This window comes from Paraburkholderia sp. RAU2J (assembly GCF_003634845.1).
Classification (GTDB): Bacteria; Pseudomonadota; Gammaproteobacteria; order Burkholderiales; family Burkholderiaceae; genus Paraburkholderia; species Paraburkholderia fynbosensis.
Genome location: NZ_RBXG01000004.1, coordinates 1 through 55,830, shown reverse-complemented (window position 1 = coordinate 55,830; position 55,830 = coordinate 1). Strand labels below are relative to the sequence as shown.

General features: G+C 60.7%; 57 protein-coding genes and 2 pseudogenes (1 of these 59 only partly in view). 31 read left to right on the top strand and 28 right to left on the bottom strand.

All coding sequences use genetic code 11. The features are described 5' to 3' along the window. From B0G69_RS37805 to B0G69_RS37780, 6 genes are all read left to right on the top strand, one after another. Positions 1-1,015, top strand: the 3' portion of a protein-coding gene (locus B0G69_RS37805; protein ID WP_241991719.1) for an amidohydrolase family protein. The gene continues 344 nt to the left of window position 1, outside the view; the window shows 1,015 of its 1,359 coding nt (coding positions 345-1,359); the start codon falls outside the window, past its left edge; the stop codon is at positions 1,013-1,015. Beyond that, positions 1,012-2,199, top strand: coding sequence for an ABC transporter ATP-binding protein (locus B0G69_RS37800; protein ID WP_241991718.1), 1,188 nt, complete (start codon positions 1,012-1,014; stop codon positions 2,197-2,199). Before B0G69_RS37805 ends, B0G69_RS37800 begins: the two co-directional genes overlap by 4 nt. Before the next feature lie 86 nt (positions 2,200-2,285). Beyond that, positions 2,286-3,344, top strand: a complete 1,059-nt coding sequence (locus B0G69_RS37795; RefSeq protein ID WP_018420433.1) for an ABC transporter substrate-binding protein — start codon at positions 2,286-2,288, stop codon at positions 3,342-3,344. Positions 3,345-3,350: 6 nt separating this feature from the next. Next, positions 3,351-4,202 (top strand): ABC transporter permease, encoded by an 852-nt coding sequence (locus B0G69_RS37790; RefSeq protein WP_241991717.1) that lies wholly within the window; start codon positions 3,351-3,353, stop codon positions 4,200-4,202. After that, on the top strand, positions 4,195-5,043 hold the full coding sequence (locus B0G69_RS37785; RefSeq protein ID WP_241991716.1) for an ABC transporter permease subunit: 849 nt from the start codon (positions 4,195-4,197) through the stop codon (positions 5,041-5,043). The genes B0G69_RS37790 and B0G69_RS37785 overlap by 8 nt, the downstream gene beginning before the upstream one ends. Positions 5,044-5,082: 39 nt before the next feature. Beyond that, positions 5,083-6,582, top strand: coding sequence for an amidohydrolase family protein (locus B0G69_RS37780; protein ID WP_121325193.1), 1,500 nt, complete (start codon positions 5,083-5,085; stop codon positions 6,580-6,582). Positions 6,583-6,654: 72 nt separating this feature from the next. Here the strand turns inward: B0G69_RS37780 and B0G69_RS37775 are convergent, their stop codons facing one another. Further along, positions 6,655-7,560 carry a LysR family transcriptional regulator gene (locus tag B0G69_RS37775; protein ID WP_121325192.1) on the bottom strand — a complete coding sequence of 302 codons (906 nt, stop codon included), beginning with the start codon at positions 7,558-7,560 and terminating at the stop codon, positions 6,655-6,657. Between the two features lie 178 nt (positions 7,561-7,738). Between B0G69_RS37775 and B0G69_RS37770 the strand changes: the two genes are divergently transcribed. Genes B0G69_RS37770 through B0G69_RS41240 form a run of 7 tightly spaced genes read left to right on the top strand, consistent with a single transcriptional unit; the run spans position 7,739 to position 12,238 of the window. Continuing rightward, complete coding sequence (locus tag B0G69_RS37770) at positions 7,739-8,590, top strand: transporter substrate-binding domain-containing protein (RefSeq protein ID WP_121325191.1); 852 nt, start codon at positions 7,739-7,741, stop codon at positions 8,588-8,590. A 7-nt stretch (positions 8,591-8,597) separates the two neighbouring features. Then, positions 8,598-9,278: an amino acid ABC transporter permease gene (locus B0G69_RS37765; RefSeq protein WP_121325190.1), complete on the top strand. Its 681-nt coding sequence runs from the start codon at positions 8,598-8,600 to the stop codon at positions 9,276-9,278. Beyond that, a complete protein-coding gene (locus tag B0G69_RS37760; protein ID WP_121325189.1) occupies positions 9,268-9,930 on the top strand; it encodes an amino acid ABC transporter permease in 663 nt (220 codons plus the stop codon). The genes B0G69_RS37765 and B0G69_RS37760 overlap by 11 nt, the downstream gene beginning before the upstream one ends. Positions 9,931-9,963: 33 nt before the next feature. Further along, positions 9,964-10,923 carry an agmatinase gene (locus B0G69_RS37755; protein WP_121325188.1) on the top strand — a complete coding sequence of 320 codons (960 nt, stop codon included), beginning with the start codon at positions 9,964-9,966 and terminating at the stop codon, positions 10,921-10,923. Between the two features lie 20 nt (positions 10,924-10,943). Further along, positions 10,944-11,672 (top strand): amino acid ABC transporter ATP-binding protein, encoded by a 729-nt coding sequence (locus tag B0G69_RS37750; protein WP_121325619.1) that lies wholly within the window; start codon positions 10,944-10,946, stop codon positions 11,670-11,672. An 18-nt stretch (positions 11,673-11,690) separates the two neighbouring features. Continuing rightward, positions 11,691-12,104 carry a RidA family protein gene (locus tag B0G69_RS37745; RefSeq protein WP_121325187.1) on the top strand — a complete coding sequence of 138 codons (414 nt, stop codon included), beginning with the start codon at positions 11,691-11,693 and terminating at the stop codon, positions 12,102-12,104. Next, the gene (locus B0G69_RS41240) at positions 12,101-12,238 is read left to right on the top strand and encodes a hypothetical protein (RefSeq protein WP_158609054.1); all 138 of its coding nucleotides are present in this window, start codon (positions 12,101-12,103) and stop codon (positions 12,236-12,238) included. Before B0G69_RS37745 ends, B0G69_RS41240 begins: the two co-directional genes overlap by 4 nt. A gap of 142 nt (positions 12,239-12,380) precedes the next feature. Here B0G69_RS41240 and B0G69_RS37740 read toward each other — a convergent pair whose 3' ends face one another. From B0G69_RS37740 to B0G69_RS37730, 4 genes are all read right to left on the bottom strand, one after another. Continuing rightward, a complete protein-coding gene (locus B0G69_RS37740; RefSeq protein ID WP_121325186.1) occupies positions 12,381-13,241 on the bottom strand; it encodes an IS5 family transposase in 861 nt (286 codons plus the stop codon). Between the two features lie 37 nt (positions 13,242-13,278). After that, positions 13,279-13,842, bottom strand: coding sequence for an alpha/beta hydrolase (locus B0G69_RS42530; protein WP_347232543.1), 564 nt, complete (start codon positions 13,840-13,842; stop codon positions 13,279-13,281). Positions 13,843-13,863: 21 nt separating this feature from the next. Beyond that, positions 13,864-14,145 carry a hypothetical protein gene (locus B0G69_RS42525; protein ID WP_241991714.1) on the bottom strand — a complete coding sequence of 94 codons (282 nt, stop codon included), beginning with the start codon at positions 14,143-14,145 and terminating at the stop codon, positions 13,864-13,866. Positions 14,146-14,263: 118 nt separating this feature from the next. Next, positions 14,264-14,632, bottom strand: coding sequence for a BON domain-containing protein (locus B0G69_RS37730; RefSeq protein WP_121325185.1), 369 nt, complete (start codon positions 14,630-14,632; stop codon positions 14,264-14,266). 335 nt (positions 14,633-14,967) lie between these two features. On the opposite strand from B0G69_RS37730, the gene B0G69_RS37725 reads away from it, so the two are divergent. The 3 genes from B0G69_RS37725 (at position 14,968) to B0G69_RS37715 (ending at position 19,561) form a co-directional block, all read left to right on the top strand. Beyond that, positions 14,968-16,407, top strand: coding sequence for a catalase (locus tag B0G69_RS37725; protein WP_121325184.1), 1,440 nt, complete (start codon positions 14,968-14,970; stop codon positions 16,405-16,407). A gap of 90 nt (positions 16,408-16,497) precedes the next feature. Next, entirely contained in the window at positions 16,498-17,862 is a 1,365-nt protein-coding gene (locus B0G69_RS37720) for an FAD-dependent oxidoreductase (protein WP_121325183.1), read from the top strand. Positions 17,863-17,866: 4 nt separating this feature from the next. Next, positions 17,867-19,561: an FAD-dependent oxidoreductase gene (locus tag B0G69_RS37715; RefSeq protein ID WP_121325182.1), complete on the top strand. Its 1,695-nt coding sequence runs from the start codon at positions 17,867-17,869 to the stop codon at positions 19,559-19,561. A 122-nt stretch (positions 19,562-19,683) separates the two neighbouring features. Here the strand turns inward: B0G69_RS37715 and B0G69_RS37710 are convergent, their stop codons facing one another. The 8 genes from B0G69_RS37710 to B0G69_RS37675 all read right to left on the bottom strand — a co-directional run bounded on the left by B0G69_RS37710 (position 19,684) and on the right by B0G69_RS37675 (position 26,485). Beyond that, the gene (locus B0G69_RS37710; protein WP_121325181.1) at positions 19,684-20,691 is read right to left on the bottom strand and encodes a zinc-binding alcohol dehydrogenase family protein; all 1,008 of its coding nucleotides are present in this window, start codon (positions 20,689-20,691) and stop codon (positions 19,684-19,686) included. Between the two features lie 36 nt (positions 20,692-20,727). Beyond that, a complete protein-coding gene (locus tag B0G69_RS37705) occupies positions 20,728-21,582 on the bottom strand; it encodes an alpha/beta hydrolase (protein WP_121325180.1) in 855 nt (284 codons plus the stop codon). 46 nt (positions 21,583-21,628) lie between these two features. Beyond that, positions 21,629-22,348 (bottom strand): hypothetical protein, encoded by a 720-nt coding sequence (locus tag B0G69_RS37700; RefSeq protein WP_121325179.1) that lies wholly within the window; start codon positions 22,346-22,348, stop codon positions 21,629-21,631. Beyond that, a complete protein-coding gene (locus B0G69_RS37695; RefSeq protein WP_121325178.1) occupies positions 22,345-23,391 on the bottom strand; it encodes an alcohol dehydrogenase in 1,047 nt (348 codons plus the stop codon). Before B0G69_RS37695 ends, B0G69_RS37700 begins: the two co-directional genes overlap by 4 nt. Positions 23,392-23,442: 51 nt before the next feature. Then, positions 23,443-24,363, bottom strand: a complete 921-nt coding sequence (locus B0G69_RS37690) for an alpha/beta hydrolase (protein ID WP_241991713.1) — start codon at positions 24,361-24,363, stop codon at positions 23,443-23,445. Positions 24,364-24,449: 86 nt separating this feature from the next. Next, on the bottom strand, positions 24,450-24,818 hold the full coding sequence (locus B0G69_RS37685) for a response regulator (protein WP_121325176.1): 369 nt from the start codon (positions 24,816-24,818) through the stop codon (positions 24,450-24,452). Positions 24,819-24,973: 155 nt separating this feature from the next. Further along, positions 24,974-25,447, bottom strand: coding sequence for a DUF3331 domain-containing protein (locus B0G69_RS37680; protein WP_241991712.1), 474 nt, complete (start codon positions 25,445-25,447; stop codon positions 24,974-24,976). Positions 25,448-25,510: 63 nt separating this feature from the next. Beyond that, positions 25,511-26,485 carry a LysR family transcriptional regulator gene (locus B0G69_RS37675; protein ID WP_121325175.1) on the bottom strand — a complete coding sequence of 325 codons (975 nt, stop codon included), beginning with the start codon at positions 26,483-26,485 and terminating at the stop codon, positions 25,511-25,513. A gap of 278 nt (positions 26,486-26,763) precedes the next feature. Here B0G69_RS37675 and B0G69_RS37670 point away from each other — a divergent pair, with 278 nt between their 5' ends. Beyond that, complete coding sequence (locus B0G69_RS37670) at positions 26,764-28,074, top strand: HAMP domain-containing sensor histidine kinase (protein WP_241991711.1); 1,311 nt, start codon at positions 26,764-26,766, stop codon at positions 28,072-28,074. On the opposite strand, the gene B0G69_RS37665 is transcribed toward B0G69_RS37670, so the two are convergent. The 3 genes from B0G69_RS37665 to B0G69_RS37655 form a co-directional block, all read right to left on the bottom strand. Continuing rightward, a complete protein-coding gene (locus B0G69_RS37665) occupies positions 28,063-29,409 on the bottom strand; it encodes an MFS transporter (RefSeq protein ID WP_121325173.1) in 1,347 nt (448 codons plus the stop codon). The two genes, B0G69_RS37670 and B0G69_RS37665, sit on opposite strands and share 12 nt — an antisense overlap. 26 nt (positions 29,410-29,435) lie before the next feature. After that, the gene (locus B0G69_RS37660; RefSeq protein WP_121325172.1) at positions 29,436-30,080 is read right to left on the bottom strand and encodes a response regulator; all 645 of its coding nucleotides are present in this window, start codon (positions 30,078-30,080) and stop codon (positions 29,436-29,438) included. 123 nt (positions 30,081-30,203) lie between these two features. Further along, positions 30,204-31,163 (bottom strand): GlxA family transcriptional regulator, encoded by a 960-nt coding sequence (locus B0G69_RS37655; protein ID WP_121325171.1) that lies wholly within the window; start codon positions 31,161-31,163, stop codon positions 30,204-30,206. 517 nt (positions 31,164-31,680) lie between these two features. Between B0G69_RS37655 and B0G69_RS37650 the strand changes: the two genes are divergently transcribed. The 3 genes from B0G69_RS37650 to B0G69_RS37640 are packed head-to-tail and all read left to right on the top strand — an operon-like array spanning position 31,681 to position 34,617. After that, positions 31,681-32,640, top strand: a complete 960-nt coding sequence (locus B0G69_RS37650) for a tyrosine-type recombinase/integrase (protein ID WP_121317750.1) — start codon at positions 31,681-31,683, stop codon at positions 32,638-32,640. Beyond that, complete coding sequence (locus B0G69_RS37645) at positions 32,637-33,611, top strand: tyrosine-type recombinase/integrase (protein WP_121317752.1); 975 nt, start codon at positions 32,637-32,639, stop codon at positions 33,609-33,611. The genes B0G69_RS37650 and B0G69_RS37645 overlap by 4 nt, the downstream gene beginning before the upstream one ends. Then, positions 33,604-34,617 (top strand): tyrosine-type recombinase/integrase, encoded by a 1,014-nt coding sequence (locus tag B0G69_RS37640; protein ID WP_121317754.1) that lies wholly within the window; start codon positions 33,604-33,606, stop codon positions 34,615-34,617. Before B0G69_RS37645 ends, B0G69_RS37640 begins: the two co-directional genes overlap by 8 nt. Before the next feature lie 419 nt (positions 34,618-35,036). Here the strand turns inward: B0G69_RS37640 and B0G69_RS37635 are convergent, their stop codons facing one another. After that, a complete protein-coding gene (locus B0G69_RS37635) occupies positions 35,037-35,798 on the bottom strand; it encodes an IclR family transcriptional regulator C-terminal domain-containing protein (protein WP_121325170.1) in 762 nt (253 codons plus the stop codon). Positions 35,799-35,923: 125 nt separating this feature from the next. On the opposite strand from B0G69_RS37635, the gene B0G69_RS37630 reads away from it, so the two are divergent. The 7 genes from B0G69_RS37630 to B0G69_RS37600 all read left to right on the top strand — a co-directional run bounded on the left by B0G69_RS37630 (position 35,924) and on the right by B0G69_RS37600 (position 42,073). Continuing rightward, positions 35,924-36,400 carry a MaoC family dehydratase gene (locus B0G69_RS37630; protein WP_121325169.1) on the top strand — a complete coding sequence of 159 codons (477 nt, stop codon included), beginning with the start codon at positions 35,924-35,926 and terminating at the stop codon, positions 36,398-36,400. A 12-nt stretch (positions 36,401-36,412) separates the two neighbouring features. Next, the gene (locus B0G69_RS37625) at positions 36,413-36,862 is read left to right on the top strand and encodes a MaoC family dehydratase (protein ID WP_121325168.1); all 450 of its coding nucleotides are present in this window, start codon (positions 36,413-36,415) and stop codon (positions 36,860-36,862) included. A 103-nt stretch (positions 36,863-36,965) separates the two neighbouring features. Continuing rightward, complete coding sequence (locus B0G69_RS37620) at positions 36,966-38,228, top strand: CaiB/BaiF CoA-transferase family protein (RefSeq protein ID WP_121325167.1); 1,263 nt, start codon at positions 36,966-36,968, stop codon at positions 38,226-38,228. A gap of 13 nt (positions 38,229-38,241) precedes the next feature. Then, positions 38,242-38,631 (top strand): OB-fold domain-containing protein, encoded by a 390-nt coding sequence (locus B0G69_RS37615; RefSeq protein WP_121325166.1) that lies wholly within the window; start codon positions 38,242-38,244, stop codon positions 38,629-38,631. Next, positions 38,628-39,791, top strand: coding sequence for an acetyl-CoA acetyltransferase (locus tag B0G69_RS37610; protein WP_121325165.1), 1,164 nt, complete (start codon positions 38,628-38,630; stop codon positions 39,789-39,791). The genes B0G69_RS37615 and B0G69_RS37610 overlap by 4 nt, the downstream gene beginning before the upstream one ends. Positions 39,792-39,900: 109 nt before the next feature. Then, the gene (locus tag B0G69_RS37605; protein WP_121325164.1) at positions 39,901-41,226 is read left to right on the top strand and encodes an MFS transporter; all 1,326 of its coding nucleotides are present in this window, start codon (positions 39,901-39,903) and stop codon (positions 41,224-41,226) included. A gap of 502 nt (positions 41,227-41,728) precedes the next feature. Continuing rightward, entirely contained in the window at positions 41,729-42,073 is a 345-nt protein-coding gene (locus B0G69_RS37600; protein ID WP_121325163.1) for a BON domain-containing protein, read from the top strand. 236 nt (positions 42,074-42,309) lie between these two features. Here B0G69_RS37600 and B0G69_RS37595 read toward each other — a convergent pair whose 3' ends face one another. The 5 genes and pseudogenes from B0G69_RS37595 to B0G69_RS37575 all read right to left on the bottom strand — a co-directional run bounded on the left by B0G69_RS37595 (position 42,310) and on the right by B0G69_RS37575 (position 45,526). Continuing rightward, positions 42,310-42,660, bottom strand: a complete 351-nt coding sequence (locus B0G69_RS37595) for a VOC family protein (protein ID WP_121325162.1) — start codon at positions 42,658-42,660, stop codon at positions 42,310-42,312. Positions 42,661-42,789: 129 nt separating this feature from the next. After that, positions 42,790-43,299 carry a GNAT family N-acetyltransferase gene (locus B0G69_RS37590; RefSeq protein ID WP_121325161.1) on the bottom strand — a complete coding sequence of 170 codons (510 nt, stop codon included), beginning with the start codon at positions 43,297-43,299 and terminating at the stop codon, positions 42,790-42,792. Between the two features lie 241 nt (positions 43,300-43,540). Then, positions 43,541-44,056 (bottom strand): annotated as a pseudogene (locus B0G69_RS37585) (GNAT family protein). A 100-nt stretch (positions 44,057-44,156) separates the two neighbouring features. Further along, the gene (locus B0G69_RS37580; protein WP_121325160.1) at positions 44,157-44,729 is read right to left on the bottom strand and encodes a GNAT family N-acetyltransferase; all 573 of its coding nucleotides are present in this window, start codon (positions 44,727-44,729) and stop codon (positions 44,157-44,159) included. A gap of 428 nt (positions 44,730-45,157) precedes the next feature. Beyond that, entirely contained in the window at positions 45,158-45,526 is a 369-nt protein-coding gene (locus tag B0G69_RS37575) for a helix-turn-helix domain-containing protein (RefSeq protein WP_121325159.1), read from the bottom strand. A gap of 88 nt (positions 45,527-45,614) precedes the next feature. Here B0G69_RS37575 and B0G69_RS37570 point away from each other — a divergent pair, with 88 nt between their 5' ends. Both B0G69_RS37570 and B0G69_RS42520 read left to right on the top strand, forming a co-directional pair. After that, positions 45,615-45,941, top strand: a complete 327-nt coding sequence (locus B0G69_RS37570) for a nuclear transport factor 2 family protein (RefSeq protein ID WP_121325158.1) — start codon at positions 45,615-45,617, stop codon at positions 45,939-45,941. Next, on the top strand, positions 45,941-46,303 hold the full coding sequence (locus tag B0G69_RS42520) for an SDR family NAD(P)-dependent oxidoreductase (protein WP_241991710.1): 363 nt from the start codon (positions 45,941-45,943) through the stop codon (positions 46,301-46,303). Before B0G69_RS37570 ends, B0G69_RS42520 begins: the two co-directional genes overlap by 1 nt. Here the strand turns inward: B0G69_RS42520 and B0G69_RS37560 are convergent. Continuing rightward, the gene (locus B0G69_RS37560) at positions 46,244-46,513 is read right to left on the bottom strand and encodes a DUF1488 family protein (protein ID WP_121325157.1); all 270 of its coding nucleotides are present in this window, start codon (positions 46,511-46,513) and stop codon (positions 46,244-46,246) included. The two genes, B0G69_RS42520 and B0G69_RS37560, sit on opposite strands and share 60 nt — an antisense overlap. A gap of 861 nt (positions 46,514-47,374) precedes the next feature. On the opposite strand from B0G69_RS37560, the gene B0G69_RS37555 reads away from it, so the two are divergent. After that, on the top strand, positions 47,375-47,611 hold the full coding sequence (locus tag B0G69_RS37555) for a type II toxin-antitoxin system ParD family antitoxin (protein WP_121325156.1): 237 nt from the start codon (positions 47,375-47,377) through the stop codon (positions 47,609-47,611). Then, the gene (locus tag B0G69_RS37550; protein ID WP_121325155.1) at positions 47,608-47,946 is read left to right on the top strand and encodes a type II toxin-antitoxin system RelE/ParE family toxin; all 339 of its coding nucleotides are present in this window, start codon (positions 47,608-47,610) and stop codon (positions 47,944-47,946) included. Before B0G69_RS37555 ends, B0G69_RS37550 begins: the two co-directional genes overlap by 4 nt. A gap of 438 nt (positions 47,947-48,384) precedes the next feature. On the opposite strand, the pseudogene B0G69_RS37545 reads toward B0G69_RS37550, so the two are convergent. The 5 genes and pseudogenes from B0G69_RS37545 to ilvB all read right to left on the bottom strand — a co-directional run. Further along, positions 48,385-48,926, bottom strand: a pseudogene (locus B0G69_RS37545) (LysR family transcriptional regulator); the annotation flags it as partial. A gap of 264 nt (positions 48,927-49,190) precedes the next feature. Beyond that, positions 49,191-49,958, bottom strand: coding sequence for an EAL domain-containing protein (locus tag B0G69_RS37535; RefSeq protein ID WP_158609053.1), 768 nt, complete (start codon positions 49,956-49,958; stop codon positions 49,191-49,193). Between the two features lie 776 nt (positions 49,959-50,734). Then, a complete protein-coding gene (gene lpdA, locus B0G69_RS37525) occupies positions 50,735-52,489 on the bottom strand; it encodes a dihydrolipoyl dehydrogenase (RefSeq protein WP_121325613.1) in 1,755 nt (584 codons plus the stop codon). An 18-nt stretch (positions 52,490-52,507) separates the two neighbouring features. After that, positions 52,508-54,169, bottom strand: coding sequence for a dihydrolipoyllysine-residue acetyltransferase (gene aceF, locus B0G69_RS37520; RefSeq protein ID WP_121325152.1), 1,662 nt, complete (start codon positions 54,167-54,169; stop codon positions 52,508-52,510). Between the two features lie 127 nt (positions 54,170-54,296). After that, a partial coding sequence (ilvB, locus tag B0G69_RS37515; protein ID WP_121325151.1) for a biosynthetic-type acetolactate synthase large subunit occupies positions 54,297-55,830 on the bottom strand: 1,534 nt, incomplete at its 5' end.

The window sequence follows — 55,830 nt, the reverse complement described above, 5'->3', positions numbered from 1 at the left end:
GCGTCTTGGCGCGCTCGAAGCGATGCTGTTCGGCTCGACGCTGATCAACGACAGCTACGTCCACGCCGATCTGACCATGGATGCCATGGCCGACCTCGGCCTGCGGGTGTATTCATGCGGCCGCCTGCACGACGTCGATTTCTCCGGCGTCGCGGACGGACGCTGGGAATACCATGCCGCGACCGGTGAGCGCACGCTCAACGAAGCACTGGCGCTGGCCGGCCGCTGGCATCGCAAGCGCAACGGGCGCACCGGCGTCCAACTCGCCGTTCATGCGCCCGACACCTGCTCCGACGACTTTCTGCGTCTGATCGCCGAGGCGGCACGTACGCATGAGCTCGGCGTGACGACTCACCTTGCGCAAAGCCGCACCGAAGTCAACGTGGTGAAGAAGCGTTCGGGCAAGAGCCCCGCGCAGTTGCTAGACGAGGTCGGGCTGCTCAATGAAAGGCTCGTGGCAGCGCACTGTCTGTATCTGGACGACGACGACATCGCACGCGTCGGACGGGCCGGCATCACGGTGGCGCACATCCCCAAGGGCAACGCGACGGGCGGCACGATGGCGCCCACGCCGCGTCTGCGCGCCGCCGGCGCGCGCATTGCATTAGGCACCGACAACATGCACGCGGATATGACCGAGGTCATGCGCTGGGCGCTGGCCATCGCGCGCATCCAGTTGGGCGAAGTCGCCGCGGACTGGCAACCCGCCGATGCGCTCACCATGGCGACGCACAACGGCGCGCACGCCATGGGGCTTGGCGACGAACTCGGCTGCCTCAAGACAGGCTGGCTCGCCGACCTCGCCATATTCGATTTCCAGCGCGCCCATCTGACTCCGCACCCCAATCCGTTGGGCACGCTGGTGCACACGGGACTTGGGCGCGATGTCGAGATGGTCATCGTGGACGGGGAGATCGTGGTGGACGGCGGCGCCCCCACCCGTTGCAATGCCGATGCCGTCATCGCGGCTGGAAGGCACGCCGCCACGCAACTATGGAAAAGGGCCAGCGCATGAGCACCCCGCACACTGTCGTTTCACAGTCGAAGCACGCCGCAGCGGGCGCCCACCTTGCAGCTTCGCAAGCTTGCGCCTTGCAAACCGGTGCCGCCGTGCAGATGCGCGGCATCCGGCATCGTTTCGCCGCCGTGCCGGTGATCGAAGACGTCACGCTTGAAATTGCCGCAGGCGAACTGGTTGCGTTGCTCGGCCCATCGGGCTGCGGCAAGAGCACCCTGTTGCGCATCCTTGCCGGTCTGCAGGTTCAGTCCGAGGGCGAAGTGCATATCGGCGGGCAGCGCGTGGACGGCCTCGCGCCACGCCAGCGCGGCGTGGGCATCGTCTTCCAGAACTACGCGCTGTTTCCGCACATGACAGTCGTCGCCAACGTCGCCTACGGTCTCGAAGCCAACGGCGTCGCGCGTCGGGATGCTGCTCAGAAGGCCATGCAGATGCTGGAGATGGTGCGCATGGAGGCATTTGCGAAACGCTATCCGCGCGAGTTGTCGGGCGGTCAACAGCAACGCGTCGCACTGGCCCGCACGCTTGCCGTCGAGCCGCGCATCCTGCTGCTCGACGAGCCGTTTGCGGCGCTGGACAAAAACCTGCGGCTCGATATGCAGATCGAAATCCGCCGTCTGCAGCGCGAGCTGAACATCACGACCGTGATGGTGACGCACGATCAGGAGGAGGCCATGAGCATGGCCGACCGGGTCGCGGTACTCAATCGCGGGCGGCTCGAACAATACGACCCGGCAGTCGCGATCTACGATCAGCCCGCAACCCCCTTCGTCGCCACCTTCGTCGGCACGGCGAATCTGCTGCCGGTCACCTTGCGCGTGCACGGCAACCAGTGCCTGGCGACCTTCGACGATGGCACGGTGCTGACCGTTGCCCAGCCCGGCCCGTGGCGCGACGCCGGCGCGGCGCTGCTGGCGGTTCGCCCCGAGCAATGGGCGTGGCAGTTGCCGCAGCCCGGCGACAGCGCGCGTCAGCTGCTGGCTACAGTGCAATTGGCGATGCCTATCGGTCCCACGCTGGTGGTCGATCTGCAGACCGACGTCGGACAGACCGTGAAGATTTCCGTGCCACGCGCAGAGGGTGCCGACTTGCGCCCTGGCATGCGCGTCGCGCTCGATTTCAAGCCGGGTGCGCGAGTGCGCACGTTCAAGGCAGCGCAATCCAATACCGCAGGTGTTTAGCGCATGCTCACGATCGTCCTGGTCCAACCTGCCGCCCGCTTCGTTATCGCCGGTTCATCCTGTTTAACTATCCATCCAGAGGTTCTATGTCGCTGATCGATCACCAACGTCGCAAGCTCCTGCAACTGATGGGAGCAGCGGGGGCCGTGGGCCTGTCGCTGGGCAGCCCGCTTGCCATGGCCGCGTCCCAATCCCTCGCCGCCACCACGTTTCCCGGTGCGTGGGAAGAGTCGCAACGCAAGATCCTGTTGCCCGCGTTTCGCAAGGCTGCGGGCGTGAGCGCCGTGCTCACCGCATCGCAAGCGGTCGATACGCTGACCAAGCTGGTGGCCGCGCGCAACAACCCGCCGTTCGACGTGGTCATGATGGACGAGGGTCCCTACCTGCAGGGCATCGCGCAGGGCGTGTTCGAACCCATTCCGGCAGCCCGGGTGCCGAACCTGGCGAATCTGCCCGCGCGCTTCGTCGACCCGAAGGGTCTGGGCGTCTATGTGTCCGCGCAGGTCTACGGCATCGCGTACAACACGGAGCGCGTGAAGACCGCGCCGAAATCCTGGAATGATCTGCTCAAGCCGGAATTCAAGGGCCGCGTCGGCCTCGTGAGTCTCGACTCCACCTTGGGCACGGTATGGATGGTGGCGCTCGCCAAGATGCTGGGCGGCGACGAGGATCATATGGACCCGGCCTTCGATTACATCAAGCGGCTGATGCCGAACGTCGGCGCGGTCGCCGCCAATCCTGGCGCACTCGGCACGCTGTTCCAGCAAGGTCAGGTGGATATTGCCTGCCACTACATCAACAATGTGGAATCGTTGAAGGCCAAGGGCGTGCCGGTGGCGCTCGCGCGCCCCGAAAGCAACTGGGGCATGGTGCGCAGCACGATGAATATCGTGAAGAACACCCAGGCGGCGGATCTCGCCGCGGCGTATATCAACACCGCGTTGAGCGTCGAAGTGCAGCAGCAGATGACGAGCGCGCCCTACTACGTCGCGCCGACCAACACGAAGGTGCCGTTTGGTGCGGCGCTCGCCGCTGTCGCTCATAACGCCAATGACATGACGTCGTTCGTGCAGGTCGACTGGGCACGCATCAATCCGCGCCGCGCTGAATATATCGACCGGTTCAACCGTCTGGTCAAGGCCTGACGCATCATGAACGCGAATCACCGGATGCCGCGCGACTGGCTGCTCGTGCTGCCACTGGGCCTGTTCTTCATCGCGTTTGTCGGCGTGCCGCTGTTGCTCGTCGCGCTGATCAGCCTGCACAACGACACGGCCATGACGCATTTCGGCTTTCGCCAATACATGGTCTTCTTTGGCGACAGCTATAACCGCGGCATCCTCTGGCAAACACTCTGGCTCGGGGTCGCGACCACGCTGGTGACGATCGTGCTCGGCTATCCGGTCGCGCATCTGTACGTGGTGAGCCCGCCGCGCTGGCGGCGTGTGCTGATCGTGCTGATCCTGCTGCCGCTTCTGACCAGTTCGGTGGTGCGCACGTTTGCGTGGGTCGTCATTCTCGGCAATGAAGGGCTGGTCAACGCGCTGCTGATGGCGCTCGGGCATACGGGCCAGCCGGTCAAGCTCCTGTACACGACGCTGGCGGTGATCCTCTCGCTTGCGCAGATCGAATTGCCGTTGATGGTGTTGCCGCTCGTCACCACGCTCACTTCGCTCGACACGCGCTTGCCCGAGGCGTCGCATGCGCTGGGCGCCAGCAGCTGGCGCACCTGGTGGAAGATCACCGTGCCACTTGCGATGCCGGGTCTACTCGGCGGAACCTTGCTGGTGTTTACCGGCGCGGTCAGTGCGTTCGTGGTTCAAACCCTGGTGGGCGGCGGCCAGCTGATGTACATGCCGTTCTACATCTACGAACAGGCCATCCAGACGCAGAACTATCCGTTTGCGGCGACGCTTGCCGTGATTCTGCTGGTGAGCGTGCTGCTCGTGGTGACTTTGCTCAACTATTTCGGCCGCAAGACCAGAGGGTTTGTCCATGGCTAATTCCACGCTTGCCGCGCCGGGCGTCATGCCGGCGCGCCGCACCCAGCCGGGTCGCCTGTCTTTCAATGCAGTGATGGGCCTGATGGGCGGCATCGGGCTGTTGATGCTGATCGGGCCCACGCTGATCGTCCTGGTGACGTCGCTCACGTCGGGCTACTCGCTGAAGTTTCCGCCGCCGGGACTGTCATTGCGCTGGTATCAGGCGCTGATCTTCGATTCGCCGGAGATCATCGACGACCTGCTGTTGAGCCTGAAGCTCGCTGCCGCCGCGACCGCCTGCGCGACCGTGCTGGCGGTCGCCGCCGCGGTGACGCTCGCGCGCCGCCGCACGTTCTCTGCGCGACTGCTCGATTCGTTTTTCATGGCGCCGCTGACCATTCCGTCGCTGGCGCTGGGGTTGGGTATCCTGATCCTGTTCAACCTCGAAAGCGCGGGGCTCTCGTTCTACAGTCTGCTCGCCGGACATATCGTGCTGTGCGCACCGTATGTGCTTTACACGACGTCGGCCAGTTATGCGCAGCTCGATCCCGCGCTGCTCGACAGCTCGACATGCCTCGGCGCGGGCGGCTGGTTCACGTTCCGCCGCGTCGTACTGCCGGCGTTGGTGCCAGGCATTGCGTCGGGGGCGTTCATTGCGTTCATGAATTCGTTCGATAACGTCGCGCTGTCGCTGTTCCTGTCGGACGCGCGATCTGAAGTGTTGCCCATCCACCTGTGGCATATCATCGAGGACAGCCTCGACGTGCGGGCGGCCGCGGCCTCGGGTGTGCTGATTGTCGCCACCTTGATTTCCATGCTGCTGATGGAGCGGCTCGCCGGCTTGTCGCGGCAGTTTCGCTAGCCGCCGCAGTCAACCCCTTCCTTCGATCAGTCAGAAACCGTGCGCAAGATACTCTCCAACGTCAGGGCACTACACGGCACCGAACAGCGTTATGAGCCGCGACGCGTCGACGTCGTGATCGAAGGCGAGCGCATCGCCGCTATCGTGCCGGGCGGCAGCGCGACCGACGGCGAATGCATACCGCTCGACGACTGCCTGCTGGTGCCGGGGCTCATCAACGGCCATCAACATTCGCACGAGCATTTTCACAAGGGACGGCTCGAAAACCTGCCGCTCGAGTTGTGGATGCACTACGTGCGCGCGCCGCGCCCCGTGAAGCTGACGCCGCGCCAAATCTATTTGCGAACGTTGATTGGCGCGCTCGAATCGCTGCGCAGCGGCGCAACCACGCTCGTCGACGACGTGAGCCTCGGTCAGGCCATTGACCCCGCCGCCGTCGACGCCATCTTCCAGGCATACGAGGACGCGGGGATTCGCGCGCTCGTGGGGTTCTCGATGATGGATCGCGCGATCGTCGATAACTTCCCGGAGGTCGACAGCATTTTCCCGCCCGCGCTGCTTGCGCAACTACGTGCGCAGCCGCGGCCCTCTCCCGATGTGTTCTTCGCGCTGCTGGAAAGCGAGTTGGCGCATCGCCATCCCCAGCATGATCGGGTCGGCATGCTGATCGCCCCTTCCGCACCGCAGCGCTGCACGCCAGAATTTCTCGCGCGTTGCCGCGCATTCGCCGACACGCATGATCTGCCGGTCATCATCCACGTTCAGGAAACGCGCTTGCAGGTGGTAACGGCGCAAGCCTTCTACGGCAAGTCCATGGTGATGCGCCTTGCCGAACTGGAATTTCTGCGCCCAGGCACGTCGCTAATCCACGCGGTCTGGTTGTCGAATGCTGAGATCGCGAGTCTGGCTCAATCGGGTGCGAGCGTTCAGCACAATCCATGGAGCAATCTAATGCTCGGCTCGGGCATTCAACCAGTGCGAGCGCTGCTCGATGCGGGTGTCAACGTGAGTCTCGGCTCCGACGGCTGCGCGTCGACGGTCACCGCCAATATGCTCAACGTGCTTGGCAGCGCCGCAGCGGTGTCGAAGATACGCGGCGACGATTATTCGCGCTGGTTGTCCGCGGCTGAAGCGCTGCATGCGGGGACAATTGGCGGCGCGACGGCGCTCGGACTAGGCAGCAAGCTCGGTGCAATCAAGCCGGGTTATAGCGCCGACCTGGTCGCTTACCGGACTGACGCGATCAGCTTCACGCCGTTAACCGATCCGGTGCGGCAACTGGTGTATGCCGAGCGCGGCGCCGCTATCGACAGCGTGTTTGTTGCGGGCGAGGCAGTCATGCGCAACGGACGACTCACGTGTGTCGATGAAGGCGCGCTGCTGCGGGAGATCAACGCCGCTTACCATGCGCTGGGCGCGGAGTTCGACCTCGCGGATGAATCCGTCGCGCCGCTGCGCGCGGAGATGGAGAAGGTCTACGCGCGCGCCCAGCTGCTGCAGGCCAACTGGCAACCTCATACAGCGAAGCTGCCCGGTTGACGGTGCGCTTGCGGGCGCGATAGATATGGAGCGCGAAGCGTGCGCGACCGCGTCAGCGTATGAACGCTCGCGTCACTCACTGCCATGAAATTGCTGCAGCAGATCGAGAAATAGGTCGAGCGCACGCGTTCGCGGCCGCGATATCTCGCTGATCGCGCTGATCCTGTTCTCGAAGAGCGGACCTTCGGGCACCTTGACGAGCGCGTGCCGCTTTGCGAATGCGGCTGCATAGAATTGCGGCAACAAACCGACATAGTGCCCGGACAGCGTCAGCATCGCGACCGCTTCAAGACCCGACGCCGTCGGCCCGCGCTGCATACCGAGCGTGTTGAGGGCCTCGTGCACGAATGGTTGCGATCGATAGACGAGCGGCAGCGTCGCCGCATCCCGCAAACGGCGGCGCGCCACGTACAGCTGCTGACGCTCGATGAACAGCGGCAGATAGTGAAAGCCCGCTTCGCGCCGATACATCCCGCGAATCGCCACCTGCACGCGCCGCTCGCGTATCGCGAGATCGAGTTCGTTGAAGGTCATCACGCGCAATTCGACGTTCACGTCCGGCGCATGCTCCTTCAGCGCGGCGAGCGCCTCGGGCAGATGACAGCCCTCGTCGCTGACGATGTGCTCGACCATGCCGATCGATAACGTACCGGACAACACGCCGCGTACCGCGTCGATCTCCGGACGAATGCGCTCTAGCGACTTCAGCGCCTCACGCGCGAGATCGAGTGCGACCTTGCCAGCATGCGTGAGCACGAAGCCGGACGGCCCTCGCTCGCACAGCCGCACGCCGAGCGTGTCCTCGACGTCGCGGATATGGCGGCTGATCGATGCCTTCGACATGTTCAGCTGTTTCTCGGCGGCGGCGAAACCGTTCGCCTGCGCGACCGCGCAGAAGATCCGCAGCGAGCGCAAATCGCGTTCGCTGAAGTCGGGACGGGTCGCGGCTGCGGCTCGTTGAGTCTGTCGATCGTTCAAGTTGAGGGACCTTAAGGAAAATCGGAGAGGTTTCGTTTTTCGAAACCATACCGATAAAAAAATCATTTTTCACGATCTTTACGACGTCGTACATTCGGTCGCCAGGTCCAAAGCGCGAAGTCGCGGCGACCACGCGGTACCCGGCCGGCACCCACACGTTTATTACGCGGAGAAAGCAATGAGAAACTGGTCCAGACGATCCTTTGTGAGAGCGGCCCTCGCGTCGGGCGCCGCTCTGGCGCTGCCGCAGATCGCGCTCGCCGAAGGCGGCACGCTCTCCGACATCAAGAAGCGCGGCAAGCTGACGGTCGGCACCGAAGCCGCGTACGAGCCGTTCGAATTTGTCGAGAACGGGCAGATTGTCGGCTACGGCCACGACGTGCTGGAGCTGATGGCGGCGAAGCTCGGTGTCAAGCTCGAACAGATGAACCTGCCATTTCAAGGCTTGCTGCCAGGCCTGATGTCGCACAAATTCGACTTCGTCGCGACCAGCGTCGGCATCACGCCGGAGCGCGCCAGGCGTTTCGCGTTCAGCGAGCCGGTCGGTGTCGTGCGTTCAGTGCTTCTGGTGCGCGCCGACGACGCGTCGATCAAACGCGACCTCGACATCGGCGGCAAGACGATCGGCACCCAGATGGGCTCGTCTTCGCAGCCGGTTGCCGACGAGTTCGAAAAGGATCTGAAGGAAAAGACCGGTAAGGGCTACGCGGGCACCAAGCTGTTCCAGGCATATCCGGACGTGTCGAACGCGCTCGCGAACAAGACCATCGACGTCGCGCTGATGCCGTCGAACATCGCCGCAGTGCAGATGAAACGCCAGCCCAACGTGTTCCGTATCGCCGGCACGATCGGCCAGCCGAAACTGCTTGCGTGGGTCGCCAATCCGGGCGACCTCGAGATCCGCAAGTTCATCAACGATTCGCTCGACGAATTCCGCACGAACGGCAAGCTCGCCGCGTTGCAGACGAAGTGGTTCGGCGCGCCGATGGACACGCCGCGCAGCAACTATCTGCCGACCGGCGCTATCTGACGCCACCATGTTCGACTGGATCGCTAAAGGCGGCGTGATGATGCCGTTCCTCGACGGCGTCGTCGCCGGCACGGCGCTCACGCTGGCCGCATCGGCCTGCGCGTTCGTGATCGGCCTTGCGCTCGGCATCGTGCTCCTGCTTGCGCGCATCTCGCCGATTGCGCCGCTGCGCTCGCTGGTCGTGCTGTGGGTTAGCCTGATCCGCGGCACGCCGGCGCTGATACACATGTTGATCGCGTATTACATGGTGCCGGCGCTGCTCAATATTTCGATCTCGCCGATCGCCGCCGGCATCGCCGCGCTCGCGTGTAACACCAGTGCGTACACCGCCGAGATTCTGCGCGCCGCGCTCGGCACAATCTCATGGGGACAGCGGGCCGCCGGCTACGCGATGGGCATGCGCACCGCGCAGGTCTGGCGTCACGTGCTGCTGCCGCAGATGATCTACCGGTCGATTCCACCGCTCACCAGCGAATTTACGATCCTGCTGAAAGCGTCGTCGCTGATGTCGATCATCGCGGTGCCCGAACTCGCTACGGTCGCGCGCAACGCGACGCTACAAACCGATCTGCCGCTGCAGGTGTTCACCATCACCGCCGCCGTCTACTTCGTGATCCTGTTTCTGATCTCGGCCGCTTCGCGCGTGTGCGAGCGCCGCGTTTCGAGGATGTTGCCCCATGGCCATTGATTTTTCGATCGTCCGCGAAGCGATTCCTCCGCTGCTCGAAGGTTTGCGCGTCACCGTGCTCGTCAGCACGATCGGCATACCGCTCGGCGTCGTCGCGGGTATCGTCGCGGCGTATGCGGCGCAGTCGCGCACGTGGCTGCGGCCCGTCGCGCTGTCGTACGTCGAGTTGGTGCGCAACATTCCGTATCTGATCCTCGTCTACCTGTCGTTCTTCGGCTTGCCGAAGCTTGGCGTAGGCGCATCGGCGATGACGGTCGCGATCGGCTGCACCGCGTTCTACACCGGCGGCTACTTTTGCGAGATCCTGCGCGCCGCGCTGCGCAGCGTGCAGCGCGGCCAGACGTATGCGGCCTTCTCGCTCGGCATGACGTTCTGGCAGGCGCAGCGTCATGTGATCGCGCCGCAGATGTTCGGGTTTATCACACCGCCGACCACGAGCCTCGTGATAATGATGTTCAAGGACTCGGCGATCTTCTCCGTGATGGCCCTGCCGGAGATGACATACCAGAGCAATCTGCTCACCGCAAACACGTTTGCCTATGCCGAAGTGCTCGGCACGACGGCATTGATCTACTGGATCTGCAGCGTTCTTCTCGCTGGCGTCGGTCGTCGACTGGAGACCGTAATCGGACGCCGCACGCGCCACGTTTGACGCGCATCCCGCCTTTCATCTGGAGACACACGCATGAGCCACTACACCGTTGCGCCACGCACCGGCCACCCGACGCTGCTGTATTCGGAACTCGATCTCGATATCGATAACCTCCAGGCCGATATCGCCGTGCTCGGCATGCCGTACGGCGCGCCGTATGCGCCGTCCGATTACAGCAACGATCAAACTAACGCGCCGTCGGCTATCCGTCAGGCGACTGATCGGGTCGTGCGCAAGCCCGAGCACTACGACTTCGACATCGACGGCCCGCTGCTGCAAGGCCGCACCGATATCCGTTTCGTCGATTGCGGCGACGTGATTCCCGACTTGACGAGGCCCGGCGAGCACTACGCGCGCGCCGAAGCGGCCGTGCGCCGCATCGTCGCTGGCGGCGCGATGCCGATAGTGCTCGGCGGCGATCACGGCGTCACGACGCCGGTGCTGCGCGGCCTCGATGCGAAAGGCCCGATCACGCTCGTGCATATCGACGCCCACCTCGACTGGCGCGACGAAGTGAACGGCGTGCGCGAAGGCCTGTCGAGTCCGATCCGCCGCGCGTCGGAGATGACCCACGTCAATCGCATCTTCCAGATCGGCCTGCGTGCACAGGGCAGCGGCCGTGCCGCGGAGCTCGTCGCCGCGCGTGCGTACGGCGCGGAACTCGTTACCGCGTACGAGCTTCACGACATCGGCATGGATGCGGTACTCGCGCGCATTCCGAACGGCGGCAACTACTACCTGACGATCGACGCCGACGGTCTCGATCCGTCGGTGATGCCGGCCGTCGCGGGTCCGGCGCCGGGCGGCGTCACCTTCGTGCAGGCGCGCAAACTGATCCACGGTCTGGTGAAGAAGGGACGCGTGGTCGGCATGGACATCGTCGAAATCCAGCCGGAGAAAGACGACGCGAATCTGATTTCGTGCGTGACGGCGGGCCGTTTGATTCTCAATCTGATTGGCGCGTCGATCCGCGCGGGGTACTTTGATAAATGACTCGACAAATGACGACGCCGATCATCGACATTCGCGGCATCGACAAGTGGTACGGCACGCACCACGTGCTCAAGCAATGTTCGACGCACGTGAACAAAGGTGAGATCGTCGTGGTGTGCGGGCCCTCGGGCTCAGGTAAATCAACACTGATTAAAGCGGTCAATGCGTTGGAGCCGTTTCAAAAAGGCGACATTCTTGTCGACGGCACATCGCTCACCGCGAAGTCGACGGATCTGCCGAGGCTACGCAGCCGCGTCGGCATGGTGTTCCAGCATTTCGAGCTGTTCCCTCACCTCGATCTGACGCGCAACCTGACGCTCGCGCAACGCATCGTGCTGGGTCGTGCCGAAGTCAAGGCGCGCACGAAAGCGCGCGAGCTGCTCGATCGCGTCGGTTTGTCGGCGCATGCGCACAAGTATCCGGGGCAACTGTCGGGCGGCCAGCAGCAGCGCGTCGCAATCGCGCGCGCGTTGTCGATGGATCCGACGGCGATGCTGTTCGACGAGCCGACGTCGGCGCTCGATCCGGAGATGGTCAACGAAGTGCTCGACGTGATGGTCGAGCTCGCGCGCGAAGGCATGACGATGATGGTCGTCACGCACGAGATGGGCTTCGCGCGCCGCGTCGCGCACCGCGTCGTGTTCATGGAGGACGGCGCGATCATCGAAGACAGTCCGACCGACGTGTTCTTCCAGGACGCCGCCAGCGCCGCCGCCAAGCGCTTCCTTTCAAAGATTCTTCACCACTGACAGCACGTTCATAACGACATGACCACCCATACCCGCATCCGTAAATTCAACACGCGCGAAACCTATCCAGAACAGAAGCTCGACAACGATTTGTGCCAGGCCGTGATCGCCGGCAAAACGATCTATTTGCGCGGCCAGATCGGCCAGGATCTCGACACGCGCGAGTCGGTCGGCATCGGCGACGTCACCGCGCAAACCGAGAAGGCGATGGCGAACGTCAAGATGCTGCTCGACGAGTGCGGCAGCAAGCTCGAAGACATCTGCAAGGTGACGGTGTACATCATCGATCCGCGTTATCGCGAGGCCGTCTACAAGGTAATGGGCCGCTGGCTCAAAGGCGTGTTCCCGGTGTCGACTGGCATCGTCGTGCAGGCGCTAGCGCGCCCGGAATGGCTCGTCGAAATCGACGTGGTCGCGGTGAAGCCAGAATGACGCTGAGCCGCAGTGCCGAACTGCTGAAGGCGTTGATCGCCTTTCCGACGATTTCGCGCACGCCGAATCTTGCGCTCAACTGGTTGCGGGTTTCCGTCCATTGCGAACGGAAGAACTACGATGACCGTTGGTAATCGTGCGAAGCCAGGAACATCGTTGTGAAAAGCGACTGGATCTCGATATCGAAGCGTACATTATGATCAGGAATGTGAACGCAACAGGCGTGAGCGATCATGGCGCATGGCGCCGTCAGTGAAGTGCGAGCCCCGCGCTGGTTCAGCAGTAGTGGCGCAGGTTGATCATCGTATAGGCAAGCGTCTTGAACGCATAGTGAACGTCACTGATGCGTTCAAAGCGCAGCAGCAGACGGCGGAACTTGTCCTCCCAGGCGAAGACCCGTTCAATGGTCCTGAAGCGCTCCTCGAAGATGGCTGGATCGTAGCGCTGCTTGCGGCCGCGCTTCGGTATTTTGCGTCCGCGCGGATTCTCGGGGATGTTCGGGGTCATGCCGCGATTGAAGATCGCCTTGCGGTTGGCCCTGCAGTCGTAAATGCCATCCAGGCTGACGATTGAACCGTGCAGGCCCGCGCCAATGGCGCGGGCCATGGCGGTGAGGCTTGGCAGCGCGTCGCGCAACAGCGGTGATTCGTTGCGGTTGCCGGGAGCGCTGATGAATGGTGCAATGACGTTGCAGTTGCGATCGCACAAGGCTACCACCTTGTCGCCCTTCAGATGCTTGTGCCCGCTATACCCGAGATTGTCGCCGCCTTTCTTCGCCGCCGTCGTGGTACCGTCGCCGTGGATGACCGAAAGGTCAAGCAGCTGGTCCTGATGAAGCTGCTGCACCGAGCCCGAAAAGATGGCATCGATACAACCATCGGCCTGCCAGCGACGAAACGTGCGGTAGATGCGCGTATAGTGGATTTCAGGGTGCCCTTCTGCATTCCTGTCGATCGGCAGCATCTTCCATTGACAACCCATGTACAGCGCCTGCAGGATGTAGTTGAAGATCTTGTGCAAGGCCAGCGTGGGGCGAGGTCCGCGACGGCCCAGGCTCAGATGCGGCCAGACAAATTGCTCGAACTGCTCCAGGCGCAATCTTGTTGGAATCTTTTGCCAGCATGGGCTTCGGGTCATTCGCTGCGTCCAGAAATCTGGACTTTAGCCGATCTGGCTACTCCGACCTGAAATCCAGTCCGGGCGCGGCTTGCAGACAAACTCCGTAGCCGTCGAAAACCCGCAACCAGTTCAGGTCTTCCTGGGTCGCGCGCAACGGCGACGCAGTGATCTTCTCGCGATCGCTCGCGTTAGGTGCATAGGCATTCCAGAACCATTGCATGGCTGCGCGCGTTAGCCACGGGCCTTCCGCGAATTCCTTGTACGAAGCGTCGTCGAAGTTCGCGTCGGTCACCGGATAGAACAACACTTGATAGCGCAGTTGCGGGCCACGGCGCTCCTTTGCGAGCAGCGTGACAGCCGCGGTCATATTTCCGCCCACGCTGTCACCCGCCACCGCCATCCTGGATGGATCGATGCCTAATTCGCGCCCATGTCTGGCGACATATTCTGTCGCTGCGTAAGCCTGCTCGATGGGCACAGGGTACTGCGCTTCTGGCGAGCGATCGTAATCAACGAACACAACCGCCGCGTGGGCCCCATTGGCAATCTCTCGAATCAAGCGGTCGTGCGTGTTGGTATCACCCAATACCCAGCCGCCTCCATGAAAGTACATGACCACGGGTAACGGTCCTGCGGCAAGTTAGGGCTTGACGATTCGAACCTTCACCGACCCAGTTGGCCCTACAGGCAAGGTACGGTTCTCAATACTGGCAGGAAGCTTTGCGACCGGCTGGGACTGCGCTCCGGCCAGTACATTGCGTGCATCTTCCGGCTTCAGGTCATAGATCGGCGGCCCAGACTGTTTCGCAAGCGCGTCGATAAAGCCCTGGGTCGTCGGCTCCAGAACTGGTGCGGCCTCGACCGACGTAACGAGCGCCACACTCGCCATTGCCATTAACGCCTTATTGCATAGCGTGATCATTGTTCTGTCTTTCCTGGTTCTTAGAAAATGCGATGGCGGTACAAGTGCAGATTTAAGCACGGCGTTTTAAGCGGCCATGCGAGCAGAACGGCTGAACTGGCCGCCATCCAGGTACTAATTAGTGGCCGGCGTAACCCGGAGTCAGATTGTTCTTCACGGAAGCGACGCCTTGCACACCCTGCGCAGCGTTTTCTGCAAGCGCAATCTGCTGGGCGTCCGGAACGGTACCGGCAAGCGTGACGGCGCCCTTGCGCGCGAGCACCGATACGTTCGATACGTCGAGTCCTCGGGTACTCGTCAGCGCTGCACGAACCTTTTTCGAGAGCGCGCGGTTTGCGGCGCGTTCAGCTTTACGCTCCGGACTGGTGAAGCCCGGTTTCGCCGCATGATCTTCGACCGGCGGCGAATACGTAGAAATAGCGGCATGAGCCGCGACGCCGAACGCGGCATAGCTGATGCACAAAACAGTTGCGATGATCTTCTTCATTCCAGACTCCATGGTGGTTGTCGTTGCGTGAAAAGTCGTGCACTTCTTTTTACGGAGCATCACTTTTCGTGGCCAATCATAGAGGCCCGGCGCGCCAACTTACATGGGCTTTCTGCTGAAACAGTTTTCAGGACACGCGGGAACGCCCAGGCGACTCGCATCGCGCTCAACAACTCATACTCAGGTATAGGGATCGCGATCCACACGGTCATGGTCATACGGACTGCGGCACAGTTTCCCGGGACATGGCGTTTGTGTACATTCCCCGAGGCGAGATTCGACAGTCTGGATCGACGGTTAAGAGCAATCAACAGAGCAACGAGGAGTAGCGCAGAATGTCCGAACAACATTTAACAAGCGCCAGCGGCGCGCCAGTGGCAGACAACCAGAACTCAATGACAGCCGGCAGCCGCGGACCCGTCGTGTTGCAAGACGTATGGCTGCTTGAGAAGCTGGCGCATTTCGATCGCGAAGTTATCCCTGAGCGGCGCGTCCATGCAAAAGGATCAGGTGCGTTTGGTACCCTCACGGTGACGCACGACATTTCTCCCTTCACGAAAGCGAAGCTATTCGCCGAAACTGGCAAGGAGACGCCAGTGTTCATGCGCTTTTCGACAGTCGCAGGTGAGCGCGGTGCAGCCGAGGCCGAGCGCGACGTGCGAGGCTTCGCGATCAGGTTTTACACTGAAGAGGGCAACTGGGACATCGTCGGCAACAATACGCCCGTGTTCTTCATTCGCGATCCGTTGAAGTTCCCGGACTTCATCCACACCCAGAAACGTGACCCCTACACGAATCTGCGCAGCAACGTCGCAGCCTGGGATTTCTGGTCGCGCCATCCCGAGTCGCTGCATCAGGTAACGATCCTGATGAGTGATCGCGGTATTCCTCAGAATTACCGGCAGATGCACGGCTTCGGCTCGCACACTTTCTCATTCATCAATGCGGCAAGCGAGCGCTTCTACGTGAAGTTCCACTTCAGGTCGATGCAGGGAATCGCGAACTACACGGACGAGGAAGCCGCGCAAGTAGTTGCCCGAGACCGCGAGAGCGCACAGCGCGATCTCGTGACAAATATCGAAGCGGAGAACTTCCCGCGGTGGAAATTGCAGATCCAGGTCATGCCTGAAGGCGAAGCAGTCGCGTACCGGTATAACCCGTTTGACATCACGAAGGTCTGGCCGCACGCCGACTACCCGTTGATCGATGTCGGCATGATCGAATTGAATCGCAATGCGCAAAACTACTTTGCCGATGTCGAGCAGGCGGCATTCACACCGGCCAATGTCGTGCCGGGCATTGGCTTCTCACCAGACCGCCTCCTTCAAGGCAGACTTTTCTCGTATGGCGACACACAGCGCTATCGGCTTGGCGTCAATCACCATCAGATTCCGGTGAACGCTTCGCGGTCCGCAGTGCAGCACTCGTTCCATCGCGACGGACTCATGCGTGTGGATGGCAATCTTGGCGGCAACGTGAACTACGAGCCGAACCGCTTCGGCGACTTCGCGCAAGACCGGAGCGTCGCAGAGCCGCCCCTTGAAGCAGGCGCCGTTGATCGCTACGACCATCGGGAAGACACGGATTACTACAGCCAGCCGGCTCAGCTTTTCCGCCTTTTCGATGACGAAGAACGCTCGCGCCTGTTCGGCAATATTGCTCGCGCGATTCAAGGCGTTCCACAGGAGATTGTCGAACGGATTCTCGCGCATTTCGAGCAAATCGATCTCGCCTACGCCGGCGGAGTTCGCGCCTCCATTGCAGGGCGCCAATAGCAGACAGAGCCATCTATGCGGTGATCACCGCGCGCAAATCGCGCCGAGCATCGCACCGCGATCTCCTTCATCGGGAATCTGGAGTCACTTATGAACGAAGCCTTCCATTACGACTATCTGTTTCTCGGCGGCGGCAAGGGCGGCAAGTCGCTCGCCATGGATCTGGCGCGAGCGGGAAAGCGCGTTGCTGTGATCGAGCGCGGCATGATCGGCGGTTCATGCATAAACGTGGCGTGCATCCCCAGCAAAACGCTCATCCAGGTCGCGCGCAATCACCACGCACGGAGTCTCGTCGACGAAGAGTCCGGATCCAGAACTGACATGGCTCAAGTGAGCGCTACAGTCAAAACCGTCGTGGATGGAATGGTCGAACTGAATCGCCGCGCGTTTCAGGATTCCGGACTACATCTCGTGACTGGCACCGGGCGATTCGTCGGTCCGCGCAAGATTCTCGTTCAGACTGCCGACGGCAGCGAACAGATGTTCGAAGGCGATCATGTCTATATCAACACTGGGACGTTCGCCACGATCCCCGACGTTCCGGGCCTTCCTGAGCTTCAGCCTCTCACCCATGTCGAAGCACTGCGACTGACGGAACTGCCTTCGCATCTGGTCGTGCTCGGCGGTGGCTATATCGGGCTGGAGATGGCCCACGCGTTCAGACGACTCGGCAGCGACGTCACGGTAGTCAACGACGGGCCGCGGCTACTAATGCGTGAAGACGAAGACGTCAGTGCGGAAATTCTGCAGTCGTTCCAGCACGACGGAATCGACGTAAAGCTCAACGTACGGCCTGTCGAAGCTCAGGGTCGCAACGGCGACGGCGCGCGAATCAGGCTCAGTGACGAAAGCGTGGTGCAGGGCACTCATGTGCTCGTCGCCACCGGCAGGACGCCGGCTACCAGCACGTTGGACCTGCACCTCGCGGGGGTGGAATGCGATGCTCGTGGTTTCATCAAGGTTGACGACACGCTCGCCACGACGGCGGAACGAACGTGGGCCATTGGCGAAGTCGCCGGCACGCCGATGTTCACCCACGCGTCTTTCGACGACTATCGCGTTCTCAAAGCCGGCATAGAAGGACGGGCGCGAAGCGTCAGGTCACGCACCATACCTTACGCATTGTTCATCGACCCGGAGCTGGGTCGCATTGGCATGAACGAGTCTCAAGCCAAGGCGAACAACGTGCCTTATCGAGTCGCCAAACTGCCACTAGCGGCCGTGCCGCGTGCCCGTACCAACCGCGCGACGCGCGGCTTCATGAAGGCACTGGTGAGCCCCGAGTCCAGCGCGATCATCGGCTTCACCATGCTCGGCTCAGGCGCGGGAGAAGTCACCACAGCCGTCCAGATGGCCATGCTCGGCGGCTTGCCCTATACAGCCGTGCGCGATGCGATCATTGCGCACCCGCTGATGTCCGAGGGGCTCAATCTTCTGTTTGCGACCTTGAAGTAATCTCATGAACCACTCCCCAGACACGGACGACACGAACGGCGTGTCATCGTTGCAGCCGAATCCCGAATCGGACCCACACGCATCGCGCCGACAACAGAAATATCCAGTGTTGAGCGATGCCGAAATCGCCCGGATCGCTCGATTCGGTGACGTTTGCCATTGGCGCGATGGCACGCGTATCTTCAAGGTCGCCGATCCGGGCTTTGGGATGTACGTGGTGTTGTCCGGCAGGATCAAGGTGACCCGTCGCGATGCGTTCGACCGACAACTCGTGATCAATGAACAAGGCCCGGGCCACTTCGTGTCGGAGGTCGGGCAGATCTCGAGTGGCCGCTGTCTGGTCGACGGCGAAGCAGCGGGCGACGTGCGTGCGCTTCACGTCCCGCCGGAACGCCTTCGGGCGCTTCTGATTGCGGAAGCTGAGCTAGGCGAGCGCATCTTGCGCGCGCTCATCCTGCGTCGCGTGGGACTGATCGAAGGCGGCAGCGGCCTCATTCTGGTGACCAAGGCCAACAACGCAAAACTCAACTCCTTGCAGAGTTTCCTCGCGCGCAACAACGTTCCTCACACGGTCGTGAACACGGCCTCCGACGGCGACATGGCGCAGTACGTCGGAAAATGGGCCGCTGACGATTCGGACTACCCGCTCGTCCTCAGCCCCAACGGCACGATCTTGCGCGCGCCGAGCGAGTCGGAGCTCGCCACCGCACTCGGCTGGCTACCCGAGTTCGTCGCGGGCGAGGTGTTCGACGTGGCTGTGGTAGGCGCCGGTCCCGCAGGACTCGCGACGGCGGTCTACGCTGCTTCCGAAGGACTGCGCGTTGCCGTCTTCGATCATCGCGCGCCGGGCGGCCAGGCTGGTGCGAGTGCCCGCATCGAAAACTTCTTCGGCTTCCCGACCGGCATTTCCGGACATGCATTGACCGCTCGTGCTTTCGTGCAGGCCCAGAAGTTCGGTGCACGGGTGGCCATTCCCGCGGAAGTAGAATCGCTCGACTGCGCGGCATCACCGCTACGGCTGCGGCTTCGAAGCGGCGTTGAGATCAGCGCGCGCACCGTCGTCATAGCATCCGGCGCGGCCTACAGGAAGCCTGATATTCAGGGCCTGGAGCGATTCGAAGGCAAGGGCGCCTACTACTGGGTGTCGCCGGTCGAAGCCAAGGCTTGCGCAGGCAAAGACGTCCTTCTGATCGGAGCCGGCAATTCAGCGGGCCAGGCGGCCGTTTACCTCGCCTCGCACGCGCGGCGCGTCGGCATGCTCGTTCGCGGACGGGACCTGAAGTCCAGCATGTCTCAGTACCTTGTCGAGCGCATCGCGTCTCTGGAAAACATCGACGTTCAGTACAACACGCAGATCACGGCGCTGCATGGCGCGGAGAATCTGGAGTCGGTGGAAATCGTGCGTGATGGGCAATGCACGGTGTCTCCAACCGAACACGTGTTCCTGTTTATCGGCGCATCGCCCAACACCGCGTGGCTGTCCGGATGCGGTGTTCTGGTGGAACGCAGCGGGTTCGTCCTTACCGGGCAGGCGGCCGCGGCGCAATCGAGTGAACACGAGACGAGCATAGGGGGCGTTTTCTGCGCCGGCGACGTTCGCTTCGGCTCGACCAAGCGGGTCGCTGCGGCCGTCGGCGATGGCGCCGCCGTTGTTTCGCAGATCCATCAGCATCTGGATCAGACAAGCACGCAGGCTTAGCCCACACGGGACGCGCCGCATCCTTTCTCTGCTCCAACGCCAATGCAAAAGCGTGCGCTGCCTTCGAGCAGCGCACGCTTCTTTCTGGGGCGTTCATCCACCCATGCACTGCTGACCGTTCTTCAGAAGCCTTCGAGAACGATCTTGCCCAAGGCTCGGTTGCTTTCGATCAACGCGTGCGCCTTCCGCAAGTTATCCGCGCCGATTGACCCGATATGCTGCCCCAGCGTGGTCTTTATGACGCGCTGGTCGATCAACGAAGCGACGCGACTCAGCAACGCGTTCTGTCTGATCATGTCGCCCGTTTGGAACATCGAACGGGTGAACATGAACTCCCAGTGCAACGAAATGGATTTGCGCTTGAGCGGCATGGCGTCCAGCGTCGCCGGATCGTCGATCAGTGCCAGTTGTCCCTCGGGCTTGAGCAGTTCGACGATTTGCGAGTAATAGCTGTCTGTATGGGTCAGACTGACAACATGATCGAACTGCTGGATGCCGGCCTCGGCCAATTGCGGTTGGAGGGGCTTGCCGTGATCGATAACGTGATGGGCGCCCAGTTCGCGCACCCACGCCTGGGTCGCGGGCCGCGAGGCTGTGCCGATCACCGTCAGCTCCGTCATCCTGCGAGCCAATTGCACGAGGATCGAGCCGACGCCGCCCCCTGCACCGATCACCAGAAGACTCTGGCCATTGCCGCTACCCTCCTTCACCTTCAGGCGGTCGAATAGCAGCTCCCACGCCGTGATACTGGTGAGCGGTAGCGCCGCGGCTTCGGCCGCCGAAATGGACATAGGCCGGTGCCCGGCGATACGTTCGTCGACGAGGCCATACTCTGCGTAGCTGCCAGCGCGTGTGATGTCGCCCGCGTACCAGACCTCGTCGCCTGCCTTGAACAGTTCAACGTCCGCGCCAACGGCTTCCACTGTGCCGACCGCATCCCATCCGAGCACTCGCGGAGCGGCAGGTTGCATGCTCATGCGGACTTTGCTGTCCACCGGATTGACCGAGATTGCCTGGATCTTTACGAGCAGATCGTGCGGGCCGGGTTGCGGCTTTGGCAAGTCTGCCTCGTAGAGGGCCTGCGGATCCTCGATGGGTAGACCCGCCTGAGCGTACACAATCGCTTTCATAAGTGTTTTCTCGAGTTCGTTAAGGGTTGCGGACAGTCAGGCTCCGCGTAGGAATTCCCGGACGTGAGCAACATAGCTCTGCGCGTACTGAAACAGCGCGCCATGCCCCGAATTCGGATAGACGATCAACGTCGCATTCGGGAGGCCTTCCGCCAGCGCGAAACTATTTGCAGTCGGGATCATGATGTCGTTATCGCCGTTCGTGACGAGAACCGGATGCGCGATCCTGCCCAGCTTTTCTCTTACGTCGCCGTTCCAGTTAGCCCACGCGATCATGGCCTGCAGCTGCGCCGTGGCGACCTCCGCGCCTGCCGGAACGTCGCGCTCCGCGCTGCGGGTTTCCAGGCGACCGACGAATGCCTCGGCTGCGGCCTGCCCGTCCGTCGTTGCGGGGAAAAAGAGCCGCTTGAGCTTCTCGTTCGGCGGCATGTCGCCGTCGGTATAGATCGCGAGGAGTTCGGGGCGGTCCATTCCAGCGCCCGCACCGCCTTCCGGGGCGCTGCCGGAGATGATCAGGCGCTCGACGAGTGCGGGTCTCGCGATTGCAATGTCCTGCGCGAGGAAGCCGCCCAGCGAGAAACCCAGGATGTGGATTCGTGCGAGCGACAACGCGTCGACAAAGCGCATCACATGTTGCGCCATTTGCGCAATCGTGGTCGGCACATGGCCACTCGACCGACCGACGCCCGCATTCTCAAAGAGAATGACTTCGCGGTCTTCCGCGAGGGCGTCGACGATGGCGGGATCCCAATTGTCCAGGGTACCCGTGAAGTGCTGCAGGCAGATAACCGGCAGGCCGCCGTTACGATTGCCAAAGCGGCGATAAGCATAACGCAGACCAGACACGTCGGCATAACGCGTCTCGGCGTTCGATGAAGTCATTGCAGTCATGGTTCTCTTCTCCGAAGGCGCAAGCAACGCCTCGTGTTGTTCGATGTCAGCTCAGGGTGATGTCATGCAAGTCGATGGAGACGACCAGCGGCTCGGACAATGACTTTCCGTCGGGCGTTCTCGGATAGATGCGACGCTTCGTCGGAAAATGGATTCCGGAGACAGTCGTGTAGTCGCTGACGTAGTGCGCGCCCGGCGTATTGCCCGCAATCTCGACGTCGTAGTCGAGACGGCGGACCAGCTTGTCCGAGCCCACGTAGATTGCCTGCGCCTTGCTGAACACTTCGAGGCCAGCCGGATAGTGAATGGCAATTTTGCGCCACTCCTCGCCCTGCTCGTTCCATGCGCCCTGCTCCTCGCATTCCACGCCGTCCCAGGCGAGCACGAACGGCGTGTTGAGGTAGGTCCACATCGCGCAGCCCGCGAAGAACGCGAGTTGCAGAGCGTCCCACGGTGTTTCGAGCGTATGGCCTTCGAATGAGGCGCGCGGATCGTCGTGAGCGGCCATGACTTCGCCGCCCTGGTCCAGAAGAGCGACACGGCTGCCGGTGAAGTCGCTGCGTGCCGCGAGCGCCCCAAAGGGAGCGTGCGACGCCCATTGGCGGTCGGTTGCGACCGTCACCGTCGTGCGATCCAGGGTGCCTGCGTGGCCCTTGAGAGCCCACAATGCCCCGCCCTGCACGAGATCGGCGCGGACCGTACTGAACTTGCGCCACTGCGCGAGGCCGCCATGGGCCTCGATGATGGATTGAGCAACCGCGTTCATGCTTTAACTCCTGTGTTATCGACATTCATGAGTAACACCGCACGAAAGCGCACGTCGGCGCGCATCATGCGGTCGTAGGCTTCCTGCGCCTGCTCGAGCGGGAAAGTTTCGATCAGCGGACGAATGTTTTGCAGTTGGGCAAATGCCAGCGTTTGCTCGTTATCAGTCACCGTGCCGGTCAATGCGCCCACCACGGTGCGTCCGCCGAATACGAGGTCGACGGCATTTACAGCGATCGGCTCGCCCGGCACAGCGACTACCACCAGCTTGCCTCGCGGCGCCAGACCGCGAACGGTGTCCGCCATGCCGGTACCGCTGGGCGCCGTACCGAGCACCACCTTCGCGCCGCCCAGCCCCTGCAGCGCCGCCGCCACGTCCTCGGCTTTGGCGTCGATGTAGCGATGCGCGCCAAGTTGCAACGCCAGTTCCGCCTTATCCGCGCCACGCGCAATCGCGACCGTGTAAAAGCCCATCTTGCGGGCAAATTGCACGGCGAGATGTCCGAGGCCGCCGAGGCCCTGGATCGCCACTACGTCACCGGCCCTCGCACCGGCATTGCGAAGCGCATTGAAGGTAGTCAGCCCGGCGCACAGCAGCGGCGCAGCTTCGGCCGCGATCAGATCGTCGGGCACGCGGACCAGGCCGCGCGCCTCGGCCAGCATGATTTCCGCGTATCCGCCGTCGGTCGTGATGCCGGTAATGACCGGGTTCTGACAGTTGACGATGTCGCCTTGCCGGCACGACGGGCAACTGCGATCTTCGCCGGCGAGGAATCCCACCCCGACCCGTTGACCTATGCTCCAGCCCTCGACGCCTTCGCCCAGTGCCTCGATGCGGCCCACTACTTCATGACCGGGCACGCGAGGTTGAGCGTCTTCAGGGACTTCGCGCTCGACGGTTGCACTGTCGGAGTGGCACACGCCGCAGGCTTCGACGCGGATTCGCACTTGTCCGCGAACCGGTTGCGGAATTGGCCGCTCGACGAGTTGCAACTGGCCGGGCGCCTTGACTACTGCGGCTCGATAAGTCGATTGGAGGCTCATCTCTTGTTCTTCACTTGAAAATTAAAAACTCACGGAGATAGAAACACGCGATCAGGCGTTGGCCTGCGCGTGGGCTCGAACAAATGAGGCGATATGACCGGCCGATGCCTCGGGGTACTCGAGCTGAGGCCCGTGCCCGGTGCGCGGCAACGTCACAAGATGCAAGGTCGGAAGCTGGCCGTTCAGTGCGTACCAGTTCTCAACCGGAAATACGATGTCATGATCCGCGCCGAGATGAAGTACGGGAATCGATGTGGATTTCAGGGCCTGCAGAACTGCATCTGCGGGGAACACGGGGTTCTTCGGGCCGTCGCCGAGTTGTTGTGCTGCCCACTCGAACGGCACTGCGGGGCTGACATCGCTCGTGCGTTCGGCAAGCCGTTGCGCCGATCGTGCGGCCGCTGCACGGCTAGTGGGGGATGCCGGTTCGAAGAACAGTGCGACGAAATCCTCGAAGTCGTTCTCGCGCCTGGCCATCGTGTAGAAGATCGCCTCACCCGGCTTGACGAGCGGCCCCGGCGGCGTGGTGGCGATGAGCACCGCGTGGTTGACCAGTTCAGGCGCCTTGGCCACGACGATCTGGGCGGCCATGCCGCCGACCGACCATCCACCGATTACTACTTTGCCGAGCCTCAGCGCGACAATAAGATCGATCGCGTCCTTCGCGAGCGATGCCGGGCTGTAGGTACGCTCGCCAGTGGACTGCCCGAGGCCGCTGTAATCGAAAATCGTAACTTCAAAACCCCGAGCGACGAGACTGTCGAGAAACAGCGGATCCCATGAGTCCATCGTTCCGCGAAAGCGCACGCAAAGCACGAGCGGCATTCCGCTACCGAACCTGCGATAGGCAAGACGCCGACCCTCCACTTCGATGAACTGAGTCTGCGCTCCACTGCCCGGCGATACATTAGCCATAGATTTTGTGTCCCTTCTGAACGAACTGCGAAATCGACATTTGCTGATGTTGGTCAATCGAAGAACATCACCTGCTCTGCACGCCGCAGTGTCTAAACCACTCGGTATCCTGCCTGTTTCGAACTACCGCTACGCCAGGCAGGTCACCTGCCGGTCAGCGCTTTGTCGATCCATTGCGCGAGCTCTTCGGGATCCAGCGGCTTCTCAAGCACGCACAACGCGCCGTGGTTAAAGGCTTCCTGCCGGCGGCGCGCAGTGACATATCCGGTCACGAAGATAAAAGGCGCTTCGCAAGCGTCGGCGCGTAACCGTGCAAGCAGTTCAATGCCGGTCATGGCGCTCATCTGGATATCGCACACGACGCAATCGAACGGCGCGTCGCGGCCATTTGCCAGAAACGCCTCGGCCGATTTGTACACGCGCGCCTCGCCTCCCATCGAACGGACGAGCGACTCCAACGACCGCCTGACCGACAGCTCGTCGTCAATAATGCAAACAGTCTTATCGGCCACGAATTCTCTCTAGTGACGCCAAGCTCGCGGGTCCGAGTCTTAAAGCGTACTTGTGCCCAGCAGACTATCTGTAGGATGCTCTTAGCCACAACTATCTTCTGGTATGGTTGCGTCGGACCCGTCGAGGCGTTCGCTTTCCGGACGCCGCGGCCGTGTCATCCCGCAGCACCCAAAAGCGCTTTCTCTCCAGCGGACGTTGCGCAAGGTAACGCGTGAATCACCACTGCCTGGATCATCCGATCTGAGTTACAAGGCACGTTCCTTCCACGTACGCGCGGCTGGTAGACGCGATCACCCGGTCTGATCGGCGCGCCTGTCACTGCGCACAAGGACCGCCTGCGCGCGGTCACGGAGTGCCAGACCTGTTCCGCCATGTGACCGACAAGCGGGTCGCTCCAACTCAAGCTAACCGTCGAGCTGGATAGAAACTCAACGAGTTGGACCCGCGCGGCGAAGCGGCCCATGCCTTCGCGCGCCGCGCCCGCCAGCGTCGTCGTGCCTACGCGTGTGTCGCTTGCGCGAAGCCGCTCCATCGTGGTCTGGCATACCCCCGTCGTCCTCGACGGATCGAGCAGGCGCATCAGGGCGCTTTCGATCACGTCCTTTCCGGGATATGTTGCTTGCATCATTCGCACCTCGTATAGCGTCGAAAAAAGCACCGAGTCGCGCCGACCCGGATTGCTCCGCGCGAGTCAGGCAGCCGCCGCATGCCCGATCTCTCGCGATGGATTCCATTCGCTCGCGTCAATGGAAGTCTGCTGCGAACGCGTGGGCATATCTGTTTCGAACCGGCTCGTGGCCCATTCAATGAATGCGCGCAAAGACATCGGCACATGCCGCCGCTGCGGGTAGATAGCTACAATCGGCAGCGCGGCTGGCCTTGCATATGCCAGCAGTTCAACCAGCTCGCCCGCTTCGATCAGCCGGCTGACCAGCGGCAAGCCGACCTGCGCAAGCCCAAGTCCGCGCGTCGCGTAGTTGACGACCGTGTGCACGTCGCCGACAACAGTACGCTCAGCCAGTCTGAGCGTTTGCGTTCCTGCTTCGCCATTGAAGCGTGGATGCCGGGCGCCGCCGGAGCGTCTTGGCGCGTAGTGCACGAATTCGTGGTCATGCAGGTTCGCGACCTGGCGTGGCACACCGTTCTTCCTCAGGTAAGCGGGACTCGCCACGGTGACCGCCTGGTAAGATCCCACTCGTTTGCACTGCAGCGACGAATCACGAAGGTGGCCGATTACGATCGCGCAATCGATTCCCTGGTCGATTAGCCGTTCGCCTTCGCCCCCCACTTCAATGCGCAGGTCGAGCTGTGTGTGCAGGGATCTGAATTCCACGAGTGTCGGCAGCAGCACTGAGCCTGCTTCCTGATCGACTTCAACGGACAAGCGGCCGCGCACGAGGCGGCTTGCGCCGCTCAGATGCTCTTCCATCTCCCGCATCTCGCTCAGAATGGCCACGCAGTGCTTGTAGTACTGCGATCCTTCGGCGGTCAGCGACATGGACCTCGTCGAGCGCTGCAATAACATCACGTCGAGCCGCGCTTCGAGTTGCCGGACGAGCGTGCTGGCAGACGCCGCCGTAATGCCGAGCGAGCCCGCCGCGGCGGTAAAGCTGCCCCGACGGACGACATGCGTAAATACTGACATCGCGTGTAGAACACGGTCCATGCTGATCTCCACGGTTGCTCGACTGATTCCCTGTTGGATTAAAGTCTAGTGCAACGATGCCTCTCGCTCTATCAGCCCGTAGTCGACCGCTTGCTATACCAAGGTCTAGCTTGGAACAGCGCCCGCAGCTTACTTCACCGTACGTTGCGTCAGCCGAAAAGCACGCAACCGGCCGATGTACCGCCCGCATTCGCAGCGATTAGTAACCGGGCAGGACACCTGCCCTCGGGTATAGTTGTCGCTACATCGAATGACGGATAGATACTCCGGCCCGTCAGTTGGACCTTCATGTTTTCACCACCAGCACTGCGCCAGGCACCAGGTTTCTTATGAACACAACGCGCCCACTACCGGCACACGATGTCACCCGTTCCGATCACCCCGAACCTGTTCGGCCCGCAGAAGACAACCTGTTTCTGTCAGCGCCGATTCCCATCCTGATCGAGGACTGGTCGCGCATCTATCGGGCCATCAAGAATCTGCATGCATCGGGCATCACGAGTATCGACAGCTATTTCGACGAACATCCCGAAGCCGTGTCGCAACTGCGTGCGCTGCACTCGTTCGTCGACGCCAACGATGCGGTGGTCAGTCTCTTCGAAGCGCAATCGAGGGACCAGTTCTTCGAACGTGTGAAGGTTCTGTTGCCGGCCGACCGGATCAGCAACAGCGCGGTGTTTCGTGCCATGTTCGAAAATAAGACTGCATGTCAGGGCGAACGCACGCTGGTCACATTCGCGGGGCGCACCGTGCCGATTGTCTGGCGCTGCTCACTTCCAAAAGACGAGGAAGGCTATCGGCGGCTTCATTTCTACGCGTTCGACGTCACCGAGCAAAAGGAAAATAGCGATAGGCTCGAGGCCATGCGCGCAGAAATGGCGCGAGCCTCCCGCGTATCGCTGTTCGGTGAAGTATCGGCGTCGATCCTTCATGAGATCAGTCAGCCATTGTCGGCCACCCGTGCTTCCGCCGATGCTTCGTTGCGCTGGCTTACACGCGATACGCCAGACGTCGGGGAAGCCGTCACCGCAATCCGAGATGCCGCGCGCTGGGCGCGTGACGCAAGCGAGATCTGCCGCAAGATTCGCGGCTTTGTCGGAAAGGTGCCGGTGCAATCGGTACGGTTTCCGGCGGTGGAATCGGTGAATGCCGCGTTGTTCCTGATATCACCCGAGGCCAACGCAAAAGAAATACGTGTTGTCAGTGATGCCGATCCCCAGGTCCACGTGTTCGCCGACCCGCTCCAAATCCAGCAGGTGCTTGCGAACCTGCTATTGAACGGAATTCACGCAATCGATTCGGGCCCATCCAGCGGACGTACACTCGCGGTAACCGTCAAGCCGGGCGCGAATGAAATCGTTTTTGAGGTGCGCGATACCGGCCCGGGCATCGACCCGGCCCGGATCGATGCACTTTTCCAGCCCTTCTTCACGACCAAGGCCGACGGCATGGGCATGGGCCTGCCTGTCGCGCGCTCCATAGTCGAGGCGCATGGTGGGCACATCTGGGCACATAGTGAGCCTGGCTCGGGCACCTGCTTCGGCTTTACATTGCCGACCTGTTCCGACTCTTCGCAGCTAACCGGTTGACACGCGCTCCGGCTCCTGCGACGGGTGCAACGGGTAGCTTCGCCACTTCGCCAGCAGAAGTTGCGCAATCACGGCGCAAGTCGCTGCAGCCATCACATACCATGCACTCGCGAGCGCGTTGCCGCTCCAGCGGGTCAGAGTGGATGCGACGAGCGGCGCCGTACCGCCAAAAAGTCCGACACCTGTCGCATACGCGAGCGAAAGGCCGGTTGCGCGGTGGTCCGGTCTGAACTTTTGTAGGATCAGCGCGATTGTCGGGCCTCCGCCGAGCGCGGACAGGCCCGCAATCAACGCAATCATGAGCATCGACACGATCTCCGAATGATGCGAGACGACGACGGCGAAAGCGGGATAGACGACGAGCGCGGTTGCAGCGCGCGATGCGATGATCACGGCATTCAAGCCAACGACGTCCGCAAGCGCGCCGCCCGCTATCGACGCCGCCACCGTGACAGCGCCCGTGACGCCGGTCGTGACAAACGACGCTGTTGCGGAAGGTGCCGGTCCACTCAGGCCGAAGCTCGTGACGTAGATCACGATGTAAGTCGGTACCGTTCCACCCAGGATCAACAGCGAGGAAAGGACCAGCGGCATACCGCAATCGCGTGCACTTATCTTGCTGGCAGCGGTGCGTTTGACAATTGCGGCGGGCTCGTCGATCGATCTGCGCAAGAACAGTTGAACAGGAACGAGGACCGCGCCTAGCGCGAACGGCAGGCGCCAGCCCCAGTCGAGAAGCAGCGACGCCGGTAGCTTGATGAAAAGTGTTAACCCGCAGGCGCCAGCGGCCATCATCGCGATGCCTTGTCCCGCCATCTGATAGCCACCATAAAGCCCAGTTTTCCCCGCCTGACTGCGCTCGATCAATAGTGCGCTCGACGACCCCATTTCTCCGCCGATTGCCAGGCCCTGAAGCATACGGAACGCAAGGATCAGAAATGCGGCCGATACGCCGATCGTTTCGTACGCCGGCGTGAGGGCGATTCCGATCGCGCCGAGCGTGATGAGCGTTCCGGTCAGCAACATTGCAGGCTTGCGCCCGCGCGTATCGGCATAGCGCCCGATGACAATGCCGCCCACCGGCCGCGACAGATAGCCGACTGCAAAAATCACGAAGGGAAGCAAGGCGCTATTTATTGATGCTCCAGGAGGGAAATACGCGCGCCCGATATAAGCGGCGAGCGTCGTGTACATGAAGAAGTCAAAGAACTCGAAAGTGTTCGCGGCCACGAGAGCCCATATCTGCATTCTGTCGAGACTGGAGCCAGCGACTGCAGACGACGCCTCGCCTAATTTGCCGAATTGCACATGCACGCTTTGCGGGTGAATATCCATGCTCGGGTTCTTCTATGTCACGGTGTCTAATGCGTAACCGGCATTTGCACGCCGATCGCCTCGGATTTCCGAACCAGATCGGCAAGCGAAGAAGCCTTCATCTTGCGCATCACAGAAGCGCGATGCAGTTTGATGGTAATCACGCTAAGCCCGAGGTAGGAAGCAATCTGCTTGTTCAGCGCGCCGCTTATTACATACGAGAGCACCTCGCGCTCGCGGCGCGTCAGAAGGGCGAAGGATTGTTGAAGCTTGTCGCGCACGTTGTTTCGGGTTCGACGCTTGTCGTCGGAGGATAAAGCCGAGTTGACGGCGTCGATCAGTTCCTGGTCCGCGAAAGGTTTGACCAGAAAATCGACCGCGCCGCCCTTCATAGCCGCACGACACACTTGCACGTCGGCAAATCCTGTCATGAACACGATTGGGATGGCTGGACGGCTCTCAGTCTGCTGCTGGAATACCAGGCCGCTCTCGCCGCGCAGGCGAACGTCAAGCAGCAGGCAGCTCGCGACATCTTCCCGGTCAGCCGCCCGGAACTCGGCGGTGCTGGGAAATGCCACCACGCGCAGCCCGACGGAACGCAGAAGTGTGTCGAGCGACGCGCGCATCGCTGGATCGTCGTCGACTACGTACACGACGGGTATAGCATCGATGTTTTCTTCCGCGTCTAACATTTTCGCCCGCCACGATCATCGTCAACTAGGGATTGTATTGACAAAGAAAGTTGGTGGCGGGACGCAGTTCCCTCCTTTTGTGCCATGTTGTGTGGAGACTGCAAGGAAACGCTGCAATGCGCTTCAGTCGGTGCCCGTGACCTCCGACTCGGGCCGGACCTGACGCCGCAACGCCTGCGGTGGCTCCCCGTACATGCGGACAAACGATCGCCGCATGCGTTCGGGATCTGCGAAGCCGGTCTCCCGAGCGATCGTGTCGATAGTCCAGGACGAACTCGTCACCAGGTCCCTGGCCGCTTCGACCCGGATCCGCTCGACCGCTTTGGCAGGAGACAACCCAGTCTCGTCGTTGAAGCGTCGCGTGAACTGACGCTTGCTCATCTTGGCCACTTCCGCCAGTTTCTCGACGGCCAGGTCCGCGCTAAGGTTCGCGCGTATGTGCGTGATCACGTCATGTATCCGGTTCGTGCGCGCCGGATGTTCGAGCAGAACGGACAATTGCGGCTGCGATCCCGAACGGCGCCATCGTTCGAGGACCATCTCTTTCGCTACCTGCATTGCGGCATCCGCGCCGAAATCGTCCTCCAGCATCGCAAGCGCCATGTCGATGGCCGTGCTCATGCCAGCCGAACTCCAGAGCGCGCCATCGCGCACAAAAATAGAATCTTTTACGACCGACACGGTAGGGTAGCGATCCCTCAATCGGTCGACGGCAGCCCAGTGCGTGGTCGCCCGTCGGCCGTCGAGCAGGCCGGCTTCGGCCAACAGGAACGCGCCGAGACAGATAGACGCCATTCGCTCAGTCTTGCTCGAAAAATGAAGCAATAGCTCGCGCATGCGGTCGCTAAGCGGCGGCGTGGCAAGGGAGGCACCCACAAATACAGTGTGGTAGTCCAGCGCTTGGGCTAGCTTGGTCGACGCCTGCATGCCAAACGACGCTTCGACTGGCCCTCCGTCCTCGGAAATCACGTTCACTTCATATAAAGGCCGCCCCGCACTAAGGTTAGCGATTTCAAACACTGACAACACAAGCAGACTCACCACTTGGAATTGCGGGACGACGACAAGTCCGATGCGACGCATACAAGCCTCATGGGAGAAGCATCGACGAGCGAGCAGACGATGCCGAGAAACACAATAATGGGAACACACCGACTTGGCCGCAGCATGGTTGCCGGGTAGGCTGTGATGCTACAGGAAAACCGTCATCGATCCACCTCGCCAATTTGAAAAGGCCATTGGTGCGTTCAGCCGATTGTTGACGATTCTACTTGCATGCGTGAGCGTCGCATTTTGGCCGAACCCGGGCCTACAGCGATCGCACAAAATCGACCCACTGCCGCCGGTCGCGCTGTCAGGGGTTCAACGACTGGTAACGGAGTGATCAAGCCATCCAAGCCGGCTTCTCGAGGACAGGAGTTCGGCCTTATGGAAAGCTTCGCATAAGGCCGATTATGCCAAGTCGTTGATTATGGAAAGTAGCTGTGCTGGTCGGCGGCACGAACCGGTAATCACAGGGTGTGGCGGCAGGTGACGCCCCACGAACTCGACATAATCTCAGCGATGATCTGGAGTAACGGTTCCACCTGAGGGGACCGTTATGAAGCCAACCCGTTTGTACCCGGCCAAGTCCAACGCGCCGTCTTTTGCATCATTCCCACCGCACATTACTGCCGAATTGCATCGCTACGATGCATATCTGCGCGATGTACGGGGACTGGCAGCCGAGACCCGTAAGAACCGACTTCGTGTTGTCGGTTTGCTCTTGCGAGACAGATTCGAGCGGTGCGCTATCGACTTCAGAAAGGTGCGCCCCGACGATGTTCGCCAGTTTCTTTCGGCGCAGTTGAGAGCAGGCGGCTCGGCTTCTTATGCCTCCCATCTGGCAGCAACGTTACGTAGTTATCTGCGTTACCGGACCGTTTGCGGAGACCAACCCGGCAAGCTCTCCACCGTCATTCTGAATCCGGTCCACTGGAAGCTGGCATCCCTGCCACGTGCGCTCAAGCCAGAAGAAGTTATCCGCCTCCTGGGCGCCGTTGCAGGCGCTCGGCGCTGGCCGAAGCGTAGCTATGCGATGGTCCGGCTGGCACTGGACATGGGGTTGCGTTCTGGCGAGATCGCACATCTCATGATCCGCGACATCGACTGGCGCGAAGGCACTGTGACGTTGAGAGGCACGAAGTCGCTGCGCCAGGACGTCATGCCGTTGCCGATGGCATGCGGGCAGGCGCTGGCTGACTATCTGCAACACGAACGTCCAGCGACCAGCCACCCGGCCCTCTTTGTCCGGCGAGTAGCAGGGCGAGACCAGCCCGTTACCTCGACGGCGGTCCAGAAGGTGATCAAGCGGGCCTGCAGTCGTAGCGGTCTGCTGCACTCCACTGCCCACGCACTTCGGCATACCCTGGCCTGTCGCCTCGTCGAGAACGGCAGCTCGCTCAAGGAAGTGGCTGACCTGCTGCGTCACCGGTCGCTCAATACCACCCTGATCTACGCCAAGCTAGACACGCCGAAGCTGTCGGCAGTCGCTCTGCCGTGGCCGGGGAGTCAATCATGAGCGCGCGCATCAGCTTGCAGCAGCGGATCGACGACTACTTCGTCGAGAGGCGCTCCCTGGGATTTGAGTTGCGCTCGCGGGACACGCTCCTGGCCAGTTTCGCCCGTTACGCCGCCGATCGGCATCACCGTGGCCCACTTACGGCCGACCTCATGACGGATTGGGCCCGGCAGGATAAATGGCACCGTGACACGCCGGCGACCTGGGCGGCCCGGTTGGCGATAGTTCGCCACTTCGCCCGCTACCTGAAGCAGTTCGAACCGGATACCGAAATCCCGGAGGAAGCGGTGTTCGGTCCTGAGCGGGGACGTGTTGCCCCGCATATCTTCCATGAGGACGAAATCGTTGCGTTGCTGGCGGCGGCCTGCCGGCTCGATCCAAAGGGAAGTCTCCGGCCAGTTACCTACGAGACCTTGTTCGGCCTGATGGCCTCGACTGGCCTGCGGGTCTCCGAGGCCATTCATTTGCGCGATGCCGACGTCGACCTCAAGCGTGGGATGCTGACCATTCGACAGACCAAGGTCGCCAAGTCGCGACAACTGCCGATCCATCCGGGCACCGTTGCCGCGTTAAGGCGCTACCGACGGCAACGCATTCAGCAGATTGCCAATACCCCTGACATGTCGTTTCTGATCAGCAGTCGTGGTCGGCGACTGGGACAGCCCCTTGGAGAGCGACAGGCTCATCGTGTCTTCAACTCGCTACGTGATAGCCTTGGCTGGGTGAACCGCGGCGCTCATACGGCGCCACGGCTTCATGATCTGCGGCATACCTTCGCCGTGCGACGCATGATGCTCTGGCATGCCGAGGGTACCGACATCGATCAGATGATGCTGGCGCTGTCGACCTACATGGGTCATGCCGAGATCTTCTACACGTACTGGTATCTGACGGCTGTTCCGGAATTGATGGCCTTGGCCGGCGGCAAGTTTGAGCGTTTCGCCGATCTCGCCGGAGACGGCAATGTATAGGCAAACTAAGACAGCGCCTTCGTTTGCCGCGCTCGTGCAAGCCTGGTTCGCCGAATACCTGACCCAGCAGCGGGCACTCAGCGAGCAAACCATTGCAGCCTATCGCGATAGCTTCGTACTCTTCCTTGACTTCGTAGAGGCGAGCCTGGGCAAGCCGCCAGCCACGATGGCACTCGCCGATATGACGCCGGAACTGATCATGGCCTTCCTCGATCACCTTGAACGTCAAAGGCACAATTGTGTACGCACGCGCAATGCACGTCTGGCAGCGCTGCGGTCGTTCCTGAAGTTTGCCGCGCACCGCGATGTCGCGTCGTTACAAGCGATTGAGCGCGCCTTGGGCGTTCCGGTCAAGCGCTTCGATCGCCCGATATTTAGCTATCTGTCGCGCGAGGAGATGCTAACGGTGATCGGTACGCCCGGCGGTTCCTGGCTGAGCCAACGCGATCACCTTCTGTTCCTGCTGATGTACAACACCGGAGCGCGCGTCTCGGAGATTACCGGGGTGAAAGTTGCGGATGTGGTCCTTGATGACAGTTCTGCCTGCATTCATTTGCGCGGCAAAGGACGCAAGCAGCGCAGTGTGCCGCTTTGGCGCTCTACCGTGAAGGCGGCACGGGCATGGTTGCGGGTCAATCCGGAATTCCAGCCGACATCGCCACTGCTTCCGAATCGGAACGGTCACGCAATGACGAGAGCCAATGTTGCGTTGAGGCTGACGTTGGCTGCCAGGAACGCAGCCCGTTCCTCTCCCGGTCTGGCAGAGCGACACGTATCGCCCCATACCATCCGACACACCACGGCCATGCACCTACTACAGGCTGGCGTCGACATCAGCGTAATCGCGTTGTGGCTCGGACATGAGAGCCCCGTCACGACACACCATTACGTCGAAGCCGACCTGAACATGAAGGAACGTGCGCTTGCCAGGCTTCACGAACCAGGCAGCAAGGTCCCGCGCTATCGGGCACCTGACTCGCTGCTCAACTTCCTGAAGGCGCTGTGATTATGCAAAGGCCGGAATTCGTGCTTGCCGCTTTCCATCAGCTCTCGACGCGAGTTCCGACCTGCTACTTTCCATAATCAACGACTTGGCATAATCGGCCTTAGCCGACGGTGGACAAGGCTCCCTTGGGCGTCAGCAATATGGCGGGTTGCCGACGGTGACGGCGCCGCACAGCGGGACGGCCGCTTCTTGCATCCACCAACTCACCGTTTCGACCCGTTGCCGCCGCCCACAGCCTCTCAGTCCGAAGGTCCGGATTGCGGGTGAAGCAGCCGGTTGAGTGTCTTGAACGCCGCCACGCTGAACGACGGAAAAGGCCGAAGATGGCGGACTGCTGCGCTTGACGATTAGCGCGCAATCTTAGTCCCTACATTTTCAACGGCCAACCAATGGCCTTGTTTAAGCCTCAAAGACTGCTTCTATGACGCTGCCCTCAGATGAGATGCCGCCTGACGAAGCTCAGGCAGGTAGTGCTGTATTGCATCACCTTCCGCGTACTGCCCCGCTGGCAAGCTGATGTTGATCGCTGCGATGATCGCTCCTTGCTTGTCCCGTACGGGCACGGCAAGGCCGCAGATCGACTCGTCAAGTTCGCCGTCGACCCATGCATAACCCTGCGCGCGTGCCTGGAGAATCCGCTCGCGCAAAATCGTTTTGTCGGTCAGCGTGGCGCTCGTCAATTGCTGCAGCGTGGCGCCCTGAAGATACGCATCCAGCTCAGCGTCCGGCAAACCCGCGAGCAGTACACGGCCCATTGAGACTACGTGCGCAGGCAATCGGCTGCCAAGCGTTGGGCTCATTGCGAGTATCCGCTTCGAATGCTGCCTCAGGATGTACACGAGGTCCGATCCGTCGAGCACTGACAGCGCACACGACTGCCGAACTCGCGTAGACAGTTCCTCGAGTGTGGTCTGCGCATCCCGCCAGTAGGGCAGCGAACTCAGATACGACAGACCAAGCCTGAGCACACGCGGCGTCAACCAATAATACTTGCCGTCGGTCGCGACAAACGCGAGATCGATCAACGTCATCAGGAACCGCCGCACCGCAGTGCGCGGCAAGCCAACACGCTCCGCAATTTCCCCGAGCGTCTGGCGGCTCGCACCTTGCCCCATCACTTCAATCACCGCGAGTCCGCGCGCGAAAGTGCGCACGAATGACTCGCTATCTGGCGTGGCCATGGTTTCCCCTAGTCTTGACAACAAGACAGAACAGTCGCAAATTGATCATCAGGCGGACACATATATCCGCCTAGCGGACATTGTAACCGTTAAGCTTTTTTCGATCAACTACCTGCGACCGACCTATGAACGCCCCGACGATATTCGAGACAGATTTCTGGAAAGACGCCGAGTTGCGCAAGACCTGGGATGACATCATTCCGGGCGAGCCTCGCAAGACGCTGCCCTACACCCTGACCAAGGAAGCGATACAAAAGCTTTGCCGCGTGATCGGCGATACGCATCCGTTGTACTTCGACGAGGAGTACGCGAGGCAAACGCCCTACGGCGGACTCATTGCGCCTCCGACCATTCACATTCTGCTGATGTTCTCCTGCACGCCAGCCGATGACTGGATGCGCAGTCCCGGCACTATCAACGCAGGCCAATCGTGGAGCTACAACGTCCCGGCGCGGCCAGGCGACGTCATCCGGCTTCAGGCACGCGCGCTCGACAAGTTCATCAAAAGGGACCGGCTTTTCGTGGTGCATGACAACGTCTTCTTCAATCAGCACGATCAGGTGATCTGTTCGGGCCGTGGTTGGACCATTCGCGCGTTCTAAGGAAAAACCGATATGAATTCGACATACGAAAGCTTGCAGCGCGGCCAACTCATCGAGGGTACGCCGTTCTCCCCGACGCGCGAATCGATTCGCGAATTCTGCGAAGCGTCGCTGGATTTCAATCCCCTTCATCTCGACGATCAGTACATGCAGGGCGATTTCGGCAAGACCAACTTCGGCGGAATCATCATGCACGGCATGAACAATTTCGGCGTTATCACAAAGATGTTGACCGACTGGCTTTATCCGGCCGGAGGCGTGCAGCGTCGTCTTGAAACGCGCTGGAAAGCACCCGTCAGGCCGGGCGACGTGATTACGCCGCGCGCCACCGTCACGTCGGTCAACGAAACCCGTAAAGGACGCTGGGCGGTGCTCGACGTGCAGGTTCTCAACCAGCGCGGCGAGGAAATCGCGGTCGGCGAGGCAACGGTCGAGTTTCCGAAAGATTGGGCGCCGGCCTGATAGGCAATGCGCTCCGGCGTGCTTCACCCCACCCGTCCACGCGCCGCTTGCCGTTTATCGTTAGCGCGAGCGGCGTGACATGCACCTACCTGTTCTGACAGAAATGCAAAACCATCCGCTGGATCACGCATCGAATCTCTCGCCGGCAGGCGCCCTCGGCCATCTCCGGGTGCTGGACCTTTCCCGCGTGCTCGCGGGTCCGTGGTGCAGCCAGAACCTCGCCGACATGGGCGCCGAGGTGATCAAGGTCGAGCGTCCCCGAACGGGCGATGACACACGCAGATGGGGGCCGCCGTGGATCAAAAACGCGGACGGTACCGACGCGCACGATTCCACCTACTTTGCGGCCGCGAACAGGAACAAGAAATCGATCACTGTCGATATCTCGACGCAGGAAGGACAGGACCTGATCCGCAAGCTTGCCGCAAAGAGCGACGTGGTGATCGAGAACTACAAGGTCGGCGACCTCAAGCGCTACGGTCTCGACTACGCGACGCTCGCCGCGATAAATCCGCGGCTCGTCTACTGTTCAATCACCGGTTACGGACAGGACGGCCCCGACGCTGGCAAACCCGGCTACGACATCGTGTTTCAGGCGATCGGCGGATTGATGAGCGTGACAGGCGAACGCGATGACCTTGCGGGCGGTGGACCGCAAAAGGCCGGGATTCCGATCGCGGATGTCATCACCGGCATGTACGCGACCATCGCCGTCCTGTCGGCCCTTCAGTACCGCACGGTGTCGAACCGAGGTCAATACATCGACATGGCCTTGCTTGATTGCATCGTCGCGCTCGGCGGCAACCAGGTGACCGGATTCTTCGCGAGCGGCAAAACTCCGCATCGCTATGGCAATGCGCACGCGAGCCTCGTTCCGTATCAGGTCTTCACGGTGAAAGACGGCGAGATCGTCGTCGCCGTCGGCAACGATACGCAATGGAAGCAGTACTGCAAAGCAATCGAACGTCCCGATCTGGCTGCCGATCCACGCTGGGACAAAGTCACCGGGCGGATCACGGGCCGCGATGAACTTATCCCGGAACTCGCACGAACCATGCTCGAACGCGGTGCGCTGGAGTGGATCCGGCACCTCGACGCGCATGGCGTGCCCTGCGGACGAATCAACGACTACCGGCAGGTCTTCGAAGACGCGCAGGTCAAGCATCGGTCGTTACGCGTCGATGTACCAAGGGAAGACGGCGCAATGGCGTCGACTATTGCCAGCCCGCTCAGGCTGCGGGATACGCCGCCTGCCTATCGGCGCGCACCGCCTTCGCTCGGCGATCGCACCGACGACGTGTTGAGCGGCCTTCTGGGCTGCCACGCCGACGAGATCGCCTTGTATCGAGGCCGCGGAATCATCTGACGAGGCTGACCGAATGAACCCAATCGACTCAAAGCCAAACGAATCGCCGCTGCAGACTTATCGCCGGTTTCTCGAACAGGGTGTGCTCGCCTATCAGGCCGATAGCTCGACGAACCGCGCGTTCTTTTATCCTCGCGTCATCGCCCCCGGCTCGGGAAACGAACAACTTGAATGGCACGAGAGCGAAGGCATCGGTACGGTCTACGCCGTTACCGTTGTGTATCCAAAGGCTGACGCGCCCTACAACATCGTGCTCGTCGATATGGCCGAAGGATTTCGAATGATGAGCCGCATCGATGACATCGACGCTCACGAGGTGAACATCGGAATGCGGGTGCGTATGTGCGTGCAACGCGATGCGGACGGCGTGCCTTACCCGGCCTTTAAACTGGAGGAAGCATGAGTGAGCCAATATTGAAGCGCGGCGCGTGCGCAGTCGTCGGCGCGGCCGAATCCGATCTCGGCCACGTCGCGGCCGGCATGTCGCCACTCGATCTGATGGGCCAGGCTACCGCGAGAGCGCTTCGCGATTGCGGGCTGACTTTGAGCGATATCGACGGCGTGTTCGCGACCACCTCGCAAAGCAGGATGCCCACGCTCGCTCTTTGTGAGTATCTGGGCATCGGTCCCCGCCATCAGGACGCGACGAATATCGGCGGGTCGAGCTTCATGTCGATGGTGGCGCACGCGCATTTCGCCATCCAGACGGGTCTATGCGAAGTCGCACTGATTGCCTATGGAAGCACTCAGCGCAGCCGCGGCCGGGCGAGCGTCGCGCAGCCCGATTCGAACCCGCACGAAGATCCGTATCGCCCGGTTTACACCGCGAGTTCGTATGCGCTCGCGGCGTCGCGGCATATGCACGAATTTGGCACGACGCGTGAGCAACTCGCGAGCATCGCTGTATCGGCGCGTCAATGGGCGTTGTTGAACCCTTCGGCATGGGAGAAGGAGCCATTGACCATCGATGCCGTCCTGAATTCGCGCATGGTGAGCCACCCGTTGACGGTCAGGGATTGCTGTCTGGTCACGGATGGTGGAGGAGCGCTGATTCTGACATCCGCGCGACGGGCACTCGATCTGCGAGCGGCACCGGCATTCGTGCTCGGCGTCGGCGAAGATCTTGGCCACTACAACATCAGTTCGATGCAGGACCTTACCTCCACGGGAGCGGTGCGCTCGGGAGCGCAGGCGTACGCGATGGCCGGGCTTACTGCGTGCGACATGGACGTCGTCCAGCTCTATGACGCTTTCACGATCACGACGCTGCTTTTCCTCGAGGATCTTGGCTTCTGCAGGAAAGGCGAGGGCGGCGCTTTCGTGATGGACGGGAACATCGCGCCCGGCGGTACATTGCCGGTCAATACGAATGGTGGCGGTCTGTCGTATTGCCATCCTGGCATGTATGGCATTTTCGCGCTCATCGAGGCAGTCCGGCAAGTTCGCGGCGAAGCAGGAGCGCGGCAGATACCCGCCTGCGAGACGGCGCTCGCGCATGGGAATGGAGGCACATTGTCGAGCCAGAGCACAGTCATTCTGGGGAATGCGTCAACGCTCCATTGAACGAACACTACGCGCGTCGCACGAAGGCGCGCGAGAAGATAACAGCAACCAGCTTGCATGGATCGGAGTAAGCGCCAGGCGCCCGCTCTGGTCGACAGAGGAGACAATCATGGCTTCCACCCCCGTAGTCGCTTTAGAGTCGGACCGCGCCGTCTATCGAAAAATTGCCTGGCGGATCATTCCCTTTCTGCTTCTGTGCTATATGCTCGCGACGATCGACCGCTTCAACATCGGATTCGCCAAGCTTCAGTTTCTTCAGGATCTCGGTCTGAACGATGCTGTCTACGGGCTTGCAGCGGGCATCTTCTCTGTCGGTTATGTGTTATTCGAAGTGCCCAGCAATCTGTATCTCGACAAAACGGGCGTGCGCCGCACGTTGCTGCGAATCATGGTTTTGTGGGGTGTAGTTACCTGCCTTCTGATGTTCGCTCAGAACGCGACGCATTTATATGTTCTCCGATTTCTGCTCGGCGCGGCCGAAGCGGGCTTCTTCCCGGGCATTTTGCTGTATCTCACCTATTGGTTTCCGGATCGGTTGCGTGGCCGCATGACGAGTCTCTTCGTCGTCGCGGTTCCCGTCGGCGGCATCATCGCGGGCCCCCTGTCCGGGTGGATTATGGAACAGTTGCACGGCGTGGGCGGTTACAGGGGCTGGCAGTGGCTATTCCTGACCGAGGGAGCGCCTGCTATTCTTTGCGGAATCGCGGCCTACTTCTACCTGTCCGATGGTCCCGCCAGTGCAAACTGGTTGAACGATGATGAGAAGAATATTGTTCTCTCCGAGCTCGAGACTGAACGTGCGGCAAGAACGACGAAGAGCGGCTCATTCCAGGAAGCCTTGCGCGATCCGAAAGTGTACGTGCTCGCTTTTATTTACTTCGCGTACTTTTGCTCCCTGAACACACTGCTTCTGTGGACTCCGTCGGTTCTCAAATCCATGCCTGGCCAGACCGTTAGTTCGGTCGGCTGGACGAGCGGAGCGATTTCGCTCGTGTCGACTGTTGGAATGCTTCTGGTCGGATACAGCTCGGACAGGCATATGGAACGTCGCTGGCACATTGCGCTTTGCGGCTTCGCCGCGTCGGCGTCTTTCCTTTTGCTGCCGTTAGCCGCGCATCACCTGATGGCAACGGTCGTGCTGCTCGCCATTGCGTCCGTCGGCATATTCAGCGTACTCGGACTCTTCTGGACGATTCCGACCGGTTATCTGGGACGTGCAGCGGCCGCTGGCGGACTGGCGCTGATCACTTCTATCGGTTCGTTCGGCGGCGCAGTGAGTCCCGCGTTGATCGGACAGATCAAGGTCATGACCGGCAGCTTGTACATCGGGCTTGGCGTCATTGCAGTCGTGCTTGCCGTATCGATGCTTTCTCTGCTCGTTTGTGTCCCGAGGGCAACGCCAAGCCGGAGTGCGAGTCAGCAGCGCGCACGATGACTCGAGCAGGCAGACGAACGTACCCTGTGCATGGCGCCAAACGGCAGTTTTCGAGCCAGACTTTGTGAAGCCTTCAAGACTGCATAACGATGTGCAGATCGTAGATCGCGGCAGCGCCTGAGATCGCAATTGCGGCCGATTTGGCTTTGCCGAATCGGTGCACACCCGACGGTCCTTCAGGCGGGCGTCAAAGCAGATGGAACTTCCCGTAATAGAGCGAAGCGGACCTTCGAATGTCCGGGGGGGGGGGCGCCGGTCGAACGGCGGTTCCTGGCCGAACTGAGCCGTACCACCCGCCTTACCGGCCCGCGACCTCGCGCCACTTCCCGGCCGAACTGAGCCAGAGACTCGCCTCGCAGCATGAACAGAGTTGGCGGAGTCGGCTCGGTCGCAAGTTCGCCACCCTGCACTATCATGGTGGACTCGACGAGGGCGCACATGTGCACCTCGAAGCCAACCCGAATGACGCCCGCTGTTCACGAATCAGGATCTCATAGCCGACATGCGAGACGTGCCACACATCAAAAGCCGGTTGCTGATGGTCGCGGCATTCGCGCTCCCCGCGTTCGTGTTCATCAACGGCTGCAAGTCGACAGCGACGCAGGCCGTGACCGCGCCGGGGAAGGTCGCCACGGACGACGCTGCGCTCGCCGCCAGGGTGAAGCAGGCGCTCGTCGCAGACCCAGGGCTGAGATCCTTGCCGATCAGCGTCGCCACGTATCGAGGCGTCGTGCAGTTGTCAGGATACGTGGATGCAGAGGTACAGATTCAGCAAGCGCTTGCCGTGACGCGCGGCGTGGCGGGGGTGCAATCCGTGAGCAACGATCTACACCTGAGGCCGCAATAACGCGCGCTCGCCGGAAAACAGATGACGGACGAGACAGTGATGCCTGGGGTGCGCGCGACCAGCGGTTCCGTCAAAGGAACAGTGCGTCTGCGCCTTGACGGGCATTCCCCTGCGCTCTATCACGTTCGCCGGTTTCGGGCCGACCGTGATCGACCCACAACAGCCCGTTGACGCCCTTAGGAACGGACACTCGCGACGGGCAACGCGGGCTTAGATTTTCGGGGTAGAACAACCGATTAGTCGTGACATGCGCAAAGTTCGAACTCGTGGCCATCAGGGCTAACCAACACAATGCTCTTCATGGCTTCATTGTTTAGCCCGTCGAGAGCGACTGTTGCCCCAAAAGCCTTGGCGCGATCCAGAAATATATGCAAGGCGGATACGTCAAATTCGAACACAGGAACGCATCCGCTCCCGACGAACTCATCGCCAAAATCATTTAGCAGCAACCCGAAGCGGACTTCACCGAGCGAGAATTCGGTCCACTTATCCGACCTGCGGTTGGGCGCGCGTTCCAACAGGTTTTCCCAGAAAGCAGAACCGCGTTCCATGTCCGACACTTTCAAATAGGTGGTTCTAATCCGCATTGAAATGCTCCAAGAACGTTTTCGGAAAGACGAAACAGATAATAAAGCTTTCAAAAGTTTCACGTAAACAATTAATTGTCCACTATTTATGCACGAATATAGACTGACCGTTCGTGGCCGAGCATCGCCTCATGCGACTGGCATATCCCCAGCAATAGGCAGTTGCTTTCCCATCTCGAACGCACGAAGCTCATAGCCAAGTTCCTGATACAAATCGACCGCCTGTTCATTAAACGCCCAAACGGTCAGCCTCATGTCGTTGGCACCGTTTTTTCGCGCCCACTCTTCAGCAAGTTTCATCAGCGTGCTCCCGACGCCGCGTCCCCGCAGTCGTTCCAAAACAGCGACTGAGCCAATGCGGCCAACGGTCAACGGTTGCAACAGTGGACTTGTCGGCTGCATCACTTGAACGGTGATAAAGCCGACCGCCGTGCTGCCATGCTCGGCGAGAAACATGGCTCGATCTTCTCCCTGAAGGCTAGATAGCCAGTGCGGCTTGTCTCGAGCGAACTCTTCAGTGGCGTTTGCATAGACGTCAGGACGTGCCTGATGATGGATCGCGTTCAAGATTTGACCCAACTCGCAAATTTTCAAAATGTCGTCGATGGTTGCGCGGCGATAGCTTATCGAGTCGGTCATCTTCAGCTCTTGATGGTGGGGAAATAAAAAAAGGCGCCTTAAGCGCCTTGGTCGTTTGCACATGGAATGGACCGTGAGGTCGAATTCCTTGCTATGGACGTAACGACCCACGGCGCAGCGGATAGCGACCGTGATGATGGTGGTGAGCCTTGCTCGGGACGTTACGAAGTTCCATGCTGTCAATATTGGCACAAAAACAATTTCTGCGTGAGCACATTATTTTTTTGAGTGGCGGCTGTGTCTAACCGGGCATATCGGCCAGCAACGCCCATCGCTCGTGGTCGCGCCATTCGCCATTCGCCATTTATGCGGAGATAGCGAGGAGAAAAACCTTCCTGTTTAAAACCCAACCGCCGCACAAGTGCGATCGACGCGATATTCCCTGTTTGAATATTTGCCTCCACCCGATGCAATCCAAGTTCGCTGAAAGCATCATCACAGCTGCCCGTACCGCGTCCGTCATCAACCCTGCCCGGGCGAAGTTCGACATTCCGTAATACCCGAGATAGGCGCTGCGAAAAGCGCACATTACCATTTCGTTGATGTTCACCACACCGACAATTTGAATCGATGCTGCTTCACGCGCAATGAGGCCGACGTTCGACCCGGTGAGACCACCTGAAAACCAGTTTTCGAAGCCCGTTTGATCGGTAAAGGATGTGACCCAAGGCACGTGATAGTCCTGACTTGCTGAGTTTGCGGCGATCAAATCGGCGGCGTCGGCACGGATCACTCGGCTTAGCTGAATGCCACTCATGATGCTCCATCGTATAGGCGTGTGCAGGGCTTGAATTGTCGCCGATCCAACAGAGATGGATCAATCTCCGGAGTTGGCCGAACAGGGTCCGACAGGTTTCTCAGTCGTCCAGCTCAATGCGATAACGAAGAGTTTCCGCGAATCCATAGGCGGCGGTCTTTTTGAACCGGTCAATCAGGACACCACAGCATGCTGCGATCACCCGCTGTGAGGCTATATTTTCAGGATCAACCGTTAGTTCCACGTAGGGCAAGCCTTGCAGCCTCGCTTCGCCAAGCATCAAATTGAGCGCCTGCTTGGCGTAGCTGTTGCCTCGCTTCCACGGCACGACTGAGAAGCCGATATGTCCGAGCACATACGGCGGCAATTCGGCAGATCCAGCCTGCCAACGAAATCCGATCGCACCGCTAACATCGCCGTCCCAAATCCATCGGATGATGCTTGGAAGACGGGCAACGGTCGAGCCATCGGGCAAAGGAATCGGGCCGCCTGATGCGGTCGGATCATCCAGCCCGTCGACGAATGCCTCTGCGTTCAACTCGATAGCATTCAACTGTTCGCGCGCAGCGACCTCCTTACGAACATTGTCAGGTGACCATCCCGCCTCAAGGGCCGAAACGTAGCTTGCCAGCAACGCAGTCGTAGGCCTCAAGAGTTCGATCTCAGTCGTCATTTTCTTCGCCTCAGGAGGAATGATTGTCAACAGTTTAAGCGGCGGCGTCGAGTGTCTCAAAGTGGCCGGGTTGAGGCAGTGCCACCGGTAATTCGCTCGCCGGAGACCGGCCATTGAACAAGGGCGAACGAGCCCTTGGTTATTCAGATTGGACGGCGACCTCGACCGGCGGCTTGTGGCCGATCACTGCCTTATGCAAACGGCATGGATCTCCCGACCCTCGCAAGGCCGCGATCGGCAGCATACGTTTAGGTTTATTCGATGCCTGCCCTCGCGCACGGGCTCATGAGCGAACGACAACGCGTACGGGCAGGCGTTGAATAAACCTCGAGGAAGGAAACCGCGGAGTGGTCCGAGGCCGCGAATAACACGTCGGCCTTCATCTCGTCGACCACCCACAGAATTCGAATTCTGGGAAAACAGGTCTGTCAGCCTTGGGCGCGCACGCTCGACGCTGCCGATGCAAAGTCTTCACGGCGCTCGGCCCATTTCAGGATCGCATCCAGTGCCGGGCACAGCGCCTGGCCCCAATCGGTCAGGCGGTAGTCCACCTTCGGAGGCACCTGGTGATAGACCGTACGCGTCACAATGCCGTCCTCTTCGAGACGGCGCAGCTGCTGGGCGAGCATTTTTTGCGTGATGCCAGGGATCAGCCTCTCGAGGTCCGAAAAGCGCCGCACCTGACCACCGAAAAGGTGAAACAGGATCACCAGCTTCCAGCGTCCTTCGAGCAGCCTGAACGCGGCTTCAACGCCGATTGCGGCGGTCGCGGGAGTGTAGGCTTTTCGGTTGGACACGGCTTACTTACTTTTTAGTGCGTTCTTGCGATGTGGTAACTATAGCGCCATCATTGGGACGTGCAAACGTGACGTTCAGGAAAAGTCCATGAGCATCATCCTGCCGCCGCCAGTGGATGCTTATCTGAAGGCAGAAACCACCAGCGACACCGCTCCTCTTGAGAACTGCTTCGCTGCCGACGCCGTCGTGCGCGACGAGGGCCGCACTATCGAGGGGCTCGAAGCCATCCAGGGCTGGAAGAAAGACACCAAAGCCAGGTACCAGTACACCGTCGAACCGCTCGACTTGTCCCAGGATGGCGCCGCCGTGACGATGCGCGCCAGGCTCACGGGCGCCTTCCCCGGTAGCCCGGTCGAGCTGACCTACAGGTTTGTCCTGGCCGACGGCAAGATCGCGTCTCTGGAGATTCACTGATGAGCGCGGCACTCGAACTTCAGGACCTCCGGGCGCTTGTTACAGGCGGGACCAAAGGCATCGGTAAAGCCGTTGTCGCACACCTTTGCGAGGCGGGAGCGAACGTCCTCGCGACGGCACGTTCGCGTCCCGATGACCTTCCCGAAGAAAGATTCATCGGTGCGGACATCACGACGGCCGAGGGTTGTAAAACCATAGTCGACCCCGTGCTCGAACGGCTCGGCGGCGTCCAGGGAAGTCAGTCCGAAAGGCCGACGAACGACGCCCCTGGCCCAAATGACAGCGCGAAGGCCAATGGCCATCTAGCGGTGCATGAAGTCGTTGACGGTGAGCGACAGCCGCTCGTCTGGCCGCGCCAGTAACTGCCTTTGTGCGACCGCGACGATGCGGTTGCGGCCGTTCTCGAATGTCCTGAGTGTGCGCGCCGGGTCGGCGCCACGTGGTAGCCAGAAATGCTCTTCGAGTGCGTCACGCGCAACAGCGCCTTCGACCTCGCGGCCGCGGGTCGACAGCATGAAAACCACGGCGCGTCCGTCCGGCGAGACGGCGGGCGCGCGATCAGGAACTTCCATGACGCACCTCACGATATCATTCGCGGTTGTTGTATTTTGTACTGCGCCGCGCAGCGATAAATCTATCAGCAGTTGCAGGCAGCGCGATCGCCAGCGACGTAGCGATCCAGCGGCGGCCCGCCGCCCGTGATCGCCGGTCACAAGGCACCTGGTTTGATCTCCAGATTCGCCCCTTCTCGCTGCAAGCCGGGGTTTGGTTTTTGTGGTGTGAGCCGTCGAAATAGACGGTTAGTTGCGAATCTGCAATTGTTAATCTTCGCGAATGGTGAGCTTTTCCGGGAGTAATCCAGGTGCACAAAACGGAGCATCGAGCCCAGGCGCTCAATGCGCGAATCGTTGCACCGCTGCGTTGGGAGTTAAAAGAATTCTGGCGTCGCAGTTCACGCATTTCCGGCCAGTAACTGCCCGTCTGCACCGGTCAACGAGGAAGCATCCGTTCCGGCTCGACCGCATCCCAGGACAGTCACCACGAATGCGCTCCCTACCCGGCATGTCAGTTAGCCTGCGACGGGCAATGCCGCGTGCTGACGGGCAGCGCCGCGCATGTTGAGGCTCAGGCTCGACCCTCGGTAGCGTGACTCAACAGGAAAAGCAGAATGTGACCGGGAACTCACAATTTTAACTAAAAAGTTCACGAAAAGTGATCACTTTAATTATGTCAAATAAAGAGGTCATGAACTGACGGAGCATGCGGTCGAACGCCGCACGCACGGCCGCATATCCGGCCCTCTGTTCACCTGACGCCGGCCACCGTTCATAGTCCATGCGCCGGAAAGCTAGCGTAGCAGTCCCGCGACGCCGGCCGCCTCGTAATGCCGCACCACTTTGGCAAAATTTGCCAAAGCGTGCTAGAGTGGTTTCATGACCACTATGAACATTTCCCTACCGGATTCGCTAAAGGACTACGTCGACGAACAGGTTGGCGAGGGCAGCTACGGCACGAGTAGCGAGTACGTCCGCGAACTGATCCGAAAAGATCAGGATCGCAAGCGTCTACGCGCAATAATCGTGCAAGGCGCGACGTCCGGCCTCGCCGCCCCTGTTGACGCCGACTACTTCGCATCGCTGCGCGCTCGCGTGCGTACTTCTCGCAAATGACGGCTAAGCCCGTCATACCGACAAGGCTGGCCAGGCAGGACGTAGAGGACGAGGTGACGCACTACCTCGTAGACGCAGGCTCGGAGCAGGCCGCGCTCGGATTCATCACGGAGATCGAGCAGGCATACGAGCGTCTCTCCAAGCACCCGAACATCGGGTCTCCCCGTTACGCGTACGAGCTGGATATCCCAGGCCTGCGGTCGTGGCCACTTGATCGCTATCCGCACCTGATCTTCTATATTGAGCGCAAGGCTCATGTGGAAGTTTGGCGCGTGCTCAACGGCAAGCGTGATATTCCGGCTTGGCTGGAGAGCAACGACGATGAGACTCATTGACAGCCTCTGCACGGCACCAGGCCCGTGAGTAGCCTTCACGCACTTCCCACCTTTGACCGCCCCATTGCGCACGGCCATTGTATCTAACCGGCAGTGCCGATACTCACAAACTAATCGCGCTGTACTGGAAGATCGACCTCAACATCGTCGACAGGCAGCTGATACGGGCTGCGTTGTCGATCAGCCTTCCCCGCCATGCGCAGATTGTCACCGCGCAACTTGGAGGCACGGTCGAATCCAGAATTTGTGCAGCAGCCTGCTGCACAAATTGATAACCCATTCGTCTTAATACGCATAGGATTGCGAACTAACCTTTGATCATTCCTTTTATGTCAAATTGATAGTCGAGCTGCGGCCGCTATTGGTTAGCCGTTGGTTCAAGTAATTTTGTTCCCAGCTCCTTGGGCGAGCAAAAAACGAGGCTGCTCAGCGTACGGCGAAATGTTCGCGGGCGAATCCGGGGGTGGCGACACACTGGTAGCGCATCTGTCCGACCGGCTCCGCCACGATACGATCGACAACCGGTTCCGGTTGCGTGGACAGAAAGCCCTTGACGTCGCCGCGCGCAGTGCCTCGAGCGTATGGTCCTGATCGTCCACGACGATCCCGAGCGCCACATGGTGTCGCGCCAGCTCGCGCGTGACCGGCTCAAACCAGGTGGCAAGCGAATCGGCGTTGACGGCAAGGGCCAGCGCTGTTGTCGACGTCCTCCCCGGCGTGACACGCCGGAGCAGGTCATCTTCCTGCAGCCGGACTGCCATGAAATGACGAAACACGTCTTCGCCCGCTTTCGTCGGCATCACCGTCGGTTCGCGAATCAGCAGCAGCGCCCCGATCGACTGTTCGAGCCGTTTGACACGTCGAGTCGCTGCAGCAGAGGAGATATTCAGCGCGACCGCCGCTTGTGTGAAACTGCGATGTTCGACCACCGCGCCAAATGTCTCCAGCTCGATCATGTTCAACATCGCGCCCACTTTCATGAAAACCCTTTCATGCACGTTCCGCACCAATGTCTGATGCAGAATGACCTGAATAGAGATAGCCCTGGAGGCACGTGGCCCCGCACTCCCGCGCCTGTTGCGCGTCGTCCTCAGTCTCGATGCCTTCGACGATGACGCTCGCCGCGTAAGCCTTCGCGAACAGGATAAGCGGACGCAGACCCAGGGGACTTCGGGTGCCGCCTTCCTGTCTCAGGCAACGCAGATCGATCTTGACGATATCGACGCCAAGCCCGATCAGGGCGATCAGATTGTTGTGGCTTTCCCCAGGTCATCCAGTGCGATCTGGCAGCCCAGCGCCTGGAACGTCCTGACGAAGTTCCGTGCCTCTGTCGTCGAAGTCATTGCGGCTGTTTCCGTGATCTCGATCGTCAGCCTCGAAGCAAGGCATCTGTCTGCATGCAACTGTGAGACGATGGAGGTCCACCACGCATCGAGTGTGGCGCTATGCGCGGACACATTACAGCCGAGCCGGAGCGCAGGATTGCGGCGCAATGCGGCGATCGTCGCGTCGACGACCCATTCGTCAAGCCGCCTCACCATCCCCAGGCGCTCAACGGCCCCCACGAGACTGCCGATACGGATGCGCTGGCCGTTCCTTATCTCGCAAAGCAGTACCTCGTAGTACGTCACATCTTGCGAATCACCGGCGGCGCAAACGGGTTCCCGATCGAAATCGAGCCTTTTCTCCTCCAGTGCCGCGAAGACGGTAGCGGCTACCACCATATCGGCCTTGTAACGCTCACACCAGTGATGACCCGCAGTTGCCAGGTTTGCCGCATCGATGAAATCCTGGTCGAAGATAAAAACGATATGCGCACCGGTTGTTGCAACGGTAGCCCTCCCTGATCGTGAGAGCGCCAGGGCCCGCTCATAGACGGCATGCCGCACGCCAAGTGCAATCGACTCGCCATACACCTGCTCGATCTCGCGCAGATTTACGATCGTGGCGACGACGCAGAGCTCCCCGACCGATCCGGCAGGCTCCGCCGGCGCGTCGATTCGCGTGGACATCGGCCACTGGTAAGAACGTGGACGATCTTCCGTCTTTCGGTGATCATCGAAACTCTCCTTCCACGCGTCGCACTTGCTATCACCGGTCTCCTGCCTGGCAAGGCGACCCGGTACTAATCCGGACAGTTCATGAGCAGGATTTTCGGGCGGCGCCATAATCACCCCGGCATGCTAAACGTCCACACGTATTTTTTACTGCGCGCCGCGGAACCACGCGAGGCGCGGAACACGCATTCACCGGTTCCCGGCCGGCACGAGTTCGATGATCCGCAGCGAACTGACCACGCAACCACGAATCAGGACGTGGCAAAACTGAGCACATCAACGACGTTCACCCACAGCACACGAAGAAAGTCCCTGGCGCATTGCCGGTGGCGCCGACCGTGCTCCGAGTGTTCAGCCTGACGTTTTGTTTCACCGTCAGCCTCGGGCATACGAAACTTCAGCGATGCGCATGGCAGGTCTCTCTGGATCGGGTGGGAAAATGCACCATTTTCCGTTTCGGTGTCGAAAAAAGAACATCGCCTTTGGCCCGCTTCCGTTGTCTGCGACGACGCAAACGTAACGTCCCGAGCTGGATCGTCCGTAATGGCTGACTCGAAATCCTCTCTTCGGGTCGGGTGCCAACCAGTCCTCCACCATATTTCTCAACGACATTCCGACAATCGTCATAACTTCCTCATCGTTTTTGAAGGTTACGGTACGGCGATCTTGACGATCGAAGGTAGTGACCGGCTCGATGCAACGCGTGATTGACAGACCCCGAGCACCTACGTTTACTTCGGACTTGCCTTTTCGCGCTTCCGCGGCAAATCGGTACAGACGCCTTCGTACAACTCGGCGGCCATCCCGATCGATTCGCCAAGCGTCGGATGCGGATGAATTGTCCCGCCGATATCCGTTGCGTCCGCACCCATTTCCACGGCCAGACAGACTTCGCTGATCAGATCGCCCGCATTCAGACCGACGATCCCGCCGCCGATCACGCGATGCGTTTCCTCATCGAACAGCAGTTTCGTGAAGCCTTCGTCGCGGCCATTGGCGATCGCGCGGCCCGACGCGGCCCACGGGAACACCGCTTTGCCGTACTTGATGCCTTCCGTCTTCAACTGGTCTTCGGTCTTGCCGGCCCACGCCACTTCCGGATCGGTGTAGGCCACCGACGGAATCTGCAGCGCGTCGAAGTACGCCTTCTCGCCGTGCGCGACCTCGGCGGCGACGTGAGCTTCGTGCACCGCCTTGTGCGCGAGCATCGGCTGACCGACGATATCGCCGATTGCGAAGATGTGCGGCACGTTCGTGCGCATCTGCTTGTCGACGTCGATAAAGCCTCGATCCGTCACCGCAACGCCGGCCTTGTCCGCGCCGATCTTCTTGCCGTTCGGCGAGCGGCCGACGGCAACCAGCACCAGGTCATAGCGTTGCGCTTCGGCCGGAGCCTTCTCGCCTTCGAACGACACATAGATGCCGTCGTCTTTCGCTTCCGCCGCGATGGTCTTGGTCTTCAGCATGACGTTCGCAAAACGCTTGCTGTTGTACTTCTCCCAGACCTTGACCAGATCGCGGTCCGCGCCGGCCATCAGGCCGTCGAGCATTTCGACCACCTCGATCTGCGCGCCGAGCGTCGCATACACGGTCGCCATTTCCAGCCCGATGATGCCGCCGCCGATCACCAGCATGCGCTGCGGAATCTGGCGCAGTTCGAGCGCGCCGGTCGAATCGACCACACGCGGATCTTCCGCAATGAACGGCAGCTTCACCGCTTCCGAACCCGCGGCGATGATCGCCTGGTTGAACTTGACGACCTTCTTGCCGCCTTCGGTCTGCACTTCCATGTGGTATGGGTCGACGAACGCGCCGGTGCCCGTCACCACTTCGACCTTGCGCATCTTGGCCACGCCGGCGAGACCGCCAGTCAGCTTCTTGACGACGCCCGACTTGAAGTCGCGCAGCTTGTCGAGATCGATCTGCGGCTTGCCGAACGTGATGCCGTGCGCGCCGAGCGCTTCGGCTTCGTCGATCATGAGCGCGGTATGCAACAGCGCTTTCGACGGAATACAGCCGACGTTCAGACACACGCCGCCGAGCGTTGCATAACGCTCGACCAGCACCGTCTTCATGCCGAGGTCGGCCGAGGGGAACGCGGCCGAATAGCCGCCGGGGCCCGAACCGAGCACGAGCATGTCGCACTCGATATCCGCATTGCCGGAGAAGCTGCCTGCTTGCGGAGCCGCGCATGCGGTGGTGCTCGCCGGAAATGCTCCCGCGACAGACGCCTCGTGCGCCCTAACGTTTGTAGCTTCTAGCAGAACAATCAGCGTACCTTCCGAAACTTTATCGCCAACCTTCACTTTCACTTCTTTAACCGTCCCGGCTTCCGCGCTCGGCACATCCATCGTCGCCTTGTCCGACTCCAGCGTGACGAGCGATTGCTCCTTCCGGACCGTGTCACCCGTTTTGACCAGTACCTCGATGACGGGAATATCGCTGAAATCGCCGATATCAGGTACTTTGACTTCAATGAGAGTCATGAACAATCCACCTCTCGTTCAAAGAATCACGCGACGGAAATCGCTAAGCAGCGTCGCCAGAAACGCATTGAAACGCCCAGCTTCCGCCCCGTCGATGACTCGGTGATCCCAGGATAACGACAGTGGCAGCGTGAGACGCGGCACGAACTGCTTGCCGTCCCAAACCGGCTTCATGGCGCCGCGCGACAAGCCGAGAATCGCGACTTCGGGCGCGTTGATGATCGGCGTGAAGTTGGTGCCCCCAATGCCGCCCAGCGACGAAATCGAGAAGCAGCCACCCTGCATCTGATCCGGCTTCAGCTTGCCGTCGCGCGCGGCCTTCGACAGATCGGTCATTTCCTTCGCGATTTCGACCAGACCCTTCCTGTCCGCGTCGCGAATCACCGGAACCACCAGACCGTTCGGCGTATCGGCGGCAAAACCCACGTGGTAGTACTGCTTGAACACGAGGTTATCGCCGTCGAGGCTTGCGTTGAACGTCGGGAATTTCTTCAGGGCCGACACCACGGCCTTGATCACGAACGCCAGCATCGTGATCTTCACGCCGGCCTTTTCGTTTTCCTTGTTCAACTGCACGCGCAGCGCTTCGAGTTCGGTGATATCCGCTTCGTCGTTGTTCGTGACGTGCGGAATCATGACCCAGTTGCGATGCAGATTCGCGCCCGAAATCTTCTTGATGCGCGACAGCGGCTTCGGATCGATCGGACCGAACTTGGTGAAGTCGATCTTCGGCCACGGCAGCAGATTCAGCTCGCCGCCGCCTGCGGCCGCCGGCGCCGCTGCACCTGCGGGCGCAGCACGCTGGCCGGTCATCACGCCCTTGATGAAGGCGGTCACGTCGGCTTGCGTGATACGGCCCTTCGGCCCCGTGCCCTGCACTTGCGTCACGTCGACGCCGAGTTCGCGCGCAAACTTGCGCACGGACGGCGATGCATGACTCGAATGACGTGCGCCGCCTTCGCCGGCCGGAATCACCGGCGCCTGGGCGAGCGCGGACGGCGCCGCCGGAGCCGGCGACGGTGCAGCCGGCGCATCAAACGGTTTCTCTACCGGAGCCTTGGCGGCCGGAGCCGGCGCTGCTGCACCGCCTTCAGCTTCCACCACGACGATCACCGAGCCTTCCGACACGGTGTCGCCGACCTTGACCTTCACTTCCTTGACGACACCGGCGGCCGAGCTCGGCACGTCCATGGTCGCCTTGTCGGATTCGAGCGTCACCAGCGACTGCTCTTTCTCGACACGATCGCCTACCTTTACCGCGACTTCGATCACGGGAATGTCTTTGTAGTCGCCGATATCCGGCACCTTGACTTCCTGCAGGCCGCCGCCGCTTGCGGCCGGGGCAGCCACGGGCGCGCCAGCCGGTGTGCGCGCCGGGGCCCGGGCCGCGGCCGCCGCCGGTGCAGCAGCAGACGCCGGAGCCGGCGCAGCCGCGCTGCCTTCAGCGCCGTCCAGCACGACGATCAGCGAGCCTTCCGACACGTTGTCGCCGACCTTGACCTTCACTTCCTTGACCACGCCGGCGGCCGAACTCGGCACGTCCATGGTCGCCTTGTCGGATTCCAGTGTAACGAGCGATTGCTCTTTCTCGACGGTATCACCCGCCTTGACCAGCACCTCGATCACAGGAATGTCCTTGTAATCGCCGATGTCCGGCACCTTGATTTCTGTAACATGCACCTCAGTATTCTCCCAATGGCGGCTCAACGCGAGATCAACAATCTATTCACACTACGCCTCGTGAATGCGTCAGTGTTCGAGCAAACAGCAAGGCACCACCGCTTCGCGCAGTCCTGGCCAGACCGACCTATCGGTCAAGGTCGCCCGAATTCATCAGCATGTCGGTCAAGCCCGCGCCTGCTCGAACCATCGGCCAAACGTTCTCCGATGGATCAGTGGCAAAATCCATGAACACGGTACGGTGTTTCATGGCAAGTGCTTCGCGCAATACGGGCTCAACATCGCATGGGCGCTCGATGCGGAAACCAACGTGCCCATATGCGCGCGCAAGCGCCACGAAGTCAGGCAATGCGTCCATGTACGAATGCGAGTACCGGTCGCCGTAACTCACATGCTGCAGTTGCCGCACCATGCCCAGATAGCCATTGTTGAGCGAGACGATTTTGACCCCGAGGTCGTACTGCTTGCAGGTCGATAACTCTTGGATGCACATCTGGATTGACCCGTCGCCTGTCACTGCAACCACATCTGCATCCGGAAACGCACGTTTCACTCCCATGGCGTAAGGCAGTCCCACGCCCATCGTTCCCAGGCCGCCCGAGTTGATCCATCGACGAGGCTTGTTGAACCCGTAGAGCTGCGCGGCCCACATCTGATGCTGCCCTACGTCGGAGCAAATATAGGCATCCCCTCCAGTCGCTTCCCAGAGCCGTTGGATGACAAACTGCGGCTTGATTACGTCGGCGTCCGGTTCGTAGGCCAGGCAACGCTTCTCCCGCCAGGTCCATATCTGACGCCACCAGTCACTGCGATTTTCAGCATTGATACACTGCTCTTCGAGCAAGGTCAGAATCGCGTGCGCCGCAATCTTGACGTCCCCTACGATCGGAACATCAACCTGCACCCGCTTGTCGATGGTCGCGGGGTCGATATCAACATGAATAATCGTCCTTCGGTCGGACCGGAAGTCTCTGGTATTCCCAATGACCCGGTCATCGAATCTCGCACCAAGCGCAATCAACACATCGCAATGCTGCATCGCCATGTTGGCTTCGTACGTACCATGCAGTCCCGGCATCCCTAAGCATCTGCTGTCTGAGCCGGGAAACGCGCCGAGAGCCATCAACGTGTTTGTCACCGGTGAATCAACTCGATGCGCGAGTTCCGCGATTTCGTCGCTTGCACCGGAGGCGACCGCGCCGCCGCCCACCAAAATACACGGCCTGCGTGCGCGCGCGAGCGCCTGGGCCGCACGGCGCACCTGCCCGATATGAGGGTCCATACGCGGGCGATAGGATCGCAAGGAAACCGTTTCAGGGATGCACAATGGCGTCTTCGCCTGAAGTACGTCCTTGGGAATATCGACCAGTACAGGCCCGGGACGCCCGCTGCGGGCGATGTGAAACGCGCTCTTTAATGTCTTCGCAAGTTGTGAGACGTCCAGCACCAGAAAGTTGTGCTTCACGATCGACCGTGTGATCCCGACAGCATCACACTCCTGAAACGCATCGGTTCCTATAGAGAGTGTGGGAACGTTGCCGGAGATCACCACCATCGGAATCGAATCAAAATAGGCGGTAGCAATGCCCGTCACCGCGTTTGTCACGCCTGGCCCCGACGTCACCAGCGCAACACCCACCTTTCCCGTTGCACGCGAAAAG

Excerpts from the sequence above, each read along its gene's own strand:
- B0G69_RS37800 (WP_241991718.1), top strand. The coding sequence starts at position 1,012 with ATGAGCACCCCGCACACTGTCGTTTCACAGTCGAAGCACGCCGCAGCG.
- B0G69_RS37795 (WP_018420433.1), top strand. The coding sequence starts at position 2,286 with ATGTCGCTGATCGATCACCAACGTCGCAAGCTCCTGCAACTGATGGGA.
- B0G69_RS37790 (WP_241991717.1), top strand. The coding sequence starts at position 3,351 with ATGAACGCGAATCACCGGATGCCGCGCGACTGGCTGCTCGTGCTGCCA.
- B0G69_RS37785 (WP_241991716.1), top strand. The coding sequence starts at position 4,195 with ATGGCTAATTCCACGCTTGCCGCGCCGGGCGTCATGCCGGCGCGCCGC.
- B0G69_RS37770 (WP_121325191.1), top strand. The coding sequence starts at position 7,739 with ATGAGAAACTGGTCCAGACGATCCTTTGTGAGAGCGGCCCTCGCGTCG.
- B0G69_RS37765 (WP_121325190.1), top strand. The coding sequence starts at position 8,598 with ATGTTCGACTGGATCGCTAAAGGCGGCGTGATGATGCCGTTCCTCGAC.
- B0G69_RS37760 (WP_121325189.1), top strand. The coding sequence starts at position 9,268 with ATGGCCATTGATTTTTCGATCGTCCGCGAAGCGATTCCTCCGCTGCTC.
- B0G69_RS37755 (WP_121325188.1), top strand. The coding sequence starts at position 9,964 with ATGAGCCACTACACCGTTGCGCCACGCACCGGCCACCCGACGCTGCTG.
- B0G69_RS37745 (WP_121325187.1), top strand. The coding sequence starts at position 11,691 with ATGACCACCCATACCCGCATCCGTAAATTCAACACGCGCGAAACCTAT.
- B0G69_RS41240 (WP_158609054.1), top strand. The coding sequence starts at position 12,101 with ATGACGCTGAGCCGCAGTGCCGAACTGCTGAAGGCGTTGATCGCCTTT.
- B0G69_RS37740 (WP_121325186.1), bottom strand. The coding sequence starts at position 13,241 with ATGACCCGAAGCCCATGCTGGCAAAAGATTCCAACAAGATTGCGCCTG.
- B0G69_RS42525 (WP_241991714.1), bottom strand. The coding sequence starts at position 14,145 with ATGATCACGCTATGCAATAAGGCGTTAATGGCAATGGCGAGTGTGGCG.
- B0G69_RS37730 (WP_121325185.1), bottom strand. The coding sequence starts at position 14,632 with ATGAAGAAGATCATCGCAACTGTTTTGTGCATCAGCTATGCCGCGTTC.
- B0G69_RS37725 (WP_121325184.1), top strand. The coding sequence starts at position 14,968 with ATGTCCGAACAACATTTAACAAGCGCCAGCGGCGCGCCAGTGGCAGAC.
- B0G69_RS37720 (WP_121325183.1), top strand. The coding sequence starts at position 16,498 with ATGAACGAAGCCTTCCATTACGACTATCTGTTTCTCGGCGGCGGCAAG.
- B0G69_RS37715 (WP_121325182.1), top strand. The coding sequence starts at position 17,867 with ATGAACCACTCCCCAGACACGGACGACACGAACGGCGTGTCATCGTTG.
- B0G69_RS37710 (WP_121325181.1), bottom strand. The coding sequence starts at position 20,691 with ATGAAAGCGATTGTGTACGCTCAGGCGGGTCTACCCATCGAGGATCCG.
- B0G69_RS37705 (WP_121325180.1), bottom strand. The coding sequence starts at position 21,582 with ATGACTGCAATGACTTCATCGAACGCCGAGACGCGTTATGCCGACGTG.
- B0G69_RS37700 (WP_121325179.1), bottom strand. The coding sequence starts at position 22,348 with ATGAACGCGGTTGCTCAATCCATCATCGAGGCCCATGGCGGCCTCGCG.
- B0G69_RS37695 (WP_121325178.1), bottom strand. The coding sequence starts at position 23,391 with ATGAGCCTCCAATCGACTTATCGAGCCGCAGTAGTCAAGGCGCCCGGC.
- B0G69_RS37680 (WP_241991712.1), bottom strand. The coding sequence starts at position 25,447 with ATGATGCAAGCAACATATCCCGGAAAGGACGTGATCGAAAGCGCCCTG.
- B0G69_RS37675 (WP_121325175.1), bottom strand. The coding sequence starts at position 26,485 with ATGGACCGTGTTCTACACGCGATGTCAGTATTTACGCATGTCGTCCGT.
- B0G69_RS37665 (WP_121325173.1), bottom strand. The coding sequence starts at position 29,409 with ATGGATATTCACCCGCAAAGCGTGCATGTGCAATTCGGCAAATTAGGC.
- B0G69_RS37660 (WP_121325172.1), bottom strand. The coding sequence starts at position 30,080 with ATGTTAGACGCGGAAGAAAACATCGATGCTATACCCGTCGTGTACGTA.
- B0G69_RS37655 (WP_121325171.1), bottom strand. The coding sequence starts at position 31,163 with ATGCGTCGCATCGGACTTGTCGTCGTCCCGCAATTCCAAGTGGTGAGT.
- B0G69_RS37650 (WP_121317750.1), top strand. The coding sequence starts at position 31,681 with ATGAAGCCAACCCGTTTGTACCCGGCCAAGTCCAACGCGCCGTCTTTT.
- B0G69_RS37645 (WP_121317752.1), top strand. The coding sequence starts at position 32,637 with ATGAGCGCGCGCATCAGCTTGCAGCAGCGGATCGACGACTACTTCGTC.
- B0G69_RS37640 (WP_121317754.1), top strand. The coding sequence starts at position 33,604 with ATGTATAGGCAAACTAAGACAGCGCCTTCGTTTGCCGCGCTCGTGCAA.
- B0G69_RS37635 (WP_121325170.1), bottom strand. The coding sequence starts at position 35,798 with ATGGCCACGCCAGATAGCGAGTCATTCGTGCGCACTTTCGCGCGCGGA.
- B0G69_RS37630 (WP_121325169.1), top strand. The coding sequence starts at position 35,924 with ATGAACGCCCCGACGATATTCGAGACAGATTTCTGGAAAGACGCCGAG.
- B0G69_RS37625 (WP_121325168.1), top strand. The coding sequence starts at position 36,413 with ATGAATTCGACATACGAAAGCTTGCAGCGCGGCCAACTCATCGAGGGT.
- B0G69_RS37620 (WP_121325167.1), top strand. The coding sequence starts at position 36,966 with ATGCAAAACCATCCGCTGGATCACGCATCGAATCTCTCGCCGGCAGGC.
- B0G69_RS37615 (WP_121325166.1), top strand. The coding sequence starts at position 38,242 with ATGAACCCAATCGACTCAAAGCCAAACGAATCGCCGCTGCAGACTTAT.
- B0G69_RS37610 (WP_121325165.1), top strand. The coding sequence starts at position 38,628 with ATGAGTGAGCCAATATTGAAGCGCGGCGCGTGCGCAGTCGTCGGCGCG.
- B0G69_RS37605 (WP_121325164.1), top strand. The coding sequence starts at position 39,901 with ATGGCTTCCACCCCCGTAGTCGCTTTAGAGTCGGACCGCGCCGTCTAT.
- B0G69_RS37600 (WP_121325163.1), top strand. The coding sequence starts at position 41,729 with ATGCGAGACGTGCCACACATCAAAAGCCGGTTGCTGATGGTCGCGGCA.
- B0G69_RS37595 (WP_121325162.1), bottom strand. The coding sequence starts at position 42,660 with ATGCGGATTAGAACCACCTATTTGAAAGTGTCGGACATGGAACGCGGT.
- B0G69_RS37590 (WP_121325161.1), bottom strand. The coding sequence starts at position 43,299 with ATGACCGACTCGATAAGCTATCGCCGCGCAACCATCGACGACATTTTG.
- B0G69_RS37580 (WP_121325160.1), bottom strand. The coding sequence starts at position 44,729 with ATGACGACTGAGATCGAACTCTTGAGGCCTACGACTGCGTTGCTGGCA.
- B0G69_RS37570 (WP_121325158.1), top strand. The coding sequence starts at position 45,615 with ATGAGCATCATCCTGCCGCCGCCAGTGGATGCTTATCTGAAGGCAGAA.
- B0G69_RS42520 (WP_241991710.1), top strand. The coding sequence starts at position 45,941 with ATGAGCGCGGCACTCGAACTTCAGGACCTCCGGGCGCTTGTTACAGGC.
- B0G69_RS37560 (WP_121325157.1), bottom strand. The coding sequence starts at position 46,513 with ATGGAAGTTCCTGATCGCGCGCCCGCCGTCTCGCCGGACGGACGCGCC.
- B0G69_RS37555 (WP_121325156.1), top strand. The coding sequence starts at position 47,375 with ATGACCACTATGAACATTTCCCTACCGGATTCGCTAAAGGACTACGTC.
- B0G69_RS37550 (WP_121325155.1), top strand. The coding sequence starts at position 47,608 with ATGACGGCTAAGCCCGTCATACCGACAAGGCTGGCCAGGCAGGACGTA.
- B0G69_RS37535 (WP_158609053.1), bottom strand. The coding sequence starts at position 49,958 with ATGTCCACGCGAATCGACGCGCCGGCGGAGCCTGCCGGATCGGTCGGG.
- lpdA (WP_121325613.1), bottom strand. The coding sequence starts at position 52,489 with ATGACTCTCATTGAAGTCAAAGTACCTGATATCGGCGATTTCAGCGAT.